The sequence below is a fragment of the Planococcus sp. RAB007_Raresut genome, from assembly GCF_057369535.1.
Map to the genome: position 1 here is coordinate 230,687 of NZ_JBXYIF010000003.1, position 57,671 is coordinate 288,357.

Below are 57,671 nucleotides of genomic sequence, written 5' to 3' on the forward strand. Positions count from 1 at the left end.
GAAGGGTTCTCCAATTCCAATGGCTTTGAAATTGACGACGGTTCACGAAATGTCTGGCTTGCCAATAATTCCAGCACCCGCTGTTTTGGCGGTGTCGAGATTAAAGCGCATGCAACGTCTTCGGCTGCGGCGGCCGTTCATCTTTCAGGCCATCTGTCAGTGAATGACAACAGGGCGTTCAATTTCCGCCATATCGGCCATCACCATGCGGACGACGAAGAATCGAAATCAGCATTTACCATTACGGCGCAGAAACTGGTGGCCATTCACCCTGTTCATACAGAACTCTATAAAAATTCCTCGCCTCGTGCATTGGTGGTGTCGGGCTACCGGAATGTGGCAGTGAACCGCTTTTTATTCGTTGGAGATCCCCAGTATGATTACAGAAACGAAACTGTTGCATCCATCCAATTCCGTGCGGCTAATGTCGCGCTGGCAAATGGCCGCATCCAGGGATTCAGAAGTGCGAAGACGGATTTGACGATTGCATCCGGCGAAAAAAATGTCCGGAATGTGTTGGTGCAAAATGTTCATTCTTATAATTCGGCGTCAGAGTTGTTGGACCTAGGCAAGGACGATTCAACGGTGCAATTAAACAATATTTTGCGGGTGGAAACATAATCTTTTGGAACCGTGTCAAATTAATGTCACCATATCTTCCATTTACTGAGAAAAGTAGGGAGATTATAACTTTCTTGAGTTGACCAAGCTTTACAATTAGCCCTAATGTTTTCTATAATATATAGATATACTTTTCGAAAAAAGAGGAGCAAGGTGGGCAATTATGGCGAAAGACCAAGTAAAGACAGCTGATGATGTATTTGATACTGTTGCTTCGTATATGAATGAAGAAAATGTTGAAATGATCCGAAGAGCATATCAAGTGGCATATGATGCCCATATGGGACAGTTCCGCAAATCCGGTGAACCTTATATTGTTCATCCGGTACAGGTTGCCGGAATTCTCGCAGAATTGGAAATGGACCCCGCTACGGTAGCAGCGGGCTTTTTGCATGACGTCGTGGAAGATACGGAAGTCAGCCGGGAAGACATCGTCCGTGATTTTGATGAAGAAGTCGCTTTGCTGGTGGACGGCGTAACGAAACTGAGCAAGATCAAATATATGTCGAAAGAAGAGCAGCAGGCGGAAAATCACCGTAAGATGTTTGTGGCGATGGCCCAGGATATCCGTGTCATCCTGATCAAACTCGCTGACCGGCTGCATAATCTTCGTACATTGAAGTACCAGACGGTTGAGAAACAGCGTATAAAGGCCAACGAAACTCTTGAGATCTTCGCGCCGATTGCACATCGTTTGGGTATCAATACCATCAAATGGGAACTCGAAGACACGGCTCTCCGTTATCTTAACCCACAGCAATATTACCGAATCGTCAATCTGATGAAGAAAAAACGTACGGAGCGGGAAGAGTATCTGAACAATGTCATGAATGAAATCCGCGTCCAGCTTGATGAAGTGGATATAAAAGCGGATCTTTTCGGCCGCCCGAAACACATTTACAGCATCTATAAAAAAATGGCCATTCAGAATAAGCAATTCAACGAAATCTATGATTTATTGGCAGTGCGCATTACGGTTGAAAGCATCAAAGACTGTTACGCGGTGCTTGGGATCATCCATTCCACATGGAAGCCGATGCCGGGCCGCTTCAAAGATTATATCGCCATGCCGAAACAGAATCTTTACCAATCGCTTCATACGACAGTGATCGGACCGCAAGGCGATCCGCTTGAAGTGCAGATCCGTACGGAAGAAATGCACCGCATCGCTGAATACGGGGTGGCGGCTCACTGGGCTTATAAAGAAGGCAAAACTTCAGATAAGCCATTGAGTTCCGTCGACTCGCGTCTGTCATGGTTCCGAGAAATCCTTGATTTCCAGAACGAATCCGACAATGCCGAAGAATTTATGGAGTCGCTTAAATTCGACCTGTTTTCCGATATGGTCTATGTATTCTCGCCAAAAGGCGATGTTATTGAAATGCCTGCCGGTTCCTGTCCGATTGATTTTGCCTACCGCGTGCATTCCGAAATTGGCAATAAAACCATCGGCGCTAAAGTGAACGGCAAAATGGTGCCGCTGGATACCCAATTAAATACTGGGGACATCGTTGAGATCCTGACGTCCAAGCAATCCTTCGGTCCAAGCCGCGACTGGCTGAAAATCGCCAAGTCAACGCAAACAAAAAATAAAATCAAGCAATTCTTCAAAAAGCAATTGCGTGAAGACAATGTCCAAAAAGGCAAGGAAATGATCGAGCGCGAAATCAAAGCGCAGGAATTCGTGCCGAAAGACATTCTTACTAATGAAAACATCAAACGTGTCTGTGAGAAATTCAATTTCGCTGGTGAAGATGATATGTATGCAGCTGTCGGTTTCACTGGCATCACCGCTCAACAAGTCGTCAACCGCCTTGCAGAAAAAGAACGCAAGAAACGCGAGCAGGAAGAAGCACTCGAGAAAATCACGGTCGAGATGAAATCGAACACACCGCGGAAACAGACAGAATCCGGTGTAATCGTCCGCGGCATCGACAACATGATGATCCGTCTGTCGAAATGCTGCAACCCGGTGCCGGGTGACGCCATCATCGGTTTTATTACCAAAGGCCGCGGCGTTTCAGTCCACCGTGCCGACTGCCCGAATGTCCAGGCCAATGAAACCGACCGTCTCATTCCAGTGGAATGGGAAAACGGCGAGACGCCTGAAAACAAATCCTATCAAATCGACATCGAAGTGCAGGCCTATGACCGCACGGGGTTGATCAACGAAGTGATGCACATGGTCAGCGAAACGAAAACGACAATCGTTGCCGTCAGCGGCCGTGCCGATAATAACAAAATCGCGACCATCAACCTGTCAATCATGATTCCGCATATTTCACACCTGAACAGGGTAGTGGAGCGGATCAAGCAATTGCCGGATGTTTATTCGGTAACACGTGTCACGAATTAAGGAGGAATTATGCGAGTTATTCTTCAACGAAGCAAAAGAGCATCTGTGACCGTCGAGGGCAGCATCACTGGAGCGATCGAATCCGGTTATGTGCTGCTCGTCGGCATCACGCATGAAGATACAGAAAAAGACGCTGATTACTGTGCACGTAAGATTGCACAAATGCGTCTCTTCGAAGACGAAGATGGCAAGATGAACCGTTCGATTTTCGAAAACGGCGGAGATATCCTGTCCATCTCGCAATTCACGCTTTACGGTGATATCCGGAAAGGACGCCGTCCGAGCTTTGTAGAAGCCGCGCGGCCGGAAAAAGCGGAGCCTTTATGGAATTATTTCAATGAAGTGCTGCGAAATGAAGGCCTGCGCGTCGAGGAAGGCGTATTCGGCGCCATGATGGATGTCGAACTGGTGAACGATGGACCGGTGACGATGATTGTGGAATCAAAATAGAAGTTAGAACGGCGACGCTGAATGTTCAGCGTCGCTGTTTTTTTATGCAATAGAATATAGATTCAGCTTAAGAGATGGGCTGCAGCTTTTTTGGCATTGGGTAAATTTTATTTTTCTAAAAGAGAAACCAAGGCGGAGTTTTTTCGTAAAAGATAAAAAGGATTGAAGGAAAGTGGGGATTGCGGTGATCGAGTATTATATTGACGGCTCAGCAAAAGACAATACCATAGGGGCAGGAATCGTTTGGATAAATGAATTTGGTTTTATTGAAAAGCGGCATTTCACTGCTGAACATACCAATCCATCTCCACAAATTGCTGAAGGTTTTGCTTTTGAAAAGGCTCTGGAAATGATCAATGAAAACGATATACATAAAAATGAAGTGATTAATATTTATTCGGATTGCAGATATCTTATCAGCAGCTTGCAATTTAATCGACATGTCGAATTTCATCGAAGTGAATTCTTCATTAAACAAGAGGCGAATAGCTATTTTCTGTATTTGCGGGACCTTTACAAAGATTTGATCGCCAGAAAATCGAAATCCTCCATCTACCACTGTTCAAAAAGCAATGAAGCAAGGCCGTTGATCAAAGTATTTTACAAAGAGGATGCTGAAAACAAGAACTACTTGCAGGATGCTCATTCCATGAGCAGAAAATACATCAAGAAAGAAGAAACGAGAATTAAAAAAGTTGATTTAAAAGTAATTCATAAAGTGGAACCGAAAATTAAAAAGATCAATTTAAAAGCTGTCAAAAAAGCGAACTCTTGGCATATCGTGAAAAATAACGGTAAAACGATTGCTGTAAACAAAAGACCTTTAATCGCATTATCAGAAGCTCTAGTGCAGACGAAGGCTCAAAATCAACAGATTAAACTGTGTACCTATTTGGAAAACCTGTTAAAATCCACGAATAAAAACCAATTGAGTAATGAATCGATGATTTCGGCGATAAAGATTATAGACGAACATAAAAATATGTTTGTGTCTTAAGTTGGATAGAAATTTATTGGCGTGTCATTTTGAGAGAATTTATTCACTACCGCAACTAATTTTGAGATTTCCGCAACTAAATGGGGAATAACCGCAACAAACTTCACCATAACCGCAACAAAAAGTTCAAATTGCGCAACTAAAAAATAAAAATAGCATAATATTTCCATTATCAACTCACCGATTTTATCTCTTCCACAACAAACAAGAAAAAGCTGCCCGCAATGGACAGCTTTTTTCTATTTCTCCAATTGTGCATCGAAATAATTGATGGTCCCCTGATACAAGCCAAGTGCTGCCTGCTCGCGGAACTGATCGGATGAAATGATGCGTTCTTCATTGTAATTGCTCAGGAAGCCAAGTTCGACAAGAACGGCTGCTTGACGGTTTTCGCGGAGCACCAGGTAATTGCCCGGCTGCACTCCGCGGTCGCGGATGGTCAGCTTTTTGCCGAGGCCGGCATTCAGATAACTGGCGAGTTCTTTTTGGTAATCGTGCATATAGTAGGATGTGAAACCAGAGACAGTGCTGTCTTCGGTAGCATCATAATGGATGCTGATGAAAGCGTCTGCCGCAGAGTTATGGCCTTCAGCAACGCGTTTGCGAAGATCGACATAGACGTCCGACTGGCGGGTCATATGCACTTCCGCGCCAGCAGCTTGAAGGTGCTGGGCTAGCAATTCCGCCGTTTTCAGGGTCAACCCTTTTTCTTCGGTTTTGCGGGCGCCGACTGTGCCGCCGTCATTGCCGCCATGTCCCGGATCAAGAACTATCGTAAGGCCGTTCAAGGTTCCTTTTTTGTGTTCGACTTTTTCTTTTTCGGCTTTGACTTCCTGCGCGCCTGCTGCAACTACCCAGGAGGCAATAAAACCAGTTGCGCCGCCGTCCAGTTGAACTTGATACCAATCTCCTTGCTTGGCGAGGACGGCTAATTGTTCGCCGGCGTTTGCACGGGCGACAACATCAGATGATGTGGAAGCCTGTGACCGGATATTGGTGCCGTTAGTTTGTACAGTTACGGTTTCAACGCTGCTGTCGGTTTTTTTCTCGACAGTCTCATTGGAAAGGTGACCATAGAATGAATAGACCCACCCGGTTTTATCGCCGTTCAGTTGAATCTTTACCCAATTGCCTGCAAGTTCGATAACGGGATAAATTTCACCTTTTTTAACAGTTCCTTGTTTTGAAGAACTGAGATCCGCTTTCTTGCGCACGTTCAGCACATCAACCGCAATTTCGATGGAGGAAACGTCGCTAGCGGCTGGTGCGGGATTCGCTTGCGTATTGTCGTTGATGCTTATGTATTCTTTCGAAACAAATCCGCGGCTTCCACGGAATTCGACTTCAACCCAGCCATCGGAATCGTTGATGATATTCGCTTGTTCTCCAGCGTTCATCTGCGCCAGGACTGAGGCGGAAAGATTTGGCTGTGCCCGGACATTCAAGCGGTTTACGGAAGATACAGCCGTTTTGCTGGCTTGGGCAGCTGCCGCCTGCTCAGAGCTTTTCGTGAGCCATGAAGCGATCCAGCCCGTTTCACCGGAAATGGAGACTTCGATCCAATCGCCGCTTCTTGAAATCTCATCTACGGCATCTCCCTTTTTCATCGAAGCGATGACAGGATAACTTAAGCCAGGGCCGCTTCGTACATTTATGGATGATTCCGTTACTTCAATTCCTGTAGTATTGGCGAGCGCGGGGGAATTATCAGCGAAAGGCAATGCCTGGGAAATCAATAAAATCAGGATTATGTATGCAATTGTGGTTTTACGGTTCATATAGTACCTCCCCTTAAGACGGTATATTTATTCTAGCAAATAAATCATACGAAATGTGAAAAAGGTTGACAAGGGGGATAGGAAAATTTAAGATTAAGCTTATTATATGAATTAGAACGCCGATGACGAAGAAAGTAACCGCATGATTAGCTGATAAGAGAGGGGAAGTCCCAGGCTGCAAACTTCCCTGCAGAGATGTGTGGTGAACAACACTTAAGAGGCTTTCCTTCGAAAGATGCAGGTTATGCATTTACCGCATTTATTAGGGGGAAACGGAACCGGCCGTTATCCGGGAATGAGAGGGTGCGAGATTTTCGCATCAACTAGGGTGGAACCGCGGAAGCTTGAATACAGGCTCTCGTCCCTTGCGCAAGCAAGGGGCGGGAGCTTTTTTGTATGGAAAAAAAGAGGAGTGAAAGACATGGGCAAGAATATTCAATTGCCGCGCGGCACTTATGATGTGCTGCCGGAACAATCTGCCAAATGGCAGGAAGTGGAACAAAAAATCAATGAGCTTTGCAGACTTTACCAATACAAAGAAATCCGTACTCCGGTTTTTGAACATACTGAATTGTTCCAGCGCGGCGTCGGTGATACGACGGATATCGTCCAAAAGGAAATGTATACATTCCAGGACCGCGGGGATCGTTCATTGACATTGCGTCCGGAAGGAACTGCATCAGTCGTGCGTTCATATGTTGAAAATAAACTTTTCGGTTTGCCGGATCAGCCGGTCAAACTTTCCTATATGGGTCCGATGTTCCGCTATGAACGTCCGCAGGCAGGACGCACACGCCAGTTCGTTCAATTCGGTGTGGAAGCGATCGGCTCGAAAGACCCTGCAATAGACGCAGAAGTCATTTCGCTGGCCATGGAAGTTTATCGTTCCGTCGGTTTGAAACAGCTGCGCCTAGTCATCAATTCGCTGGGGGATACGGAAAGCCGCATCGCTCACAAAGAAGCGCTGATCAAGCACTTCGAACCGAGAATCGATGAATTCTGCGGGGATTGCCAGTCGCGTTTGACAAAGAATCCGCTGCGCATCCTTGATTGCAAAGTGGACCGCAACCATGAATTGATGGCAACTGCACCGTCTTTAGCCGATTACTTGAATGAAGAATCCCAAGCTTATTTTGACGGCGTCAAATCTTATTTGGAAGCACTTGGCATCGAGTATGTCGTTGATCCGAACTTGGTTCGCGGATTGGATTATTACAACCACACGGCATTCGAAATCATGAGTGATGCTGAAGGATTCGGTGCAATCACAACGCTTTGCGGCGGCGGCCGCTATAATGGGCTTGTCGAAGATTTAGGCGGACCGGAATCACCGGGAATCGGTTTTGCGATGAGTATCGAACGTCTCCTATTGGCGTTGGAAATGGAGAAAGTCGAAATCGGCCAGTCTGCGGACCTTGAAGTCTACGTCGTGGCGATGGATGAGTCGACAAAGAAAAAAGCGTTCACCGTAGTGCGTGACCTCCGTGAAAACGGCATTTCAGCCGATATGGATTTCAACGTACGGAAAGTCAAAGCACAGATGAAATCGGCAGATCGTAAAGGAGCGGCCTACGTCATTGTCATCGGTGAAACAGAACTCGAGAGCGGCAAAGTGGCTTTGAAAGCCATGGCAACCGGTGAACAGCAGGAATTGGAATTTGAAGCGATTGCGGGAGTAATTTTGAAGAATAGGTAAGCTTAATAAGACTTATTTATTTAGTTATTAAACTTAATGAGGTATGTCAAGATATGAAGTAAAACAGCGAAGACTCCCAAGGGAACAGAAACGCAGTTGGCTTTCCAACTGGGTTTCGAGCGAAGTGCTGAGATCCACTCGGACGAAGGGTGCCGAGTCCGAGTTAGCTCAGCGCGAGCCCCAAGGAAAGCGAGCTGTTTTGCGGAATATCGATTTTATAAGCTTATCAGTTTTATATAGAAGAAAAATGTGAAGAAACAATTGGAGGAATAGTTATGACTAGAACGCATTATTGTGGTGAAGTGAACGAAACGGCTGTCGGGCAGCGCGTTTCCATTAAAGGCTGGGTGCAGAAACGGAGAGACCTTGGCGGCTTGATATTTGTTGATATCCGTGACCGTTCAGGGATTGTTCAAGCAGTTTTTAATCCTGAAATTTCTATGGAAACCGTTGAAGTCGGTGAAAAATTGCGCAATGAGTTCGTTGTCCACATCGAAGGATTGGTAGTTGAACGTGCAGACGGCCAGATCAATACAGCATTGAAGACGGGCAAAATCGAGATTCAAGTGGATTCAGCCAGCATCATTAATGCAGCGAAAAACCCGCCTTTCGCAATTGAAAACAACACCGATGTCAGTGAAGATTTAAGACTTAAATACCGTTATTTGGATCTCCGCCGTCCGGAAATGTTTGAGACTTTCAAAATGCGTTCAGAAGTGACAAAATCGATCCGCCGTTTCCTTGATGAGGAAGGGTTCCTGGAAGTCGAAACGCCGATTTTGACGAAATCGACTCCGGAAGGCGCGCGTGATTATCTTGTGCCAAGCCGTGTTCATGATGGTGAATTCTATGCTTTGCCGCAGTCACCGCAATTGTTCAAGCAGATGCTGATGGTTTCTGGCTTCGATAAATATTACCAGATTGCCCGTTGTTTCCGCGATGAAGATTTGCGTGCTGACCGCCAGCCGGAATTCACTCAAATTGATATGGAAATGAGTTTCCAGACGATGGAAGAAATCCTGGAAATGAACGAGCGCTTGATGGTGCAGATGATGAAAGAAGTCAAAGGCATCGATATCGAACCGAAATTCGAACGTATGGAATATACTGAAGCGATGGAGCGTTTTGGTTCTGATAAACCCGATGTACGCTTTGGCATGGAGCTTATAAATGTATCCGAATTGGTGAAGGATTCTTCATTCAAAGTTTTTGCCGGAGCAGTTGAGAACGGCGGCCAAGTGAAATTGATCAACGTAAAAGGCCAGGCAGCCAACTATTCACGTAAAGATATCGATGCACTCGGTGAATTTGCAGGGCGTTACGGAGCAAAAGGCCTTGCCTGGATGAAAGTTGAAGATGACGGCGTTAAAGGGCCAATTGCAAAATTCTTTGAAGGTGAAGCAGCTGAAGGGCTGATTGAAGCTGCCGGAGCTGAAGCTGGAGATCTTCTTTTATTCGTAGCTGATAAAAAAGCGGTTGTAGCTGACGCACTTGGCGCTTTGCGGATGAAATTCGGCAAAGAACTCGGGCTTATCGACGAGTCAGTTTATAAATTCCTATGGATTACTGACTGGCCGCTATTCGAATATGATGAAAAAGACGGACGCTATTACGCGGCACACCATCCGTTCACAATGCCGTATGAAGAAGATATCGATAAATTGTCCACTGAACCGCAGAACGTCCGTGCCCAGGCATATGACCTTGTATTGAACGGTTTTGAGCTGGGCGGAGGATCAGCACGTATCTACCGCCGTGATATCCAGGAAAAAATGTTCGAAGTACTTGGTTTCTCAGAAGAAGAAGCACGCGCTCAATTCGGTTTCCTGATGGAAGCATTCGAGTACGGAACGCCTCCACATGGCGGAATTGCCTTTGGCTTGGACCGTTTGGTCATGCTGCTTGCAGGTCGTACTAACCTTCGTGACACGATTGCATTTCCGAAGACAGCAAGTGCAAGTGATCTCTTAACGAACGCGCCAAGCCCGGTTGCAAAAGATCAACTTGATGAATTAAGCCTATTACTGAATGTTCAGAATAATTCAAAAGGGCTAGAGTAAAACGGTTGTAGAATTTTGTAGCGTGTGCTAATATAACCTTAGTAGAGAATCCTGATGTGTACGTTACAGGCAATTCAGTTTTGACCCAACATTTTGTCGTCGGGAGACCGAATTTCAACGTGGCTAACATGCCTTAACCGGAAGTTATAAGCGCTGAAGAGGTCACCCACCTGCTAGAAGCGGGTTCAAAAACGATATGCAAGTCAAGGACGGCACGATCGGGATTCTCACTTAAAAATGTTATTCATCCCTTCAGCAATTTGCTGGAGGGTTTTTATTTGTGTATAATTCCTACTAGGTTAATCAACATTAGAGAGGCAGGAAAACTATGTTACATCAATTTTCACGAAACGAATTGGCAGTCGGCAAAGAAGGAATCGAAATGTTGAGAAACTCCACAGTAGCAATCCTTGGAGTCGGCGGAGTCGGTTCATTCGCAGCTGAAGCCTGTGCAAGAAGCGGCGTTGGCCGCATCATCCTGGTCGACAAGGATAATGTCGACATCACCAACGTAAACCGGCAATTGGTTGCCAATTTATCTACAGTCGGCCAATCAAAAAGTACCGTCATGAAAAATCGCATCGCTGATATCAACGAAGACTGCGAAGTCATCGATCTGCATATGTTCTATACGGAAGATACATATGAAGAATTTTTCAGTTACAACCCGGATTATGTCATCGATGCTTCGGATACGATGATTTATAAAGTACATCTGATGGAGGAATGCTATAAACGAGGCGTTAAAATCATTTCCAGTATGGGTGCTGCCAATAAAACCGATCCAACGCGCTTCAAGATTGCGGATATCTCGAAAACACACACCGATCCATTGGCAAAAATCATCCGCAAGAAATTGCGTGAAGCTGGTATCCGTAAAGGGATTCCCGTAGTGTTTTCGGATGAGAGCCCGATAATTGTCCGGGAAGACGTAGTCGGAAATGTAGGGAAACCGGATGCAGCAATTCGCAAAGCGAAAATGCCGCCATCATCCAACGCATTCACCCCATCAACGGTTGGCTTGATTTGTGCCAGCTGGGTAGTGAACGACATTACTTCATCGATCCCAATCAACCGTGTAAGAAATAATTAAGATGGACCGGCTCATTTCGGATGAGCCGGTTTCTTTTGTGGATTTTTAAAGGGGCTGGACATTTTAGAAACGCTTAACGCGCATATAATTTTTTAATCGCGCATGAAGATTTTTAATCGCGCGAAAAAAATTCTAACCGCGCATATCCATTTGAACATAGCCCTCGAAAAGCTTTTCGGGAACAAAAACCCCCTTCTAAAATGATGAATACATCAAAAAGGTGGACAATCCTCCGGAAAACCCAGAATCCCACAATCAAAAAAAGCCACTCCCGAAGGAATGGCCAGCCATAACCATATTATTTTTTATTCTTCCGGAACGATTTCAATTTCTCATAGATGCCGGCAAACTTTTTCTCTTCGCCGGCGATGACCGGTTTATAGAATTCCGTTTTCTGCACTTCTTTCGGCAAGTAATCCTGATCAGCCCAGCCGCCGAACGATCCGATCGGCGTATCATGCGGATAAATATAGCCGCCGTGGCCAAGTTCGGCACTGCCCGCATAATGTGTATCACGGAGGTGCATCGGGATATCACCGGTCAATCCTTTATTGATGGCCGCTGTGGCCGCGTCGATTGCTTTATAAGCGGAATTGGATTTCTCTGACAGACACATTTCCGCAACAGCCTGTGCCAGCGGAATGCGCGCTTCAGGCAATCCTAACCTGTCAGCTGCCTGGCAAGCCGCAAGAACATGCGGTCCGACAGAAGGGTTCGCAAGACCGATATCTTCATAAGCCATGACCAGAAGGCGGCGGGTGACTGCGGTCAAATCGCCGTTTTCCAAAAGATGCGCCAGATAATACATGGCTGCGTTGATATCACTGCCCCGCACGGATTTTTGAAGAGCCGACAGGAGATTGAAGAAATGCGAACCTTTCTTGTCGCCGAACACACCGACGCGCTTGATCATCTGCTCGATCATCTGGTCTTCAATCATGTATTTGCCTTCATTTTCATCGGACGCGATGACAATCGACTCGAGCATCGTCAACGCTTTGCGGGCATCGCCGTTGGTTCCTTCAGCAATGCGTTCGACCTGTGCAGAAGAAATTTCGATTTCTTCCCGTCCGAGTCCGCGCTTCGGATCTTTCAAAGCCGATTCGAGCAAATGGACGATGTCTTCATGGGTCAGCCGTTTCAATTGTTTTATTTCTCCGCAGCGTGAACGGATTGCCGGATTGACGTCGTGGAACGGATTTTCCGTGGTGGCGCCGATCAAGACGATCGAGCCGCTTTCAACATGCGGCAATAATGCGTCCTGCTGGAGTTTATTGAATCGATGGATTTCATCAAGGAATAGGAGAACTTTTCCCGTGACACGTGCTTCACGGACAACGTCTTCAACATCTTTCTTGCCTGAGGTTGTCGCATTCAATGCGATGAACGGCAGGTTCGAAGTGCCTGCGATGGCGTGGGCGATCGAGGTTTTGCCAATTCCCGGCTCGCCGTACAGCAGCATGGACGGCACGTGGCCGTTTTGGATCATTTTGTATAAAGCCGTATGCGGTCCGATGACATCCTGCTGTCCCACCACTTCATCGATGGTGCGCGGCCGCATGCGGAAAGCCAATGGTTCGTTCTGCAATGAAAAAACTCCTTCCGTACATCTGTTCCATTAGTATATCGCGACAGCTTTCAAAAGTCATTGCAAGTCCATAGGCGTGATTTATGCTATACTATTTTGAAGAATAATGGAATCTGACTCAGAGGTGTATTTATGAAAATTTCAACAAAAGGCCGCTACGGCTTGACGATAATCATCGCACTTGGCAAAGAATATGGCGAAGGGCCGCTGCCGCTGCGTAAAATTGCGGCTGAGCACGATTTGTCCGAAGCCTATTTGGAGCAATTGGTTGCGCCGCTCCGCAATGCCGGGTTGGTGAAAAGTGTGAGAGGGGCTTACGGCGGCTACATGCTGTCGCGCCATCCGAAAGAAATATCAGCGGGAGACGTCATCCGTGTTCTGGAAGGGCCGATCCAGCCGGTCGAAGGAATCGAAGACGAGGCGCAGCCACAGCGTGAACTATGGATCCGCATCCGGGATGCCGTCAAAAATGTCCTGGATACAACAACAATCGAAGACCTGGCAAACCAGCAGGAATCAACAACAGAAAATTATATGTTTTATATATAGAGGAGTTTAGATGATGAATCGAATTTATCTTGACCATGCGGCCACTTCTCCGATGCATCCGGAAGTGGTCGAATTATTTTCCAACAGACTGTCGGAAGTTTACGGCAACCCTTCAAGCATTCACGGCACTGGACGTGAAGCAAGAAAAATACTGGACGAAGCCCGCAGCATCCTGGCGAAAAGCATAGGTGCGGACGATCCCGAAATCATTTTTACCAGCGGTGGAACAGAAGCGGATAATTTAGCGATCTTTGGAACCGCGCTGAAAAAAGAAGGCAAGCATATCATCACTTCGCAGATTGAGCACCATGCGGTACTCCATGCCTGCCAGAAACTTGAGCGGGATGGTTATGATGTGACGTATCTGCCGGTGGACAGCAACGGGCTTGTGAAAGCAGATGACGTGAAAAAAGCGCTCCGGGACGATACAATTCTTGTGACGGTGATGCTTGGCAACAACGAAGTCGGAAGCGTGCAGCCGGTTGCGGAAATCGGTGCATTGCTGGAAGGCACAGAAACAGTGTTCCATACGGACGCTGTCCAGGCATATGGCGTTCTGCCGATTGATGTCGACGAACTGAAGGTGGACTTATTGTCCGTTTCGGCCCATAAGCTGAACGGCCCAAAAGGCGTTGGCTTTCTGTATCAGCGTAAAGGCACAAGCTTGGCTCAGCTAAGTTACGGCGGGGAACAGGAACGCAAACGCCGCGCCGGAACGGAAAATGTTCCGGCAATCAGTGCTTTTGCGAAAGCTGTTTCGATTTCCATGGAGTCGAGAGAACAGAAAGCAGCTGAATATGAGCAATACAAAGAAGTTTTCAAAAAGACACTCGATGATGCGGGTGTTGCATATAAAGAGAACGGCAGTCAGCAAATGCCGCATATCCTGAATTTGAGCATCGAAGGAATCGAAATCGAATCCTTCCTTGTAAACTTGGATCTGTCCGGCATTTCGGCTTCGAGCGGTTCTGCCTGCACGGCTGGCTCGATCGATCCGTCGCACGTTCTTGTAGCGATGTATGGTGAACAGGCGGACGAGATCCGCAATTCCATCCGTTTCAGTTTCGGCATGGGGCTGACATTGGAACAGGTACTCAAAGCGGCTGAAAAAACAGCCCAAATCAGCAAGCGCCTGGCGCTAAAGTGAAAAGGTGATTAATATGACAGAAAAAACACCGCAGGATACGCGGGTTGTTGTCGGCATGTCCGGAGGGGTGGACTCTTCGGTTGCCGCTTATTTATTGAAGGAACAAGGTTACGATGTGATCGGCATCTTCATGAAAAACTGGGATGACACGGATGAGAACGGCGTCTGCACAGCGACGGAAGATTACGAAGACGTTATTCGTGTCTGCAACCAGATCGGCATTCCGTATTATGCCGTCAACTTTGAAAAACAATACTGGGATAAGGTTTTCACGTACTTCCTGGATGAATACAAAGCCGGCAGAACACCGAATCCGGATGTCATGTGCAATAAAGAAATTAAATTCAAGGCGTTTTTAGAGCACGCCCTCAGCCTTGGAGCCGATTATTTGGCGACTGGCCATTACGCGCAGGTGGAACACGCTGCAAATGGCGAAACGAAAATGCTGCGCGGCAAAGATAACAATAAAGACCAGACTTATTTCCTTAACCAATTGGATCAGGAGCAATTATCAAAAGTGATGTTCCCGATCGGCCATATGGAAAAGAAAAAAGTGCGTGAAATTGCATTGGAAGCTGGCCTTGCAACTGCCACCAAAAAAGATTCAACGGGCATCTGCTTTATCGGGGAACGTAATTTCAAAGAGTTCCTGGGCCAATATCTTCCGGCGCAGCCAGGTTCAATGGAAACCCTCGACGGTGTTAAAATGGGCAGCCATGACGGTTTGATGTATTACACAATCGGACAGCGCCAGGGACTTGGCATCGGCGGAGCGGGCGACCCTTGGTTCGTTATCGGGAAAGATCTTGAGCGCAACATCTTATACGTTGGCCAAAATTTCCATCACGATGCTTTGTATTCCGACAGCTTAAGTGCTGTAAATTTAAGCTTCACGTCTGACGCTATGCCTGCTGAGAATTTCCAATGCACGGCTAAATTCCGCTACCGCCAGGAAGATACTGGCGTAACAGTCCAACTGAAAGACGGCGAAGCGATCGTGACTTTCGATGAGCCGGTCCGCGCAATCACGCCTGGTCAGGCAGTGGTCTTCTATGACGGCGATGTGTGCCTGGGCGGCGGAACGATTGATAAAGTATTTAAAAAAGGCGCACGCCTTGAATATGTAGGCTAATGGGAGAGAGACATATGAATTACAATGAAATCGGCATAGAGGCCATCCAGAATGGCAAAACCGAAGAAGCGGTGCAGGCATTTACAAAAGCCATTGAAGAAGAACCGGAAAATCCGCTTGGTTATATCAATTTCGGGCATGTATTGACTTCAATGGAAGAAACGGAGCGTGCTGAACGCTTTTTCCAGAAAGCGATCACGCTGGATGAAACATCAGCAACCGCGTATTACGGGTTGGCTAATCTGTATTTCAATGCTGAACGCTATGATGAAGCATTAAAGCTTTATGAAAAAGCGGTGCAGTATAAATTGGAAGGGGCAGATGCCCATTTCATGATCGGCAAGTGCTTAGAGCGGCTGGGCCAGACAAAATTGGCGCTGCCGTACCTGCAGCGCGCTGTTGAACTTGATGAGACGGATGTGGCTGCGCGGATGAGCTACGGCGTGACGCTGGCATCGATGGAATTGTTCGAGCTGGCGGAACCGCAATTCATAAAAGTTCTGGAATTGCAGCCGGACCACTCGGATGCCCATTATAATCTGGGTGTTCTTTATGCCGTTTCAACCAACCGTACGGAAGATGCCATGCATCATCTCGAGCAGGCATTTACACTCGACGAAGAAAATGAAATGGCGCGCTACGCATATGATATGATTAAAACAAATCTTCAATAGGAATTTGAAAGGGGAACGATCGGCATGACAGGACAAATTGATTTATTTCAGGAAGAAACGCAATTTGTGCTTGGTCGGCCGGTCGTTTCAATTTTTCATAACCCCCAAAATCTTTTCACCATCGCAAAAGTGAAAATCCATCAGACCAACACCTCTTATGCAGATAAAGAAATCATCGTGTCAGGATATTTTCCCGAACTTTCCATGGAAGAAGAATACCGTTTTACTGGAGCAGTGAAAAATCATCCACGATACGGCATCCAGTTCCAAGTGGAAACATTTACAAAAGAAGTGCCGGAAACCGAGCAGGGCATCGTCCATTATCTGTCGAGCGATATGTTCAACGGCATCGGGCGGAAGACGGCGGAAACGATCGTCAAAAAACTAGGCAAAGACGCTATCAAAAAAATTCTGGAAGACCCGGAAGCACTCGATGTTGTTCCGCGTTTGTCAGATGAGAAAAAAGATACCATCCGCTCGACGCTGCAGATGAACCTGGGGCTGGAACGGGTGATGATCCAGCTGAATGACTGGGGATTCGGTCCACAGGTAGGAATGCGCATTTTTCAGGCTTACCGGGAAGAAACGATCGACATCCTGACGAAAAATCCTTTTCGCCTTATCGAAGAGATTGAAGGGATCGGTTTTCAGCGGGCGGACGAACTCGGTGCGAAGCTGGGTTTGACCGGCAGCCATCCGGACCGCATCAAAGCCTCGATCCTGCATTTATTGAATCAGGCGTCCCTGTCTGAAGGGCACGTCTATATCGATGCCAAAACCCTTATCCCGCAGGTTAAGGAAATGCTTGAAGCCAGACAGCGTGAAGAAATTTCGATTGAAGCCATTTCTCAAGCGGCCATCGAGTTAAATGAAGAAAGCAAAGTCGCGGGGGAAGAAACGCGTCTTTATTTGCCGTCGCTTTATTATTCGGAAGTGGGCATTGCAACAAAACTTGAAACCTTGCTTGCTTCACAGGAAAACCGCGATGGCTTTCCGTCTTCTGAAGTGCGGAAAGCGCTCGGTGAAGCGGAAGAACGTCTTGGCGTCAGTTACGCGGAAACACAAGTGCAGGCGATTGAATCAAGCCTTAATTCCTCTGTCATGATTTTGACAGGTGGGCCTGGAACAGGGAAGACGACAGTGGTTCGGGGGCTTGTTGAAGTGTATGCGGAACTTCACGGCTTGTCGCTGGATCCAAAAGATTACGCCAAGAAGAAAGAACCGTTTCCAATTATCCTTGCAGCCCCAACCGGCCGCGCAGCAAAGCGCTTGAGCGAGTCGACAGAACTCCCCGCAATGACGATTCACCGCCTGCTCGGTTTCAACGGACAGGAAAGGGAAGAAGAGACAGAGAAAGAAATCGAAGGAAAATTGATCATCATCGATGAGATGTCGATGGTCGATACGTGGCTCGCGCATCAATTGCTGAAGGCTGTGCCGGATGATGCGCAGATTATATTCGTCGGCGACCAGGATCAGCTGCCGCCGGTGGGACCCGGCCAGGTGCTGCGTGATCTTCTCGACTCGAAACGGATTCCGACAGTTGAGCTGACGCATATTTACCGTCAGACGTCGGGTTCTTCCATTATAGAACTGGCGCATCAGATGAAAAACGGCCAGCTGCCGGCGGATATCACCGCCAAAACGGCTGACCGTTCGTTCATCAAAGCCGGTGCCGAACAAATACCGGAAGTGGTCGAAAAAGTGGTCAAAAGCGCGCTTGCAAAAGGGCATCACATCAAAGACATCCAGGTTCTCGCGCCGATGTACAAGGGGCCTGCAGGTATAGACGCGTTGAACAAAATGATCCAGCAGATGGTCAATCCGAATACGGACGGCAAACGGAAAGAACTGGTCTTTGGTGATATCACCTACCGTGTTAAAGATAAAGTGCTGCAGCTTGTCAACCAGCCGGAGAGCAACGTCTTCAACGGTGACATGGGCGAAGTGGTGGCCATCATGAAAGCGAGTGAAACGGTCGAGAAGCAGGACGTTCTCGTCGTGTCATTCGACGGCATCGAAGTGACGTATCAGCGCAGCGATCTCAATCAGCTGACATTGGCTTATTGCTGTTCCATCCATAAATCGCAGGGCTCTGAATTTCCGACTGTCATCATGCCGGTTGTCCGCGGTTATATGAAAATGCTGCGCCGCAATCTGCTTTACACCGGGATCACCCGCAGCAAGGATTTCCTAATTCTTTGCGGCGATCCCGGCGTATTCCGCTACGGCGTCGAACGCACGGACGATACGAAGCGAATGACCACATTAAAAGATCGGCTGTCGCTGTCAGACCCTGAAGCGGATGGCAATAAAACCAAAAATGAATCTGTGCAGCAGAAGGAAGTTTCTTCTAATTCTGCTGTGTCTTCGAAAAAGGCTGAACAACCAAAACCAGTGGAAGAGCCTGTTGCCGCAGAAGCGAATGGACCAGTATCCCTGACAAATGACAATGTGCACGCTATCCATCCACTGATTGGGATGAAAGGCATCACACCGCGTGATTTTATCGAATCCTGACGGCTGTTGTTGACAGGACCAAATAACTTTTCTATAATTCAACCTATAGAATATTCAAAACGTTGATGGAGAAAGTATAAAATAGCATGCGTCCAGAAATAGATCCCCCGGCTGAAAGGGTCTTCGCGATGATATTTTAGAAAGCTACTCCTGAGTGCAGCTAATCCCTGCCGTAAAGCCGCGTTAAGGCGCCAATGAGAGACACGGAAGAATAGTTCCGTGTAATTAGGGTGGTACCGCGAATCAATAGCCTTCGTCCCTTGCGTTTACGCAAGGGATGGAGGCTATTTTTATATCCATCTGAAATTTTTAGTCTTTTGCTATATCAGATGATGTCACTCCGGGTGGACGCTTTCCGCGGGGAGCAGCCTGAGCCTCCTCGATCGCTTCGAAAACCGATGCTCCTGCAGCGTTACACGCTTCGTCGCAAAGGTTAGACCGAATGCAGTTCGGTCTAACCTTCTCTGCGGGGTCTCAGGACACGCTCTTTTGCCCGCAGGAAGCGATTGGCGCTTGTGTGAATCGTTTGCGACGAAGCAAGCGGAGCGATGAAGGAGCACATCTTTGCCCTTCGCCACCCTCCGCTCATTCATCTTAAGAGTTTCACCCAGATATGGAGCAAAACAGCGAAGACTCCCAGGGGAGTAGAAACAGAGTTGGCTTTCCAACTCTGTTTCGAGCGAAGTGCTGAGATCCACTCGGGCGAAGGGGACCGAGACCGAGTTAGCTCAGTGCAAGCCCCCAGGAAAGCGAAGTTGTTTTGCGCAATATCGATTTTTAAAATTATCTAAGTAATAAGGAGGAAAACAAATGAAGAATTTAAAAGCAGAAGAAATCAGACAGCTGTATTTGGACTTTTTCAAAGAAAAAGGACATGATCAGGAGCCGAGTGCTCCTTTGGTGCCATTCGAAGATCCGTCATTGCTTTGGATCAACAGTGGCGTTGCGACGCTCAAAAAATATTTCGACGGCCGCGTCATCCCGAAAAACCCGCGGATCGTCAATGCGCAAAAATCCATCCGCACAAACGATATCGAAAACGTGGGTGTGACAGCCCGCCACCATACATTCTTTGAAATGCTCGGCAACTTTTCAATCGGTGAATACTTCAAAAAAGAAGCGATTCACTGGGCTTGGGATTTCCTGACGGATCCGAAATGGATCGGCTTCGATCCGGAATTGCTGTCGGTGACAGTGCATCCTGAAGACGAAGAAGCTTACGGCATCTGGCTCAATGAAGTCGGAATTCCAGCTGAACGCATCATCCGGTTGGAAGGGAATTTCTGGGATATCGGAGAAGGCCCAAGTGGACCGAACTCTGAAATTTTCTATGACCGCGGCGAAAGCTACGGCAGCGACCTAAACGATCCAGAATTATATCCTGGCGGCGAAAATGACCGTTATCTTGAGATCTGGAACCTGGTATTCTCCCAGTTCAACCATAACGCGGACCACACCTATACACCGCTGCCAAAACAGAATATTGATACAGGAATGGGCCTTGAACGCATGGCTTGTGTCGTGCAGGATGTGCCGACGAATTTCGATACGGATCTGTTCATGCCGATCATCAGAAAAACGGAAGAGATTTCCGGCAAGACATATGGCGAAGACAAAGACAGCGATTTGGCATTTAAAGTGATCGCCGACCATGTCCGCACTGTTGCCTTTGCAATCGGTGATGGCGCATTGCCATCCAATGAAGGCCGTGGTTATGTACTTCGCAGACTTTTGCGCCGCGCAGTCCGTTACGCGAAAAAACTGGGCATCGAAAAACCATTCATGTTCCAATTGGTGCCGATTGTCGGAGATATCATGAAAGCTTTCTATCCGGAAGTGAACGAAAAAGAAGATTTTATTGTACGCGTTATGAAACTCGAAGAAGAACGCTTCCATGAAACATTGAATGAAGGACTGGCTATCTTATCCAATGTTACGGATAAGCAAAAAGCTGCAGGAAGCAATGAAATTCCTGGTGAAGATGCATTCCGTCTTTATGATACGTACGGTTTCCCGATTGAACTGACAGAAGAATACGCGGAAGAAGCTGGCATGACCATCGACCATCCCGGCTTTGAACAAGCTATGATGGCTCAGCGTGAACGCGCACGGAGCGCTCGCCAGAACGTCAATTCTATGCAGACGCAATCGGAGGTTCTCGGCAACATCAAAGAACCGAGTGAATTTATCGGTTACACAGATACCGTCGCAGAAGCGAATGTACTGTTCATCATTAAAGACGGCGAACTTGTCGATCATGCACAGGAAGGTGAAGAAGTGCAGGTAATTCTTGACCGCACGCCTTTCTATGCGGAAAGCGGCGGACAGATTGCGGATCACGGCATTTTGCGCAATGACCTTGTGCAGGCATTTGTGCTCGATGTTAAAAAAGCGCCGAACGGCCAGAATATCCATTCAATCCGAATCGATTCCGGTGAATTGACGAAATCGGCAGTTGAAGCAAAAGTGGATGTCGAAGAACGCAGCCACACGGTGAAGAACCATACAGCTACACACCTATTGCACCAGGCATTAAAAGATGTTCTTGGCAGCCATGTCAATCAGGCGGGTTCTTACGTCGGACCGGACCGTCTGCGTTTCGACTTCTCGCATTTCGGCCAGGTGACAGCGGAAGAACTTGAAGAGATCGAGAAGATTGTAAACAATAAAATCTGGGACAGCATTGCAGTCGCGACCGGCTACCATAATTTACAGGAAGCGAAAGAAATGGGAGCAATGGCATTGTTCGGCGAAAAATACGGGGATGTCGTGCGCGTTGTTGAAATCGGCGGCTATTCATTAGAGCTTTGCGGTGGCGTCCATGTAGGCAACACAGCTGAAATCGGCTTGTTCAAAATTGTGTCGGAAAGCGGAATCGGCGCAGGTATCCGCCGCATCGAAGCTTTGACAGGAAAAGGCGCATATGAAAATCTCAAAAACACTGAGCGTACGCTGGAAGAAGCGGCTTCCTTATTGAAATCCAATCCGAAAGATCTGATCCAGAAGGTGCAGACTTTCCTTGCGGACCAAAAAGCGCTGCAGCGTGAAAATGAATCACTGATGGCGAAAGTTTCAAATGCGCAATCCGCAGGCATCCTGGATTCTGTGAAGACAGTGGGAGATATTCAAGTGCTGTCAGCTCGTGTTGAAGCAAAAGACAATAACCAGCTGCGCCAGATGATGGATGACCTGAAGCAGAAGCTTGAAAATGCAGTGATTGTTTTGGGTGCTGTAGACGGCGACAAAGTCATGCTTGCTGCTGGTGTAACAAAAGAATTGGCTGGCGGGAACTATCATGCGGGCCAAATCGTCAAACATGTGGCAGAGCAATGCGGAGGAAAAGGCGGCGGCCGTCCGGACATGGCGATGGCAGGAGCAAAAGAACCTGGAAAACTGGATTCAGCATTGGAGTCTGTATACGACTTAGTCAAATAGGTTTAATAAATGCCTTTTATCGTATATAATGGAAATCAGGCAGCGGAAAAGGTTTTTCCTATCTAAATCCGAAAGCGAGGTGCTTGTCGTGAGTTCATTCGATCGCACTATGAAGTTTGATTCGTCTGATGAATCGATGGAGCAAGATGTAAAACGAGTGATGCTGGAAGTACATGCATCATTAGAAGAAAAAGGCTATAACCCGATTAATCAGATTGTCGGCTATCTATTATCCGGGGACCCGGCTTATATTCCTCGCCATCAGGATGCAAGGAACAAAATTCGTAAACTCGAACGGGATGAAATCCTTGAAGAACTTGTAAAGTTCTATATTAAAAAGAATAATGAGGAATAAATTATGAGGATAATGGGGCTGGATGTAGGTTCGAAAACAGTCGGCGTCGCAATCAGCGACGCATTCGGCTGGACGGCACAGGGAATAGAGACCGTAAAAATCAATGAAGCAATTGAAGAATATGGACTTGAACGCCTGGGTGAACTGATCAGCCAATATGAAGTTTCTGAAATTGTAGTGGGATACCCGAAAAACATGAACAATTCTATCGGCCCTCGAGCAGAGGCATCAGAAAAGTTTGCAGCATTGCTGAAAGAAGCGTATGCTATACCAGTGGTTTTATGGGATGAACGTCTCACAACAGCGGCAGCAGAGAAAATGCTGATCTCTGCCGATGTCAGCCGAAAGAACCGTAAGAAAGTGATCGACAAGATGGCTGCTATACTGATTTTGCAAGGCTATCTTGATTTTAAAAAATAATGAGGTGACGACAATGGAACACGGACAAGAACATATCACAGTCGTTGATGAAAACGGCAACGAGCAGTTATTCGAAATTTTGTTTACATTTGACTCAGAAGAATTCGGAAAATCGTACGTTTTGTATTTCCCGGTTGGCGCTGAAGAAGATGAAGAAGGCGAAATCGAAATCCAGGCATCATCTTTCACTGAAAACACAGATGTTGATGGAAAAGTAGCAGGCGGCGATCTTTTGCCGGTTGAGACTGATGAAGAATGGGACATGATCGAAGAAATGCTAAATACTTTCCTTGCTGAAGAAGAGGAAAACGAAGAGCTTTAAAAAGTAAGGCGGAATTGAGTTTCAATTCCGCCTTTTTCTTTTTGTCTGCTTTCTTGTATAATAGTAAAGAATAGTTAAGGGGGGGAACCCGTGGAAAAGAAATCGAAGATTGATATCATGTTTGACCGCATGAAAGAGAAGAAAAAAGAAGTGAGAATTGTGCGGCGCATCGTTTTTATCATCACGCTTGTTCTATTGATTGTGGTGGCAGTTGCAGGCTACCGGGGTTACACTTACGTGACTTCCGCATTGGAGCCGGTGGATCCGGATTCCGAGGAAGTTATCGAAGTTGAAGTTCCGATTGGTTCTAATTTGGACAGCATCTCGGAATTGCTGGAAGAAAACGGAATCATCGAGGATGCCCGGATTTATAAATATTACGTGAAATTCAACAATGAATCCGAATTCCAGGCTGGAACCTATGGTTTATTGCCTTCTATGACACTAGATGAGATAACGCAAAGTCTAAAAACGGGTAAAGTCTACCGTGAACCTTTGTTTACGATCAATTTCCCTGAAGGCTTGACACTCGAGCAAATTGCCGAGAACGTCATAGCTGAAAAAACCGATCACTCGGCTGAGGATTTTATGGCCAAAGTAACCGATGAAGCTTACATCGATGAATTGATGGCGAGCTATCCGGATCTTTTATCGGAAGAAATCAAAGGCGAAGATGTCAGATACGCGCTTGAAGGTTATTTATTCCCGGCAACTTATCCATTCTATGAAGAAGATCCTTCACTTGAATTGATAATTGAACAGATGCTGAACGCCACACAGGCGAATATTGCTCCTTATACGGCTATTTTGGAAGAACGGGAAGAGTCGCCGCATTGGCTGCTGACATTCGCTTCACTGCTTGAAGAAGAAGCGACAGCGAAAGCTGACCGCGCGACTATCGCATCCGTCTTCTATAACCGGATGGATGAGGATATGCCGCTGCAGACTGACCCGACCGTCATCTATGCAATGGGTGAACACCGTGACCGTTTGTTCAATGAGGATTACCAGTTTGAGCATCCTTACAGCACATATATTCACAAAGGCTTGCCGCCTGGCCCTATTGCCAGCTCCGGAGCTTCATCCATTGAAGCGGTGCTTGACCCAGCGGATACGGATTACATGTATTTCCTTGCCGACTCTGAAGGCACCAACCATTTCTCGGTCACTTACGAAGAACATCTTCAAAAGCGTGATGAATATATAGGCAATTAAACAAACAAGAAGGAAGCGACCTCGCATTCCTTCTTGTTTTATGTTATCATTTGAAAGAATTTTTGCGATGGCGAAAAGGGGCTCCAGAAAATGGACAATTCACGCTTTGAGAACACAATTGCGGATATGAAAAAATATGCCCGGGAAAATCATGTTCCGATCATGGAAGATGAAGGCATCAGTCAATTAACAGCTTTATTGATCGAACAGCAACCAGGTGCAATACTGGAAATCGGCTCAGCAATCGGTTTTTCCGCATTGAAAATGGCTGAAGCTTTGCCGTCTGTTTATATTGATACAATCGAGCGGGACGAAGAGCGTTATTCAAAAGCCAGGGATTATATACAAGAAGCGGGTGGTGAGGAACAAATCCGCGTCTTCCAGGCAGATGCGCTTGAAATGGATTTGAGTCTTCTAAATAATTCATATGATGCGATTTTTATTGATGCGGCAAAAGGGCAATATGAGCGTTTTTTTGAAAAGTATGAAGTTTTATTAAACAGCGGTGGAATAGTATATTGTGATAATATGCATATGCATGGTATGTCATCAGTTCCTTTAACAGAGATTCCGCGAAGAAAACGGACGATGATACGGAATCTCAATAAATTTAAGGAATCCATGATGGGACATGCCCAATATGATACGAAGCTGCTCGATATAGGAGACGGCATCATGATTTGCAGAAAGCGGTAAAAAATAACGATTAGACGCAAGGAGCAGTTTGCTATGTCAAAAAACAGACCGGTAGTAATCGGCATCGCCGGAGGATCGGGTTCCGGCAAAACAAGTGTTACGAATTCCATCTATGAAGTGTTCAAGGAACATTCCGTTGTAGTTATTGAACAGGATTACTATTACAAAGATCAAAGCCACCTGGAGTTCGAGGAAAGGCTGTCGACAAACTATGACCATCCTCTGGCATTCGACACTGACCTTTTGATCCAGCATATAAATGAGCTATTAGAACGCAGACCGATTGAAAAACCGGTCTATAATTATGCCATTCATACCCGTGCAGAAGAAACGATACTCATCGAGCCAAAAGATGTTATTATCCTTGAAGGGATATTAGTGCTTGAAGATAAAAGGCTGCGGGATCTGATGGACATTAAATTATTCGTAGATACGGACGGCGACCTGCGGATCATTCGGAGGCTGCTGCGCGATATCAATGAACGGGGACGGACAATCGATTCGGTGATCGAGCAATACCTTAATGTCGTGAGACCGATGCACAATCAATTTATCGAACCGACTAAGCGCTACGCCGACGTCATCATACCTGAAGGCGGCCAAAACGAAGTCGCAATTGATCTGATGGTTACAAAAATTAAAACAATTCTTGAATAGAATGGTAAATTATACTATGATGAGACAAGACTGACGGATTTTTCAAAAATCTCAAGTCAGCAGTTGAAGGAGTGGGGAACAATGGCTAACGAAAAACAATTTCCGATGACAGCTGCAGGAAAGCAGAAGTTGGAGGACGAACTGGATTTCCTGAAAACGATTAAACGCAAAGAAGTGGTTGAACGGATTAAAATCGCACGTGATTTCGGTGATTTGTCTGAGAACGCTGAATATGATTCAGCTAAAGAAGACCAGGCGTTTGTAGAAGGACGCATTTCAACATTGGAATCAATGATCCGCAATGCGGTCATCATAGATGAAAACGATATGAGCAACGACATTGTCCGTTTAGGAACTACAGTAACATTTGTTGAAGTTCCGGATGGTGACAAAGAATCATACACAATCGTGGGTTCAGCAGAGGCAGATCCTCTTGAAGGACGCATCTCGAACGATTCACCAATTGCGAAAAGCATGATTGGCCGTACAATCGGCGACCGTGTGAAAGTGTTGACACCAGGCGGGGAAATGGAAATTGAAATCGTTTCCATCTCGTAATCATTGCAGCCATTCTTTTGAGGATGGCTGTTTTTTTTATTCAAGGGGAATGATAAAAGAATCTTGTTAGAAATTTTTATTTTATATTTCAGTTGCAGTTGTTAAATTAAAGTTTATAATTCATAATGAAACATAAATTTATCATGGAAGTTAAATTTGTCATATTAAATTATGATAGAATATCAAGGAAGGGGAGGCTATAACTATGGCAGAAGACAAAAAACCTTATCCCTCTCGTGTAAATAAGAAGAAAAGCAGTTCCACAACTAATAAAATGTTGAACGTAATGATTGGACTGGTATTTGCATTAATTCTTATCGTGGGGGCATTTATATTCCTGGGACAAAATGATGGCTCAGAGAACGCCCAGGAACCTGAATCCGTACAGATTTCCACAGATACAGATAATGAGGCGAGTGAAGAGGATAAAGGCGAAGAACAAGCAGAAAACGCTGAAGAAGCAACGGAAGATGAGCAGGCTGCGGACGAAGATCAAAAAGATGAAGAATCCGGAGAGTCAGCTGACGCCAAAGAAGAAAAAGAAGACAAAGATAAAGAAGCAGAAAAAGAGAAAGATAAAGAAAAAGCTGAAGAAGAAGGCACTGTGACCGGCGGAACCATCACACGCCAGGAATCGAATGATCCGATTGTCAAAGAGACGATCATCAACACCAGCTGGGAACCGGTAGGAACTAAACAGAGCGGTGAACATGTTTCTGTTTATGACACGAACTCAGTGGATTGGCAGGAAAAGGTTGACGCAATCACTTACGCTACTGGACTAGCTGAAAAAGATATGTACATCATGCATATCGGGAACGGCGGCAGTCCTCAAAAATCAATCGGTACCGTACAATCCAAAGATATGTCGAAAAAATATCGAGTACATTTGGAATGGGTTGAAAAAGATGGTTGGAAACCTGTTAAAATGGATATACTGAATACTGTGGAAGGCGCTTATTAATATAGCGTCTTTTTTCTATTAAAGTTGATATAATAAATCATGGCAGTCGATATTCCGCAAAACAGCTCCGCTTTCCTGGCGGCTCGCGCTAAGCTAACTCGGGCTAAACGCCCGAGTGGATCTCAGCACTTCGTCGAAACAGAGTTGGAAAGCCAACTCCGTTTCTGCTTCGCCTGGGAGTCTTCGCTATTTTGCTCCATATCTAGAAGTGTACCTCAGCGAAGGAGCGCGGCCGGACGGAGCGGAGCAATAAGACGAGTGCTCTTCTCGGCTTATTGTGTGAGCTAAGGTGCGCCATGAATTTTGGGCGCCTCCTTTGCGACGAGCAGCGCGCAGGAGCATAATCTTTGCACTGTCCAAAGCGACGAAGCGGCAAATTTCGCTGATTGTTTAATTCAACTTACTAAAAAGTAATTTCAAAGTCTGAAGACATAAAGGAGAAATGACAGATGAAAATTGGAATAATTGGTGCAATGGAAGAAGAAGTGGAATTGCTTCGGAGCAGTTTGGAGAACCCGGAGGCCGAAACAATCGCGAATTGTGAATTCACGACAGGTACATATCAAGGACAGGAAATTGTATTACTGAAAAGCGGCATTGGTAAAGTAAATGCAGCTATGTCGACAACCATCCTGCTTCAGCACTTCAAACCTGAATTGGTGATCAACACGGGATCCGCGGGTGGCTTTGATAAAGATCTTGAGGTGGGCTCCATCGTCATTTCTGATGAAGTACGCCATCATGATGTGGATGTTACGGCTTTTGGCTATGAAATGGGCCAAGTGCCGCAGATGCCCGCGGCCTTCCAGTCCAACCCTGAATTAATCGAACTAGCGGAAAAAGCGGTAAGTGAATTGGAAGATCTTCCTTATGCAGTCGGGTTGATTGCTACTGGAGATTCCTTCATGAGTGATCCGGAACGCGTTGAATCAGTGCGCGGCCATTTCCCTGAAATGAAAGCTGCCGAAATGGAAGCAGCTGCAGTGGCGCAGGTGTGCTACCAATTCGACACTGCTTTTGTCGTGATTCGTGCATTATCAGATATAGCCGGCAAAGAATCTTCTGTGTCATTCGATGAATTCTTGCCAAAGGCTGCAGAACATTCAACGAAGATCGTTCTTCGTGTAGTGGAACGATTAACATCCAGGCTTGAGCGTTAATATGAAAACAGAAAAAGCTGCCGGAAATTTTATCCGGCAGCTTTTGTTTATACTTTTTTCAGGGTGAAGGTGCTTATCATAAGAAGAGAGCAGATCAGCATCAGGAACATATAAAAGACAGAAGGGAATAAAGAAAGTCCGAAATAAGATAGAGTCAATACAGTTCCCGCTGCAGTAATCGGCAGACCTGTGAAATAGCCATTTGATTCGCTGATATTAAAACGTGCCAAGCGGAACGCGCCGCTGGAAATATAGATTACGGTAAACACCATGCCGGCAATTCCGAAATCGCTCAAGGCCAATTCGTATATGAGAATGGCAGGGGCGACCCCGAATGATATGATATCGCTCATGGAGTCCAATTGTTTTCCGAGGGCGGATTCCTGGTTAAGCTTTCTGGCGACAATACCGTCAAAACGATCCAGAAATGCGGCGATGAAAATGAATAGTACACTAAAGCTGTATGCCCCGTTCATAGCGGCCATGAGGGCGGCACCGCCAAACGCCATGTTTCCGATTGTCAGCATATTTGCTGTCTGGGATTTTAGCTTTTTTAAGTTATGGTCCATCCGTTCTATAAAAATCAATGGAGAATCCTCCTTACGCACATTATGATGTTCCTTTCATTATACTGTCCCTTTGGAAATAATGGTAGACTTTTATCATGACGGAGGTATCGAAATGAAGAAAAAATTATATCAGTATACAATAGAATTGACGAACGGCCCGCTGACATCCAATCTGCTGCAGCGTTTTGCGCGTTCAGCCGGTAGTCGCTCTATAATCCCAAATTATGTTAGAACTTATAAAATTACTCTGGATGATATTGAAGAGGAAATCGGTTCGTTTCCGACTTTGCATGATTTTTTTATCCGGAAATTGCGTGCGGGCAGCCGGCCGCAAGCAAACAGCGATCTAGTTTCTCCTGTAGACGGCAAAGTGGAGATTGCCGGCAAAATACATGAAGACAGTTGTTTTATAGTAAAAGGACAGAAATATTCTCTCGCAGAGCTATTGGGAAGCGAGGAGTTGGCTAAACGATATGCGCACGGGGATTATGCAGTGCTGTATCTTTCTCCGGCCAATTACCACAGAATTCACAGCCCGGTGGACGGAAGCGTAAGCAAACAGTTTATACTTGGCAAAAAATCATATCCAGTCAATCAGTCGGGTTTGCTTTACGGCAAGTCGCCGATCAGCGGAAATTACCGTCTGATTACAGAACTCGAAACCGCTGGCAGAAAGTTTTTGATGGTCAAAGTAGGGGCTATGTTCGTGAACTCGATTGAGCTGACCAATACAAGCGACAGCTGGAATAAAGGCGAGGAAGTCGGGTATTTCAGTTTCGGATCTACTGTGGTTTTATTTTTTGAACCGAATTGTTTCCGTTTTACAGATAATATTATGGCTGGCGAACCGATCAAAGTGGGAGAAGCCTTGGCAAATATGCTATAATCATTAACATTAAGTTCGAAGATACGGGAGTTGTTGAAAGTGTACCAGAAATTTATACCGAGCCAATACGTCAGAACGGTGTTCGATATCACCCCTGAGAGTTTGCTTGAAAACGGCATCCGCGGGATTATCACGGACCTTGATAATACGCTTGTAGAATGGGATCGTCCTGAAGCTACGCCGATGCTTATCGATTGGTTAAAAACAATGAAGGATGCAGGCATCCAAGTAGTCATTGTTTCCAATAACAATGAACTGCGTGTCAAATCGTTTGCCGATCCTCTAGGCATTCCATTCATTTTCCAGGCGCGCAAGCCGATGGGAAAGGCTTTCCGAAAAGCTTTGCAGATCATGAGTGTCAAACGTGAAAATGTGGTGGTCATCGGTGACCAGATGCTGACTGATATATTTGGCGGCAACCGCAATAAATTGCATACTATCCTCGTATTGCCGGTCGCTCAGTCTGACGGGTTCTTTACCCGTTTCAACCGTATGGTCGAGCGCCGTATCATGAAGAGGCTTAAAGACAAAGGATATATGACTTGGGAGGAAGAAAATTGAACGAAATGCCAAATTGCATCGGATGCGGTGCACAGATACAAACAGAACATCCTGGAGAGCTGGGCTACGCGCCTGCATCGTCGCTGGATAAAGAAGAAATCATTTGCCAAAGATGTTTCAGATTAAAAAATTATAATGAATTGCAGCCGGTCTCATTGACTGATGACGATTTTCTGCGCATTCTGAACGGTCTTGGCGAACGCAAAGGCCTTATCGTAAAAATCGTTGATATTTTCGATTTTAATGGCAGCTGGCTGCCGGGACTCCACCGCTTCGTTGGGAACAACGATATTTTATTGATTGCCAATAAAGCGGATTTACTGCCGAAGTCTGTGAAAGAACAGAAACTTTTGCAATGGATGAAACGGGAAGCCAATAAGCTCGGGTTGAAACCGGTTGATATTTTGACCGTTTCCGCGCAAAAAGGCAAAGGCGTCGTTGAAGCGATGGAAGCGATCGACCATTACCGGAAAGGTGAGGATGTGTTTGTTGTAGGATCGACGAATGTCGGCAAATCCACATTCATCAACCGCATCATCAAACAGGCGACTGGACAGGATAATATCATCACGACATCCCATTTCCCGGGAACGACGCTTGATATGATTGAAATTCCGCTTGATGATGAAAAATCGATGTACGATACACCGGGAATCATCAACCATCATCAATTGGCCCATTATCTGCATACATCTGATTTGAAAATGATCATGCCAAAGAAAGAAATCAAACCGCGTGTCTTCCAGCTGAACCCGGAACAGACACTGTTTATCGGAGGGCTTGCAAGATTCGACTATATAAAAGGTGATCGCTCTTCGTTCACATTCCATATTGCCAATGACCTGCCGCTCCATCGGACGAAATTGGAAAATGCGGATGAACTCTACAGTCAGCATTTCGGTGGAATGCTCGCTCCGCCTTCAGAGGAATATAAAGCGGATTACCCGGAATTGGTGCGACACGAATTCCGCATTAAAGAAGGAAAAACGGATATTGTCTTTTCCGGTTTAGGCTGGGTTACGGTTCAGCATCCGGATGTAATTGTCGCGGCGCATGCCCCTAAAGGCGTCGAAGTGATGCTGCGGCCATCTCTTATTTAGGAGGAATTGGATGAAGAAATGGTATGCGGTGATCGGCGACCCGATCGCACACTCATTATCACCATTCATGCATGACATGTGGTTTAAGGAAAATGACATTGACGCATCTTTTTTACCGATTCATGTAGAACCTTCCGAATTGAAACAAGCTTATGAGTCGCTGCAATTGCTTGGAGCCAGCGGTTTTAATGTGACGCTGCCGCACAAACAGGCAATCATCCCTTTGCTGGATGGAATTGACGATGCGGCTTCCGAGATGAGCGCTGTCAATACAGTGGTTCGAAACGGTAAAAGTTTTAAGGGCAGCAATACGGACGGCGATGGCTTTGTACAATCTTTATTGACTGCCGATCCAAAAACAGATGATAAAATTCTTCTGATTGGTGCGGGCGGTGCTGCCAGAGGTATTGCGTTTGCGCTGAAACGTGCAGGTTTTGGAGATGTCACTATTACTAACAGGACTTATCGCCGTGCAGAAGAGCTTGCAGAAGAAACTGCCAGCAAAACGCTGAAGAAATCGGAAGCCGAGCATAAACTCGATGGCTTTGATATCATCATCCAAACGACTTCTGTCGGATTGGCGGAAGACGAAGCATTGCCGATTTCTTTGGAAAATGTGAGAAATGGTGCTTTGGCTGCCGACATTGTATATAACCCGATTGACACGCCATTTCTGAAGAAAGCCGAAGAAAAAGGCTGCCGAACGCTGAACGGGGTAGGCATGTTTGTCTATCAGGGAGCAATCGGCTTTGAGAAATGGACGGGCATCAAACCGGATACAGAAAAAATGATTCAAGTGATAACGGAAAAACTAGGAGGAAATTATGTTAACAGGTAAACAAAAGCGTTTTTTAAGAAGTGAAGCACATCACGTCGACCCGATTTTTCAGGTGGGCAAAGGCGGAGTCAACGAAGCGATGATCGTTCAAATTTCAGAAGCACTGGAAAAGCGCGAGTTGGTAAAGATCAGCATCCTTCAAAACAATGAAGATGATAAAAATGAAGTGGCTGAAAAATTGGCAAAAGGCACAAAAGCTGAATTGGTGCAATTAATCGGCCATACTGTTGTCTTATATAAACAATCAGTGAACAATAAGCGGATCGAGCTCCCGGTGAAGCGATGAAAAAAGTCGGAATTCTGGGAGGCACCTTCAATCCGCCGCATTTCGGCCATCTGATTATGGCCAACGAAGCGTATCACAGCCTGGGTCTTGAGGAAGTCAGATTCATGCCCAATGCGACTGCTCCGCATAAAGATGTGCTGGGAGTGGACACTTCTCAGCGGCTGAAGATGACCGAACTGACAATCGAAGATTTCCCTCAATTCCGCATCGAAGATTTTGAAATCAAAACCGGCGGAGTATCGTATACCTTTAATACGATCAGCCAGCTGGTGGAGCGGGAGCCGGATAAGGAATTCTACTTCATCATAGGCGGAGATTCGATACAGGAATTGAATTCCTGGCATCGCATCCATGAACTGGCGGAACTGGTCCAGTTTGTTGGTATAGGGCGTCCAGGTTATGATGCTGCTACCGATTTTCCGGTAATGATGATCGATTCACCTGAAATGCATCTCTCTTCTACGATGCTGCGCGAAAGGGTTGCGGCAAATCGGCCTTTAACATTTTTCGTGCCGGAGAAAGTCGAAGCCTATATCCGGAAGGAGGGTTTATATGAACCAGAGCAAGATGCTCCAACTCGTTAAAAAACGCCTGCCAGACAACCGGTACGCCCATGTTGTCGGAGTTTTGAACACCGCGACTGAACTTGCTATCCGTTTCGGCGTTCCTCAGGAAAAGGCGCAGGTGGCAGCCATTCTCCACGATGTTGCCAAATTTTCCGACCGGGAATGGATGAAATCGATTATTGAAAAAGAAAAAATGGATCCGCTTCTCTTGGAATATCATTCGGAATTATGGCATGCTCCTGTTGGCGCTTATGTCGCCTGGTATGAATTCGGTGTGAAAGATGAGGATATTCTTAATGCCATCCGCTATCACACCACTGGCCGCGCCGGGATGTCCGATCTTGAAAAAGTGATTTATATCGCAGACCTTGTTGAAATGGGCAGGAAATTCAAAGGCGTCGAAGAATTGCGTCAATTAAAAGAACAGGGATTGGATGTTATGATGGAAGCCTGCGTCAAACACAGCATCGATTTTCTAGTATCAAAAAATCAGCCGGTCTATCCGGATTCACTGAAGTGTTATGAATACTTCGTGCAACAGAAAGGGAAAGTGAAAGAATGACTGAACATACATTATTGCAAATGGCTTATCAAGCTGCCGAGGATAAGAAAGCGGAGGACATCGTTGTCCTTAATATGGAAGGAATTTCTTTGCTTGCGGATTATTTTGTCATCTGCAGCGGTAACTCCGATCGTCAGGTGCAAGCGATTGCGCGTGAATTGATCGAGAAATCGAACGAAGCTGGAAATGAAGTCAAGAGTGTCGAAGGATTTGATTCGGCGCGCTGGATCCTTGTAGACCTTGGAGATGTGGTAGCCCACGTATTCCATAAAGATGAACGTTCTTACTACAATTTGGAGCGCCTCTGGAGAGAAGCGCCTGAAATGGAAATATGAGTTACGGCAAGTTCGCTTCAATTTATGACAGTTTAATGCAGGATATCCCGTATGAACAATACGTGGAATGGGTAGCTTCCCGGAAAACATCCGGAAAGCTCCTGGATCTCGCATGTGGCACAGGGACGCTAGCCCAGCTTTTTGCAGAACTTGGTTATGAAGTGACGGCCAGTGATTTATCGGAACAAATGCTGACAATGGCTAATCAGCGTTTTCATGAAGCGAATCTTCGGATTCCAACTTATCAGTTATCCATGGATAATCTTGAAGGACTCCAAGGTTATGATGCGGTGACTATCGCAATCGATTCGCTGAATTATTTGAAGAACGGTGAACAGGTACAGAAAACCTTCAACGAAGTGCATAAAGCTTTAAACGATGGTGGCATGTTCTTTTTCGACGTTCACTCAATCTATAAAGTTGATGAAGTCTATATGAACAGTCCATTCATACTTGATGATGAAGAAGTTTCTTTTATCTGGCACACAGAACCAGGCAAAACGAAACACAGTGTCGTCCATGACATCACTTTTTTTGTGCAGCAGCAGGAAGAACTTTATCAGCGTTTTGAAGAAACACATGAACAGCGTACTTTTCCGGTTTCAATCTATACGACATGGTTGAAGGCTGCCGGTTTTGTCATTGAATCCATCACAGCGGATTTCACAGAAGCTGAACCATCCAGAGAAAGTGAACGTATTTTTTTCTGTGCCAGAAAAGTATGATGTAAATTTCTTAACCGCCTCAATGGCGGTTTTTTCTATAGCTAAATTTAAATCTCCATGAGCTGGACAATCAATTTCAATAATTGTATAATTCAGACAGCTTCCATTTAATTGCTCCCGCTGGAAAGAGGGATGCGTGCTGAATATCCAGCAGATTTTCAGTAAATACAGCAGACTGCTGATCCCCGCTGCAGTCGTTCTCATGCTGGCGCTTTATTTTTTATTTCCCCATGGCGAAACCGAAGAAATTACAGCGGCGCCATCTGATCTGATCACAGCTGAATCCCCTCAGCCGAATGAAACCCCAAGCTTTAACAATGAAACCCAACCCATCCAAGAGGCAGAATCCGAAAAAATACTTATCGAAATAAAAGGCCATGTTGAGAAACCTGGTGTATTTGAGCTGCCTGCAGAATCACGTCTGCATATGGCAGTCGAACTAGCGGGAGGCTTTCTTCCTGACGCAGACACATTATCTCTTAATATGGCGATGAAACTGACAGATGAAATGAGTATCTATGTTCCGAAAATCGGTGAGGCTGCCATTGCTCTTCCGCCAGTAGTTGCATCTCCTTCAACACCGGCTGGTTCTGGAGCGGATGGAGATGGCCCAGTCAATATCAATACAGCGGATGACACAGCTCTGATGACGCTGCCGGGTATCGGTCCGTCAAAAGCGGCAGCTATTATCGCTTACCGTGAGGAAAATGGACCATTTACTACTGTCGATGCTTTAAAAGATGTCAGCGGGATAGGCGATAAAACGTTTGAACAATTGAAAGACTCAATTTCAGCCAACTGATTGTTGACGTAATTAACACCTCTGCTAAACTTAAACTATAGTAAAAAGCAGGGGGCAATTAAAATGAAGCGAATAACTTGGGATCAATTTTTCATGGCGCAAAGCCATTTGCTTGCGTTACGGAGCACATGCACCCGGCTGGCTGTAGGAGCCACTATTGTCCGCGACCGCCGGATTATTGCAGGAGGCTACAACGGTTCAATTTCCGGTGGCGATCATTGCATCGATAAAGGCTGTTATGTTGTTGACGGCCACTGTGTCAGAACAATACATGCAGAGATGAACGCTTTGCTGCAATGCTCAAAATATGGAGTCAGTGTCAGCGGTGCAGACATCTATGTCAGCCATTTTCCATGTCTGCAATGCACGAAGTCGATTATACAGGCAGGGATCGCCCGCTTGTATTATGCAACGGATTACCGAAATCATGAATACGCCATCGAATTATTGGAGCAGGCAGGGGTGGAAGTGGTCCAGGTCATTTTTGACGAACGGCAAATCGATTTTTTAAGCGTTGAAAAAGCATCGTTATACATGGAATTAATCGGGAAATTGAAAGAAAAAGGCGGAAGCGATGAAGAATTGGCCCATTATAATGAACGGGTGAAGCAATTATTCGGAGAAGAAATCGAAATCTGAGCCGCAACATCATTATCTATTTTGCCGCAGCAACGGCAATTACAACTATAGCAGCGCATGATACACCAGGAGTTCTCGTGTTCATGCCGCTGCTTTTTTTATGGTTGCTTTGGAAGAAGGAAAACCTTTCACTAATCATCGCTTTATTGATTTTTTCTGTTTTAACTTATGCCATTCAAGATCTGCGCCATGCTACACTGCCGCTTTACTCAGGAGAATATACAGGAACAGCTTCTTTCAAAGAAGGATTTAAAGTGGATGGTGATGCAGTCAGAGGATTTATGGTTCTTGATGACGGAGGGATTGTCTATGCCAATTACCGTTTCAGCACTCCTGAAGAGATGCAGCTAAAATCCGCTTCCATCCATAATTCCGTGTTCGCCGTTTCAGGTGATTTCGAAGAAATTGACTCGCCTTCGCATGCATATGCCTTCGATATGGATGATTATTTGAAAAGCAATGGTGCGTCGGCTGTTTTCGCTATCAATAAATTCGAATACCAAGAGGCATCCGCAGGTTTTTTGGCAGCGATGGCAGAACGGCGGGAAAAGCTGAAGAATCATATTCGGCAGAGCTTTCCTGCAAGTTTGTCGACAGAAGCGGAAGCGCTGCTGATAGGTGAAAAGGAGATGCTCAGCACTGAACAGCAAAGAATCCAGCAGACGCTTGGCATCTCCCATCTGTTTGCGATTTCAGGGCTTCATGTCGGCATCATCAGCGGCCTGCTTTATTTTCTGATGCTGCGTCTGGGTTTGCGGAAAGAAGACGCCATGTTGCTGCTGCTCATCGTTTTGCCTTTATATGCATTATTGGCGGGAGGTGCGCCTTCTGTCTGGCGTGCCGTCAGCATGACTGTGGCAGTTCTAGTGTTCCGGCTCTTTAGGATCCGGCTGCCCATTGCCTATATTCTGCTATTGAGCTTTATCTTTTTTATCATGATAAATCCTTATGTCATATACCAAATCGGATTCCAGCTTTCTTACGGCGCCAGCTTCGGCATCATTTATTCCATGAAAATGCTGGGGAAGATACAGTCACCGATTAAAATAGGTTTAATGATTACGTTTCTGTCGCAATTCACTCTCTATCCGATATTGCTCAATTATTTTTATGCATTATCGCTGTCGTCTTTTTTAGTGAACAGTATATTTGTTCCGCTATACACAATTGTCATTTTGCCCATTAATATCATTTTGCTTGGGCTGACATTGGTTTATCTGCCATCTGCTGACTTTTTGTTTTATTTTTACGAACCATTCAGGAGCATCCTGACGCATTGGACCGCGTGGCTGGCGGAATTGCCGGGACAGATGTGGGTGCCGGGAAAACCATCCGGCATAATTTTAATGGCTATGATGGCGGGGATCATTCTTTTTTACAGTCATGCGGAAAAGGGTTTTCGCTGGTGGCAAATTGGAATCGGAGTGCTGCCGGCGATCGTTTTCACGGCCATGCCGTATTTTGACGGGGACTTGCGTGTAACTTTTATCGATGTTGGACAGGGAGACAGCGCATTGATCGAACTGCCATACAGGCGAGGGGTTTATCTGATTGATACGGGAGGTCTGCTCAGATTCGGAAGGGAAGGGTTCAGTGACAGGGACCGGCCGTTCGAAATCGGGCGGCAGGTGGTGGCGCCTTATCTGCACGGAAACGGCATTTCGAGGCTGGATGCTTTAATTATTTCCCATCCGGATGCTGATCATGCGGAAGGGGCGGATGAAATTCTTCAGCTGTTTGCAGTGGAAGAAGTCCATATGTCGCCAGGTTCCCAAAAGTCGGAGCTCGCAGCAGCGCTTGAAACGGATTTGGTCGATGTGGAAGTCCGATTGCCGGGACTGGGGAGTCAGTGGAGAAATGCAAATACGACATTCACTTATTTAAGTCCGTCCGATGAGGAATACACAGGCAATAATGATTCGCTGGTTTTGCTGATGGAACACGAAGACTATAAAGTGCTGTTCACCGGCGACCTTGAAATTGATGGAGAAAATGAAATACTCAAGAACTACGGCGATTTGCTGGAAGACACGACAATTTTGAAAGTTGGCCATCATGGCAGCAAGACTTCAAGCGGAGAAGATTTTCTGGAGAGGCTGAGGCCTGATCTTTCCGTATTCTCAACGGGAGAAGGCAATCGATACGGCCATCCGGCGGAAGAAGTTAAGGGAAGGTTTGAATCTCTGTCTCTGCCGACGCTCAATACGGCAGAAACAGGTACTATAGAAATTGTCTTTCAAAAAGATGGTTACACTGTTTCGACAATGAGGTAACGAAAAAAGGCTCCGGCTGGATAGCCGGAACCTTTTGAATGGATAAGAAAAGTATATCTTTTTTTAGTCTAAAGGATTTTATAAAAGAAAATTTCCCTGTCCAGACTCCAGCACCCAGATTCTCGGATCATAAGCCCATCTGGCTGTGCGGCTGAAACCATGCCGCTTCGCCAGATTGTCTTATGCCTTTCGAATCTAAACGGGCGCTTACGCTTTTCTTGATTACAATGCTACGTATTGTACGACTGCAGCGATGATAAAGATAGCTGCGAAGAACACGAATGATACCACAAATCCCATACCGGCATCGATTGCGTCGTTACGCTTCGATTGTACATTATTTTCAAATTCATTCATGGCTATCCCTCCTAATTCCCTCTAATTATAAGCTACTGCATCTGAAAAATCCACATCGAACTTTATTTAACCGCCCGAAATTCTCAGCCGTCACAGAAAAGACAAATCCCACAAATCACTCCAAATCCGATATAGTATAATAAGGAGGCGGAATAATGATCACTTCAATTTGGAAATCGATACGCAGCGGGCAGATTGATCCCGTCTATCTTATTATAGGCAATGAAAGTTATTTTATAGAAAAAACCCTGGATTTATTGAAGGCCAGCCTGACGCAGGCAGGTGAACTTGAACTGTCATTTTTTGATATGGATGAAGTGCCGGTCGACCACGCCATCGACGAAGCGGACACCATCCCGTTTTTCAGTGACCGCAAACTGATCATCGCAAAGAACGCTTCTTTCTTGAAAGCGGCTGAGCGCGGCAAGGAAAAAATAAATCATGATATGAAAGTTCTGGAGGCGTGGCTTGAAAATCCGCCCTCCAGTTCCGTAACCGTTTTTGTGGCGCCATACGAAAAACTGGATGAGCGCAAAAAAGTCGTCAAATTGATGAAGCAGCATGCCGTTGTCGTCGAAGCAAAACCGCTTCAGGCAAATGACCTGGAGTCGTGGCTGTCGCATGAAGCAAAATCGTTCGGCAAGGATATCAGCCGTAATGCCGTTCGCAAACTGGTTGAAATGGCCGGTACCAATCTCACATTGCTGTCATCAGAACTGGAAAAGATGTCGCTTTATCTCGGTGCGGAAGGTGAGATTACGGAAGAATTGGTCGAAGGGATGACGGCCCGTACACTGGAACAGGATGCTTTCAAAATGCTGCAGGCCTATCTGGATGGCAATATCAGTGCAGCCCTCAGCGTCTACTACGATCTGCTCAGGCAGAAAGAGGAGCCTGTCGCACTTGCTGCTTTGTTGGCGTCGCAGATCCGCTTCATGGTCCATGTCTATTATCTTCAGAAGAAGGGCTATCATGCGCAGCAAATCTCCAAACAATTAAAAGCGCATCCGTACAGAGTGAAACTGCTCGTCGAGAAACGGCAGCAAATTTCCGAACAGCGGCTGCTTGAAGTATTAGGCGACCTGGCCGATATCGATCTGCAGTTGAAAACCGTAAGCGGCAACCGTGAACGCGTCCTGGAGTTCTTTTTGATGAAACGCGGAGCGAAGAACAGCTGAAGCGATTCTAAAAATTTTTTTTAAGTTGAACTTAATAAATAATATAAATGCAGCTTCGCTGCTGTGGACAGTACAAAGATTATGCTCCTGCGCACTGCTCGTCGCAAAGGTTGCACCATCTTCGTATGTCGAACCTTTGCTAAGAGAAATCTCTAAAGATATGGAGCAAAACAGCGAAGACTCCCAGGTGAGCAAGCGAAGTGCTGAGATCCACTCGGGCGACGTGGAACGAGCACGAGTTAGCTCAGCGCGAGCCACCAGGAAAGCGAAGCTGTTTTGCGGAATATCGATTATTAATAATTATTAATACAACATAATAAAAAAAAGCCGGCTCCTTTAAAAGGAACCGGCTTTTTACATTTTTACGCTTGTTTCATCAAGCGAGATTTTTGGCGGGCTGCAGTATTTTTATGGATTAAGCCTTTTGAAGCCGCTTTTTCCACTTGTTTAATCGCAGCTTTAACCGTTGCGTTTGCGTTTTCGTCTTTGTTTGTCAAAGCTTGCTCAGCTTTTTTCAAAGATGAACGCATAGCTGATTTAGCTTGCGTGTTTTGAGCGTTTTTAGACTCGTTCGTTCTCACACGTTTGATCGCAGATTTAATGTTTGGCATATCTTTCACCTCCTAGACAAATAGGGAAAGAGGTGGAAACACCTCAACTCTTTTATGTCTCTATACAACATGAGTTATTTTATCAAACCAGGGAAAGGAATGCAATAGATACGTGCAAAGAAGTTTTCCTTGACACAGAAATCATTTCCGGTGCTTTCATTGCCCAATAGCCATGGTACTGCTATAATTCATAGTAGTTTGTATAGGAGTGTGGACCATGAACCAAGAACAGAGATTAGCGCGTCAAAGCAAAATACGTAATTTTTCGATCATCGCCCATATCGATCACGGGAAATCTACGCTTGCCGACCGCATATTAGAGAGAACAAATGCCCTTACATCTAGGGAAATGAAAGAGCAGCTGCTTGATTCCATGGATTTGGAACGTGAACGCGGCATTACGATCAAACTAAACGCCGTCCAATTGAATTACACAGCTAAAGACGGCGAAACTTATATCATGCACTTAATCGATACACCGGGACACGTCGACTTCACATATGAAGTTTCCCGAAGCCTGGCTGCCTGCGAAGGCGCTGTTCTTGTGGTTGACGCAGCGCAGGGTATCGAAGCCCAGACATTGGCGAATGTCTATTTAGCGTTGGATAATGACTTGGAAATATTGCCGGTCATCAATAAAATCGATTTGCCTGCAGCTGATCCTGAGCGCGTGCGCCAGGAAGTGGAGGATGTTATCGGCCTGGACGCTTCAGAAGCGGTTCTTGCTTCGGCGAAAGCGGGTATCGGAATCGAAGAGATTCTTGAACAGATCGTTGAAAAAGTACCGGCTCCAACTGGCGACCCGAGTGCGCCATTGAAAGCGATGATTTTCGATTCTCTGTATGATCCTTATCGTGGAATCGTTTCCTATGTAAGGATTGTCGAAGGAACAGTTAAGCCTGGTGACAAGATCAAAATGATGTCAAGCGACAAAGAGTTTGAAGTAATCGAAGCTGGTGTATTCACACCAAGAGCAACGCTCCGGGAAGAATTGACAGTCGGGGATGTTGGCTTCCTTACTGCTGCCATCAAAAATGTAGGCGACGCACCGGTGGGTGATACAATCACCCATGCAAGAAAACCGGCAGCGGAAGCATTGCCAGGATACCGCCGTTTGAACCCGATGGTTTATTGCGGACTATATCCGATTGATACATCTAAATACAATGATTTACGTGATGCACTTGAAAAACTGGAATTGAATGACGCGGCACTTCAGTTTGAACCGGAATCTTCACAGGCGCTGGGCTTCGGCTATCGCTGTGGTTTCCTTGGTTTATTGCATATGGAAATCATCCAGGAACGGATTGAACGCGAGTTTAATATCGACCTGATTACCACTGCACCAAGTGTTATCTATAATGTCCATATGACAGATGAAGAAGTTCTTAGAATCGATAATCCGGCTATGATGCCTGATGCACAAAAAATCAATTATGTTGAAGAACCTTATGTGAAAGCAACAATCATGGTGCCGAATGATTATGTCGGTGCTGTAATGGAAATATGCCAGAAAAAACGCGGGAATTTCCTGACGATGGATTACCTGGATAATTCACGTGTCAGCATCATCTATGAACTGCCGCTTGCGGAAATCGTCTATGATTTCTTCGATCAATTGAAATCCGGCACAAAAGGCTATGCCTCTTTCGATTACGAATTGATCGGCTATAAAGAATCAAAACTCGTGAAAATGGATATCCTGTTGAATTCCGAGCAGGTGGATGCATTGAGTTTCATCGTTCACCGTGATTTTGCCTACGAACGCGGCAAGGTTATCGTTGACAAGCTGAAAAATCTGATTCCTAGACAGCAGTTTGAAGTTCCGATCCAGGCTGCAATCGGCCAGAAGATCGTTGCCCGCCAAACAATCAGTGCGATGCGCAAAAACGTTCTGGCAAAATGTTACGGCGGAGATATTTCGCGTAAACGAAAACTTCTTGATAAGCAAAAAGAAGGTAAGAAGCGCATGAAGCAAGTCGGTTCAGTTGAAGTGCCGCAGGAAGCCTTCATGGCGATTTTAAAAATGGACGACCAATCAAAATAAACGAAAAAAAGGAGGCGGTGTTTTCAGCCTCCTTTTCCTATTAGAAAAGAGGAATAACATGGTAAAGGGATTGTATATCCATATTCCATTCTGCCACCAAATCTGTTTTTACTGTGATTTCAATAAGGTCTTTTTCAAAGATCAGCCGGTGGATGCCTATATCGATTCACTCGGAAAAGAACTGTCTCTCTGGAAGCAGCAGGGAGCACTTGATCAGCCGCTGGAAACAGTTTTCCTCGGCGGCGGCACACCGACTTCATTGGAGCCGCGCCAATTGGAAAAACTACTGGGCTATATTCATGAATATGTACCGATGACGAGTGATGTCGAATGGACTTCGGAAGCAAATCCGGATGAATTGACATATGAAAAAATGCAGGTGCTTTTTAAAGGCGGCGTCAACCGTTTGAGCATGGGTGTTCAGTCATTTGATGAGGATCTATTGAAGCGGCTGGGCCGCACCCATAGCAATAACGACGTTGCAAGAGCTGTCGAAGATGCCCGGAAAGTAGGCTTCACGAATATCAGCTTTGATCTGATGTACGGGTTGCCTGGGCAGACGATGAAGCAATGGGAAGATACGCTTGAACAGGCATTTGCATTTGATCTTCCGCATTTTTCGGCTTACTCGCTCATTATTGAACCGAAAACCGTTTTCTATAATCTCATGACAAAAGGAAAACTGAATACGGTGACGGAAGATCTTGAAGCTGATATGTATGAAAAGCTGATGACCGAAATGGATCAGCGCGGTTTATTGCAATATGAAATTTCGAATTTTGCACGTGAAGGAATGGAATCACGCCATAACCTGCTTTACTGGGACAATGAGGAATATATCGGAGCTGGAGCCGGCGCGCATGGATATGTGCAGGGCATCCGCTATTCGAATCACGGTCCGCTGAAAAAATACATGGAGCCATTGGAATCGGATGAACGACCGATTTTGAATTCGCATGAAGTTCCGAAGAAAGAGCAAATGGAAGAAGAGATGTTTCTCGGCCTGCGCAAAACTGCCGGCGTTTCTCTTAATCATTTCGAAACAAAATTCGGAATCGGAATGGAATCTGTATATGGCGATATCCTGAAGAAGGAAATCGACAGTGGAAATTTGGCCATTGAAAACGGCAGAGTCAAATTGACGAAGAAAGGCCGTTTTATCGGAAACAACGTATTTGAACAATTTTTGCTGGCATAGAAATTTGTTGAATGCGCAATCGTTGACAAGGGAAAAGGAATTTGGTAATTTTAGTGTAGTCTTAGCACTCACTCTATAAGAGTGCTAACAGAGGTGATGATCATGTTAACAGAACGGCAACTGCTCATTTTAAAAGTGACGGTAGATGATTATATTCAATCAGCGCAGCCGGTAGGATCAAACCAATTAGCCAAAAAATCCGGAATTTCTTTCAGTTCGGCTACAATCCGGAATGAAATGGCCGATTTGGAAGGAATGGGTTTTCTTGAGAAGACCCATACTTCTTCCGGCCGGATTCCATCGGAAAGAGGCTATCGCTATTACGTGGACCATTTACTGACTCCGCGTCCGCTTCCAAAAGAAGATATCATCCAATTGCGTTCCATCTTTGAAGATAGAATCAGTGAAACCGAAGAAGTGATTAAACGGTCTGCAATGATTTTATCGGAACTGACGAATTACACATCGATTCTGCTGGGACCGGACGTTCGGCGGCATATCGTCAAGAAATTGTCGATTGTGCCCCTGACAACCAATTCCGCAGTCGCTATCATTGTCACGGATTCAGGCCATGTAGAAAATCGGGTCTTCCCGATACCTGAAGGCTTGAATCCTTCTGAAATTGAGAAAATGGTCAATATATTGAATGAACGCCTGGTTGGTGTTTCGCTCAATGACCTGCACACGCGGCTTGAGCAGGAAACGATGATGGTCATGAAACAGCATATGGAACGCTACGGTGAATTATTTTCGACTTTCCGGCAGGCGGTCATTCTTCCGCGGGAAAAAAATGTCTATTATGGCGGTAAGCTGAATATCCTGAATCAACCGGACTTCCACGATCTTCATAAGATCAGGAGTTTGATGGATGTTATGGAGGAGTCGGAGCATATTCCGATGATCATTCCAGTAGGAAATCAGGGTCTCCACATCCGGATCGGTTCTGAAAATGCGCTGACAGCAATGGAAGACTGTTCCGTTATTACTGTGTCCTATGACATCGGTGAAGAACAGACCGGCTCGATTGCCATCGTCGGCCCGAAAAGGATGGACTACAAGAGAATCGTGTCATTGCTTGATACATTGAGCGGTGATCTCTCAAAAGAGCTAACTCGAATATTCCGGAATTAAAGGAGGAACATCATTTTGTCTAATGAAAAAAAACCTCTAGCAAATGAGGAAGAAACTGCAGCGGACATCAAAGAAGCAACAACTGGCAAGCAGTCGGATGAAAATGCCGAAAAGACAACCGTTTCATTGAAGGAAGAGTCTGAAGGGGCTGAAAACAGCCTTGAAGATGAAGTCAATGACGAAGGCGAAGATGAAGTTTCGGCTCTTAAAGATGAGCTGGAAGCTGAACAAAACAAATACCTGCGTCTATTGGCGGATTACGACAATTTCAAACGCCGTACACAAAAAGACCGGGAGATTTCAGCGAAATTCCGCTCACAGTCTCTTTTAACAGATCTTCTTCCGGTATTGGATAATTTTGAACGCGCCTTGGCTGTTGAAGCCAAAAGCGATGACGCCATTTCCATTATGAAAGGTGTCGAAATGGTTCAGAAATCCTTGCTTGAAGCTGTGAAGCGTGAAGGTCTGGAAGAAGTTGAAGCTGTCGGAGAACCATTCGATCCGAATTTCCATCAGGCAGTAATGCAGGAAAAAGATGAAAATGCAGAACCGGGCACAGTGTTGCAGGAATTGCAGAAGGGGTATACCCTTAAAGGCAGAGTTCTACGTCCGGCAATGGTTAAAGTAAACGAATAATAGTTAAATGGAGGAATTCAAATGAGTAAAATTATTGGTATTGACTTAGGAACAACAAATTCAGCAGTCGCAGTTCTTGAAGGCGGCGAACCGAAGATTATTCCAAATCCGGAAGGCAACCGTACGACACCATCTGTAGTAGCTTTCAAAAACGGTGAGCGCCAGGTCGGTGAAGTAGCAAAACGCCAATCAATCACGAACCCGAATACAATCCAGTCTGTTAAACGTTTAATGGGTACACAGGAAAAAGTATCGGCTGAAGGCAAAGACTATACACCACAGGAAGTTTCAGCAATGATCCTTCAATACATCAAAGGCTATGCTGAAGAATACCTTGGCGAGAAAGTATCAAGAGCGGTAATTACTGTGCCGGCTTATTTCAATGATGCTGAGCGTCAGGCTACTAAAGACGCTGGCCGTATTGCCGGTCTTGAAGTGGAGCGCATCATCAACGAACCGACTGCAGCAGCACTTGCATACGGTTTGGATAAAATGGAAACTGATGAAACGATCCTTGTTTATGACCTTGGGGGCGGTACGTTTGACGTATCTATCCTTGAGCTTGGCGATGGCGTATTCGAAGTGAAATCGACTGCCGGCGATAACCGTCTTGGCGGAGATGATTTTGATAAAGTGATCATCGATTATCTTGTGCAGGAATTCAAAAAAGAGAACGGCATCGATCTTTCTAAAGACAAAATGGCAACTCAGCGTTTGAAAGATGCAGCTGAAAAAGCGAAAAAGGATCTTTCCGGCGTATCTTCAACACAAATTTCATTGCCATTCATCACTGCCGGCGAATCTGGCCCGCTTCACCTTGAAGTCACAATGAGCCGCGCGAAATTCGACGAGCTTACTTCTTCATTGGTTGAACGCACAATGGGACCAACTCGCCAGGCTCTGAAAGATGCAGGAATCGCTGCTTCTGAACTTGACCGCGTAATCCTTGTAGGTGGATCAACTCGTATCCCGGCTGTACAGGAAGCTGTTAAGAAAGAAACAGGCAAAGATCCGCATAAAGGCGTAAACCCGGATGAAGTTGTAGCAATGGGCGCTGCTGTACAAGGCGGCGTATTGACTGGTGACGTTAAAGACGTTGTTCTTCTTGACGTAACTCCATTATCACTTGGTATTGAAACAATGGGCGGGGTATTCACGAAATTGATCGAACGCAATACAACAATACCGACATCAAAATCACAAACATTCTCAACTGCTGCTGACAACCAGCCAGCTGTAGATATCCATGTTTTACAAGGTGAACGCCCGATGGCTGCAGCCAACAAAACGCTTGGCCGCTTCCAATTGGCTGATATTCCACCAGCACCACGCGGCGTACCGCAAATCGAAGTTACATTCGACATCGATAAAAACGGTATTGTAAGCGTTAAAGCGAAAGATCTTGGAACTCAAAAAGAACAAACAATCACAATTCAGTCCAATACTTCATTGTCGGATGATGAAATCGAACGCATGATCAAAGAAGCTGAAGAAAACGCTGAAGCGGACGCTAAAGTGAAAGAAGAAGTGGAACTTCGCAACGAAGCTGATCAGGCTGTATTCCAAACAGATAAAACAATCGCCGACCTTGGTGAAGTAGTAACTGAAGAAGAGAAGAAACAAGCAGAAGAAGCGCGTGATGAGCTGAAAGCTGCTCTAGAGAGCGACAGCACTGATGACATCCGTGAGAAAAAAGATAAATTAAATGAAATTCTGCAAGGCTTGTCGATGAAAGCTTACGAGCAGGCAGCTGCGGCACAACAAGCAGCAGGCGGCGAAGAAGGCGCAGCAGGCGGAAACGATGACATCGTGGATGCAGAATTTGAAGAAGTTAACGACGATAAAGACAAGCAATAAGGAAGACCCGAAAAAGTCAAAGCAAAGCAACATGCTTTGGCTTTTTCAATGTCTTTGCAACACCAAACCTAACCGTGTACAATTACAGTTGATTGTTAGAGGGAGAGTGACATATGAATAAGCGAGATTATTATGAGGTGCTTGGTGTTTCCAAAACAGCATCCAAGGAAGAAATCAAAAAAGCATACCGGAAATTGTCAAAGCAATTCCATCCGGATATTAATAAGGAAGCAAATGCTTCTGAGAAGTTCCAGGAAGTAAAAGAAGCCTATGAAGTATTGAGCGATGAGCAGAAACGAGCGCAATACGATCAATTCGGTCATCAGGATCCGAACCAAGGCTTTGGCGGCGGTGGATTCGGAGGAGCGGAAGGTTTCGGTTTCGACGATATCTTCAGCACATTCTTTGGAGGCGGAACAAGACGCCGCGACCCGAACGCGCCGCGTAAAGGGGACGATCTGCAATATTCCATGACGATTGATTTCATGGACGCTGTATTCGGCAAAGAGACAGAAGTTGAAATTCCTAAAGAAGAAAATTGTGATACATGTGACGGCTCCGGAGCAAAACCTGGCACGAAGAAGAAAACGTGTCCTTATTGTGAAGGAACCGGCCAGTTGAATGTAACCCAGGATACACCTTTCGGCCGTATGGTAAACCGCAGAGCCTGCCAGCACTGTGAAGGAACCGGGCAGATTATCGAAGAGAAATGCCAAACTTGTAAAGGTGCAGGCAAAGTGCGCAAAGTTAAAAAGATCAAAGTCAGCATTCCTGCAGGTGTCGATGACGGGCAGCAATTGCGTGTCAGCGGACAAGGCGGCCCTGGCCACAATGGTGGACCATCCGGAGATCTTTATGTCGTATTCCGCGTGAAACCGCATAAAGAATTTGAACGTGAAGGCGACGATATCTATTTGGAATTGGGTCTCACATACCCACAGGCCGCACTTGGCGATGAAATCGAAGTGCCGACGGTTCATGGCAAAGTGAAATTGAAAATTCCAGCCGGTACGCAAAGCGGCGCGAGATTCCGTCTGAAAGGCAAAGGCGTGAAAAATGTCCACGGTTATGGCATCGGTGATCAGCACGTCATTATCCGAGTGAAAACACCGACGAAACTCAGCGAAAAACAGCGCCAATTATTGAGAGAATTCGCTGAAATTAGCGGAGACATCCCGGAAGAACAGGAAAGTTCTTTATTCGATAAAATCAAACGAACAATCAAAGGCGATTAAAGGAGCTGTTTGCACGTGAAATGGTCAGAACTATCCATCCATACGACGAACGAAGCGATTGAATCCGTTTCGAATATTCTGCACGAAGCCGGTGCAAGTGGAGTCGTCATTGAAGATTCGGATGATTTTTCCAAAGAAAGAGAAGATCAATTTGGAGAGATCTGGTCACTTAACGCCGATGATTTCCCGAAAGACGGCGTTATCCTGAAAGCTTATTTGCCGGTTAACAGCTTTTTGGGCGAAACCGTAGAAGCGATCAAGCTGGCAGTCAATAATCTTGTCACATTCGATATTAATATCGGAGCCAACGTGGTGACGATCAGCGAAGTGAATGAAGAAGAATGGGCAACCGCCTGGAAAAAATATTACCACCCAGTCAAAATATCCCAGCGGTTTACGATTGTGCCGACTTGGGAAACTTACAATCCTGTTTCCAGCGATGAATTGATCATTGAATTGGATCCAGGAATGGCATTTGGCACGGGGACCCATCCCACAACAGTCATGAGCCTGCAGGCACTTGAGAAGACAGTGAAAGCCGGCGAACGTGTCATCGACATCGGAACTGGTTCAGGCGTCCTGGCTATTGGTGCAGCCTTGTTGGGTGCTAAAGAAGTTCATGCACTTGATCTTGACGATATTGCAGTCAAGGCTGCAGGCATTAATGTCAAACTCAATAAAGTACAGGACAGAGTAACTGTAGCGGGCGGCAACCTTGTTGATACCATCAACGAACCGGGTGATGTAGTGGTTGCGAACATCCTGGCGGAAATCATCATGTCATTCACCGATGATGCCTTTAAAGTGGTGAAGCCGGGTGGATATTACATTACGTCCGGCATTATTTCCGCTAAGAAGAATGATGTAAAAGAAGCTTTGGAAGGATCCGGCTTTGTAATTGAGGATATTATGATGATGGAAGATTGGGTTACGATCATTTCAAAAAAACCTGAATGAACGGGGTGCAACGATGCAGCGATATTTTATTGATGGCAAAGTTCCCGACAACCGCATAACTGAAATAACTGGCGATGATGCAAAGCACATCGCCAAAGTTATGCGCCAAACTGCCGGTGATGGGCTGATAGTGGTAATGGAAGGCAAAGCCTACTCAGCGACAATCCTTACGGCTGAACGGGATATAGAAGTGCGTCTGGACGGTGAAATTGAAGCGGCTGCAGAGATGCCCAAGCAGGTGACCATTGCCTGCGGGCTGCCAAAAGGCGATAAATTGGATCTGATTGCGCAGAAAAGCACTGAACTCGGTATGCACGCGATGATTCCTTTTGCGGCTGAAAGATCAATCGTCAAATGGGATGCGGGTAAAAGCGATAAAAAAATTTCCAGGCTCCAGAAAATTGCGAAAGAGGCTGCTGAACAGTCACATCGGACGCATCTCCCCGTTATACATAACGTCCATAGCTTTAAGCAATTGCTGGAAGCTGCCGACTCTTATGACGCGGTGATCGTCGCATATGAAGAGGAAGCCCGGGCATCAGCACCGGCGCGGTTTGCCGATATTTTAAAAACAATGTATGATAAAACTACGGTATTGATTGTTTTTGGACCTGAAGGCGGTATTTCTGAAAATGAAGTTTCCAGCCTGAAAAAAGCTGGTGCGCAGTTCACTTCATTGGGACCGCGGATCCTTCGCGCGGAAACCGCTCCTTTATATGCATTGTCCGCAATGTCATATGAATTCGAATAATAAGGCGGTTTACCAAAATCCATTCAATAAAGTCACACTTGTCCGTTAGTGTTTCATTGACGGAAATCAGTAACTAATCTATTTAAGAACGGAGCATTTCAATGTCAAACATCGCATCTTATATCGACCATACTTTATTAAAACCAGAATCTACAAAAGAACAGGTGATTCAACTTTGCAAGGAAGCTGCAGAATATGAATTTGCTTCTGTATGCGTTAACCCTTCATATGTAGAAACAGCTGCTGCTGAACTGAAAGACAGCAAAGTGAAAGTCTGCACAGTAATCGGGTTCCCGCTTGGAGCTTCAACTTCTGAAACAAAAGCGTTTGAAACTAAAGACGCGATTGCAAAAGGAGCGGAAGAAATCGATATGGTGGTTAATATCGGCGCGATCAAATCCGGTGATTCTGAACTGGTGAAAAATGATATCCAGGCTGTTGTGGAAGCTGCCAAAGGCAAAGCAATCGTCAAAGTGATTATCGAAGCAAGCCTGTTGACTGACGAAGAAAAAGTTTTGGCTTCACGCCTTTCAAAAGAAGCTGGCGCGGATTTCGTTAAGACTTCAACAGGATTTTCCACTGGCGGCGCTACTGTAGCTGACGTGAAGCTGATGCGTGAAACTGTAGGGGCAGACTTAGGAGTCAAAGCTTCCGGCGGAGTCAGAAGCCTTGAGGATGTCCAAGGTATGATCGATGCTGGGGCAAGCCGCATCGGTGCAAGCTCAGGCGTGCAGATTATGCAGGGATTGAAATCGGATTCTGATTATTAACTGTTGACTCAGGTTTGAACATACGATATAATTTTTGGTATATAACACTTGTTGTTATTTGCTTCAACGTGTGTTCGGAGGGAGGGAAAAAGAGATGACAAAAACTACCGTTCGTAAAAACGAATCGATTGAAGATGCTCTTCGCCGCTTCAAACGCACTGTTTCTAAATCCGGAACAATGCAAGAGGTTAGAAAGCGCGAGTATTATGATAAGCCGAGCGTGAAACGCAAACTAAAATCAGAAGCTGCGCGTAAACGTAAATTTTAATTGACCCTTACTTTTAAAATGAGACTTTTAAAAATATGAACGATCAGCTGAAACCGGCTGCACATCCAATGTGCAGCCGGTTTTATATTTTGTCCAAACTTTTTTGGTCCGGCCATTTTCTTCGCAGTCTCTAAGCGCAATCTTCGCTATTCCAGAATTTTAAATTTATAATTAAATCAACAGGAAATTTGAAACCGATTTCAAACTCATTCGTATATAGATAAGCGGAGAAATAAAGGGGTGAGCTCTTTGAGGAAGATGAAAATCTTTACTGCTTTATTGTTGTTTGTTTTGGCATTGCTGCTGTTGATACCGGTATTCCATGCAGACAGCCATTCCGTTTACATAATTCCGGTGGAAGCGGAAGTTGAAAGAGGTCTGCAGGCATTCATCGACCGTGGTATTGAAGAAGCGGAAGAGGCGAATGCTGGCGCCATCATTTTTGAAATAGACACACCAGGCGGATTCGTCGATGCGGCGGACGGCATTGCCCGGCTTCTGCAGGATACCGACATTCAGACGATTGCCTATATCAACCAGGATGCACTGTCTGCCGGCGCATTTCTTGCGCTCAACGCTGATGAAATTTACATGCATCCCTCAGCTCGTATGGGTGCAGCGCAAGTCATTGACCAAGCGGGCAATGCCGCAGGTGACAAAGCAGATAGTGCTTGGCGGTCATCTATGGCAAATGCCGCTGAAAGTTCAGACAGAAATCCCGTGTATGCACTGGCTATGGCGGATGCTTCGATTGATGTGCCTGAATACAGAGCAGGTGAAGGCGAATTGCTGACGCTGCGTGCGGGCGAAGCTGAAGAAGTCGACTATTCCGAAGGAACCGCATCCTCTTTGGAGGAGTTACTGGAACTGAAAGGAATGGAAGACAGTGAGCTGGTTTATATCAATGAAACCTTCTCTGAAAGTCTTGCCCGCTTTCTGACAAACCCGGTAGTGGTCCCGATTCTTTTATCTGTCGCGATGCTTGGCTTGCTGCTGGAATTATTCACGCCAGGAATTGGCTTTCCGGCATTTATCGGTTTAACATCATTGATGCTGTTCTTCTATGGTCACCTTGTAGCCGGTCTGGCGGGATATGAATCGATTATCCTGTTGATTATCGGGCTCGGTTTGATGATCCTGGAATTTTTTGTGCCAGGCGGTGTAGCGGGGATTTTAGGGATTGCAGCGGTCCTCGGCAGCATCCTGCTTGCAGGCGGAGATCTTCAGACCACAGCTATCGCAATATTAATCGCAATGATTGCAGCAACTTCAGGGATGGTGATATTAGTGAAATTCTTTGGTAAAAGACTTCAGTTGTTCAACCGCATCATTCTGTCGGATTCCACTGATACCAAGAGCGGTTATGTATCAACCGCCAACCGGCCGGAACTGATCGGCCAAATGGCAGTAACCGCTACAGAATTGCGGCCATCAGGCACCATCGTTTTCGGGGACGAACGAATTGATGCCGTTTCCGAAGGCCGCTACATCGGACGCGGTAAAAATGTTAAGATTATTAAGGTAGAAGGGTCACGGATTGTAGTTCGTGAGCTGGAGAAAAAAGAGGAGGAAGAATAAATGGGAATTGATGCAATAATACTTGGAGCCAGCATAATCGGTATAATCGTAGTACTGGCAATATTCTTCACATTTGTACCGGTGACGCTATGGATTTCTGCACTTGCTGCAGGCGTCAAAATCAGCATCTTCACTTTAATCGGGATGAGATTGCGAAGAGTTATTCCTTCACGTATCGTTAACCCGCTGATCAAGGCGTCAAAAGCGGGTTTGACAGTGCAGATCAACCAATTGGAAAGTCACTATCTTGCGGGTGGTAACGTAGACCGCGTGGTAAATGCATTGATCGCTGCACACCGTGCCAATATCGAACTGCCTTTTGAACGCGCCGCTGCGATTGACCTTGCAGGACGTGACGTTTTGGAAGCCGTGCAGATGTCGGTCAACCCGAAAGTCATCGAAACTCCATTTATCGCCGGTGTTGCGATGGACGGAATCGAAGTGAAAGCGAAAGCGCGTATCACAGTGCGCGCCAATATTGACCGCCTAGTCGGTGGTGCGGGCGAAGAAACAATCGTTGCCCGTGTTGGTGAAGGTATCGTTTCCACACTCGGTTCAAGCACAAGCCACAAAAAAGTTCTTGAAAATCCTGATTTGATTTCCCAGACAGTTTTGGGCAAAGGCCTTGACTCGGGTACGGCATTCGAAATTCTATCCATTGATATTGCGGACGTTGACATCGGTAAGAATATCGGTGCAGAATTGCAGACGGAGCAAGCTGAAGCCGATAAGAAAATCGCACAGGCGAAAGCAGAAGAACGCCGTGCAATGGCTGTTGCAAGCGAGCAGGAAATGAAAGCGAAAGTCGTGGAAATGAGAGCGAAAGTTGTCGAAGCAGAAGCAGAAGTTCCGCTCGCAATGTCTGAAGCGCTCCGTACAGGCAATATCGGTGTTATGGATTATGTGAATTATAAAAATGTACAGGCTGATACGGGCATGCGCGACTCGATTGCGAAAACAAGCACACCTCAGTCGAATGACGAACAATAGTAAAGATCCACAGAGGAGGTTTGTCACGTGGAACCACTCATAGTCGCATTGATACTAATGGCGGTAAGCGCGTTTTTCGGCGGTAAAAAGAAAGAAGAAGGCGGCTCTTCGCCGAAACGTTCATCTGATAGTCAGCCGAATACCAGGGGCCGTGCCCAGGGCGGCTTTAAACGGATGGAAGATTACGCTAAAGAGGTTTATGGTGAATTCCAGGCGCAAATGAATCCTGAAGCCGATAAAAAGGAACAGGTTAAAGAAGTTGCCCGGGAAGTTGTCGAACGGCACACTAGCCGCAGACCGGACCGGCAGGCCACTCCGGTAGCCGCTAAAGAGATCGGCGGCAGATTATCGGCTCATCAGAAGCCGGTTCAGCCGGTGCGTACACAACCTGCTGCAGAAAATCGCAGTCCTTTTCCGTTAACACAAAGCGAAGCACAAAAAGCCATTATTCTGGCAGAAGTGTTTATGCCGCCAAAAGCGAAACGCAAATAATAGAAAAATATATCAGCGAAAAAGCCGGTCAAGGAATTTAAATCCTTGAGCGGTTTTTTTGATTTTATTTTATTCATATTATTATTATGTAAACTTAATAACTGGGATAATATTTTACAGTTATTCCTGTTTAATGATAGAGTTAAATCAGAATAAATAACTCAACCAAGGAGTGTCCGAATGACAGAGAATGAATTATTAGAACTTCATGTGAAAGACCCGAATGAAGCGGTGCTTCTGCTTGGTATATCCGATAACCACATGACATTAATCGAAGAAGCTTTAGATATACAAATCATTACCCGTGGTGAAGTCATTAAGCTTTCTGGTTCAGAAGAGGGCAAAGCTACCGGGAAGTTATTAATAGAACAATTACTGAAAGTGATCCGTAAAGGGATCAATATCGACCAGCGTGATATCGTATCCGCTATCGAAATGGCCAAGTCTGGAACTATAGAGTATTTTGCCGAATTGTATGATGAAGAAATTGCCAGAAACGCTGCCGGTAAGATAATCCGTGCAAAAACAATTGGACAGCGTCATTATATTCGCGCCATCCGCAGTAAAGACCTGACATTTGCCGTCGGACCTGCAGGAACGGGTAAAACCTATCTGGCAGTAGTCATGGCAGTCCAGGCACTGAAAAACGGTCATGTGAAACGGATAATATTAACCCGTCCCGCCGTTGAAGCAGGTGAAAGCTTAGGTTTCCTTCCAGGGGACTTAAAGGAAAAAGTCGATCCGTATTTGCGCCCGCTTTATGATTCAATGCACGATGTTCTGGGTGTTGAGCAAACGAACCGGTTTATCGAACGCGGAACAATCGAAGTAGCGCCTCTAGCTTATATGCGCGGAAGAACACTGGATGAAGCTTTCGTCATCCTGGATGAAGCACAGAACACTACAAAAGCTCAGATGAAGATGTTCCTGACCAGGCTTGGTTTCGGTTCAAAAATGATTATCACCGGAGACAAAACGCAAATTGACTTGCCGCGGGGAGCGGAATCAGGTTTGATTGCGTCGGAAAAAATCCTTCAGGGAGTCAGCGGGATCCAATTTATGTATCTCGAAAGCGGAGATGTCGTCCGTCACCCGTTAGTTTCCAAAATTATAGACGCCTACGAAAACCAGCCGATTTAAGGCTGGTTTTTCTTATTCTCAAGTTCTATTTAGCAAACTTTGGAAATAATTCGGAAATATCGTGAAATCAAGGACTGATATTGATATGATGGAAGTACTAAGAGTGAGGTGGTTGGATGGTCACAAGGATACGGGCGATTTATGAAAAAGCTGGTTTTAGAGTCTTCTCATTTTCGATGATTTTTTTGATAGGAATCATTCTTTTCAGTTTTCTGTACAGCACTATTAAAGGTGATACATATAATATTGAACTCTTTCAATTATCGGATGAAACAATCCGGTCATCCAAAACGGTCGAAGATCCCGTTAAAACCGAACTGGAAAGGCAACGGGCTGCCGCAGAGCTGACACCAAGTTACAAATTCAATGATGAACTCGCAACCAATCAAGCCGCTGTAATTTCTTCATTATTTGCCTATGTACAAGATGCGAAAAGCATGGAAGCCGAGGGTGAAGATGGCAAAGAACCGGCTGAACTGCAGGACATGGTAACTGAACTGCGGGAAACGACCCGTTTGATGGAGATGAGCGAAAATGGCTTGCGGCTTACAGATGATATGCTTCGTTCATTGTTGACCTTATCAGATGCGCGCCTCATAGAAATACAGCAAGAAATCGAAAGTCTCATTGAGAATGTTTTAGCGTCTCCAGTCAGGGAAGATGATCTTACCGCAAAGCGAAATGAAGTTGAACAGATGCTCCGGAATAATGAGGAAATTCCGGCATCCGTCCTTCAGGCAGCGGTAAATATCGGCAGATTCGGCGTCATGGCCAATGAAACCGTTGATGAGAGTCTGACAGAAGCACAGCTCAAGCAGGCGCGTGAAAGTGTGGAGCCCACTAAGATCCTGCAGGGGCAGGTTCTTGTACAGGAAGGGCAAGTAATCGACAGGGAAGTCTACCGTCAATTGGAACTTGCCGGTATGACCGACAACCAGACTGATTTAAAACCGGCATTAGGTCTCCTGCTGTTTGTGTTGATTGTAATGGGGCTATTATTAATAGTAGTGCTGCGCTCTAAAGAATCCGAACAAAAGAAAATGACGGCTTTATTGGTATTGGCAGCGACAGTGACAATAAGTTTGACGCTGATGAAATTGCTTAATGCGGTCAGCAGTAATTTTGATGTGGAAATATCGTTTCTTTTCCCGACCGCTTTAGCGGGCATGATCGTCCGTATGCTGATTAATGAAAGAACCGCTATTTTAGTGACTTTCATCACCGCTGCGAGTGCGGGGCTCATCCTGCAAAATTCATATTCACCGATCCTGCAGATGGAAGTTGTGTTGTACATTATTTTTGGCGGACTAGCTGGCATCTATTTGATCGAACGCGACGATCGTCGGGCAAGACTTTTGCAGACGAGCCTGTTTGTCGCTGTAGTCAATGCCCTTTTCATCGGTTTTTATCTGCTGATTTCGCAAAGCCAGTATGATATGGCTGAAGTCGGGTTTTACTTTACAGCGGCAATTATTTCGGGATTATTATCGGGTGCTTTAACCATCGGATTGCTGCCGTTTTTCGAATGGGCATTCGGATTGATTTCGCCGATGCGGTTAATCGAGTTATCCAATCCGAACCATCCGCTTCTCAAAAAAATACTGACAGAAACTCCGGGAACTTACCACCACAGTGTCATGGTGGCTAACTTGGCGGACGCTTCCTGTGAAGCGATTGGTGCAAACGGCCTTTTGGCGAGAGTTGGCTGTTATTACCATGATATCGGCAAAACAAAGCGGCCGCAGTATTTCATTGAGAATCAGGTGAATATAGCAAATCCTCACGATTCACTCCCACCTCAGACAAGCCGGGACATTATTCTAGCGCACGGTGCTCAAGGAGCGGAAATGCTGAGAAAATACAAGATGCCGAAAGAGATTATTGATATCG

Annotated in this window: 56 protein-coding genes, 1 other RNA gene and 2 other annotated features (2 of these 59 running past the window's edge); of the genes, 51 read left to right on the forward strand and 6 right to left on the reverse strand. The window is 45.8% G+C overall.

What is annotated here, in order from left to right; all coding sequences use genetic code 11:
• The 4 genes from AC2Q9J_RS07730 to AC2Q9J_RS07745 all read left to right on the forward strand — a co-directional run.
• Positions 1–621, forward strand: the final stretch of a protein-coding gene (locus tag AC2Q9J_RS07730; RefSeq protein WP_499038686.1) for a glycosyl hydrolase family 28-related protein. Its footprint begins 927 nt before the window's first position; the window shows 621 of its 1,548 coding nt (coding positions 928–1,548); the start codon falls outside the window, past its left edge; the stop codon is at positions 619–621.
• 163 nt (positions 622–784) lie between these two features.
• The gene (locus tag AC2Q9J_RS07735; RefSeq protein ID WP_499038688.1) at positions 785–2,977 is read left to right on the forward strand and encodes a RelA/SpoT family protein; all 2,193 of its coding nucleotides are present in this window, start codon (positions 785–787) and stop codon (positions 2,975–2,977) included.
• Positions 2,978–2,986: 9 nt separating this feature from the next.
• Positions 2,987–3,427, forward strand: a complete 441-nt coding sequence (gene dtd, locus AC2Q9J_RS07740; protein WP_499038691.1) for a D-aminoacyl-tRNA deacylase — start codon at positions 2,987–2,989, stop codon at positions 3,425–3,427.
• A 184-nt stretch (positions 3,428–3,611) separates the two neighbouring features.
• The gene (locus AC2Q9J_RS07745; RefSeq protein ID WP_499038693.1) at positions 3,612–4,424 is read left to right on the forward strand and encodes a hypothetical protein; all 813 of its coding nucleotides are present in this window, start codon (positions 3,612–3,614) and stop codon (positions 4,422–4,424) included.
• Here the strand turns inward: AC2Q9J_RS07745 and AC2Q9J_RS07750 are convergent.
• Together AC2Q9J_RS07750 and AC2Q9J_RS07755 are read right to left on the reverse strand one after the other, a co-directional pair.
• A complete protein-coding gene (locus AC2Q9J_RS07750; RefSeq protein WP_499038695.1) occupies positions 4,421–4,594 on the reverse strand; it encodes a hypothetical protein in 174 nt (57 codons plus the stop codon). The two genes, AC2Q9J_RS07745 and AC2Q9J_RS07750, sit on opposite strands and share 4 nt — an antisense overlap.
• A 69-nt stretch (positions 4,595–4,663) precedes the next feature.
• Complete coding sequence (locus AC2Q9J_RS07755; RefSeq protein WP_499038697.1) at positions 4,664–6,202, reverse strand: N-acetylmuramoyl-L-alanine amidase family protein; 1,539 nt, start codon at positions 6,200–6,202, stop codon at positions 4,664–4,666.
• A gap of 113 nt (positions 6,203–6,315) precedes the next feature.
• Positions 6,316–6,571: a binding site (T-box leader), on the forward strand.
• Positions 6,572–6,623: 52 nt separating this feature from the next.
• On the opposite strand from AC2Q9J_RS07755, the gene hisS reads away from it, so the two are divergent.
• The 4 genes from hisS to AC2Q9J_RS07775 all read left to right on the forward strand — a co-directional run bounded on the left by hisS (position 6,624) and on the right by AC2Q9J_RS07775 (position 11,051).
• Entirely contained in the window at positions 6,624–7,898 is a 1,275-nt protein-coding gene (hisS, locus tag AC2Q9J_RS07760) for a histidine--tRNA ligase (RefSeq protein ID WP_499038699.1), read from the forward strand.
• Positions 7,899–8,173: 275 nt separating this feature from the next.
• On the forward strand, positions 8,174–9,958 hold the full coding sequence (gene aspS / locus AC2Q9J_RS07765; protein ID WP_499038701.1) for an aspartate--tRNA ligase: 1,785 nt from the start codon (positions 8,174–8,176) through the stop codon (positions 9,956–9,958).
• A gap of 45 nt (positions 9,959–10,003) precedes the next feature.
• Positions 10,004–10,187, forward strand: a non-coding RNA gene (gene ssrS, locus AC2Q9J_RS07770) — 6S RNA.
• A gap of 99 nt (positions 10,188–10,286) precedes the next feature.
• Positions 10,287–11,051 carry a tRNA threonylcarbamoyladenosine dehydratase gene (locus tag AC2Q9J_RS07775; RefSeq protein WP_499038703.1) on the forward strand — a complete coding sequence of 255 codons (765 nt, stop codon included), beginning with the start codon at positions 10,287–10,289 and terminating at the stop codon, positions 11,049–11,051.
• A 298-nt stretch (positions 11,052–11,349) separates the two neighbouring features.
• On the opposite strand, the gene AC2Q9J_RS07780 is transcribed toward AC2Q9J_RS07775, so the two are convergent.
• On the reverse strand, positions 11,350–12,639 hold the full coding sequence (locus tag AC2Q9J_RS07780) for a replication-associated recombination protein A (RefSeq protein WP_499038705.1): 1,290 nt from the start codon (positions 12,637–12,639) through the stop codon (positions 11,350–11,352).
• A gap of 132 nt (positions 12,640–12,771) precedes the next feature.
• Between AC2Q9J_RS07780 and cymR the strand changes: the two genes are divergently transcribed.
• The 15 genes from cymR (at position 12,772) to mtnN (ending at position 28,443) form a co-directional block, all read left to right on the forward strand.
• Complete coding sequence (gene cymR, locus AC2Q9J_RS07785; protein ID WP_101803745.1) at positions 12,772–13,188, forward strand: cysteine metabolism transcriptional regulator CymR; 417 nt, start codon at positions 12,772–12,774, stop codon at positions 13,186–13,188.
• Between the two features lie 13 nt (positions 13,189–13,201).
• Positions 13,202–14,335, forward strand: coding sequence for a cysteine desulfurase family protein (locus AC2Q9J_RS07790; protein WP_499038707.1), 1,134 nt, complete (start codon positions 13,202–13,204; stop codon positions 14,333–14,335).
• Positions 14,336–14,348: 13 nt separating this feature from the next.
• Positions 14,349–15,467 carry a tRNA 2-thiouridine(34) synthase MnmA gene (mnmA, locus tag AC2Q9J_RS07795; RefSeq protein WP_499038709.1) on the forward strand — a complete coding sequence of 373 codons (1,119 nt, stop codon included), beginning with the start codon at positions 14,349–14,351 and terminating at the stop codon, positions 15,465–15,467.
• 14 nt (positions 15,468–15,481) lie between these two features.
• Positions 15,482–16,141 carry a tetratricopeptide repeat protein gene (locus tag AC2Q9J_RS07800; protein WP_499038711.1) on the forward strand — a complete coding sequence of 220 codons (660 nt, stop codon included), beginning with the start codon at positions 15,482–15,484 and terminating at the stop codon, positions 16,139–16,141.
• Positions 16,142–16,165: 24 nt separating this feature from the next.
• Positions 16,166–18,661, forward strand: a complete 2,496-nt coding sequence (gene recD2 / locus AC2Q9J_RS07805) for an SF1B family DNA helicase RecD2 (RefSeq protein WP_499038713.1) — start codon at positions 16,166–16,168, stop codon at positions 18,659–18,661.
• Between the two features lie 53 nt (positions 18,662–18,714).
• Positions 18,715–18,925, forward strand: a binding site (T-box leader).
• Between the two features lie 546 nt (positions 18,926–19,471).
• Entirely contained in the window at positions 19,472–22,096 is a 2,625-nt protein-coding gene (gene alaS, locus AC2Q9J_RS07810; RefSeq protein WP_499038716.1) for an alanine--tRNA ligase, read from the forward strand.
• An 88-nt stretch (positions 22,097–22,184) separates the two neighbouring features.
• Positions 22,185–22,451: an IreB family regulatory phosphoprotein gene (locus AC2Q9J_RS07815; RefSeq protein WP_071151980.1), complete on the forward strand. Its 267-nt coding sequence runs from the start codon at positions 22,185–22,187 to the stop codon at positions 22,449–22,451.
• 3 nt (positions 22,452–22,454) lie between these two features.
• Positions 22,455–22,871, forward strand: coding sequence for a Holliday junction resolvase RuvX (gene ruvX / locus AC2Q9J_RS07820; protein ID WP_499038719.1), 417 nt, complete (start codon positions 22,455–22,457; stop codon positions 22,869–22,871).
• A gap of 13 nt (positions 22,872–22,884) precedes the next feature.
• Positions 22,885–23,193, forward strand: a complete 309-nt coding sequence (locus tag AC2Q9J_RS07825) for a DUF1292 domain-containing protein (RefSeq protein WP_084246213.1) — start codon at positions 22,885–22,887, stop codon at positions 23,191–23,193.
• 90 nt (positions 23,194–23,283) lie between these two features.
• A complete protein-coding gene (mltG, locus tag AC2Q9J_RS07830; RefSeq protein WP_499038722.1) occupies positions 23,284–24,408 on the forward strand; it encodes an endolytic transglycosylase MltG in 1,125 nt (374 codons plus the stop codon).
• Positions 24,409–24,498: 90 nt separating this feature from the next.
• Entirely contained in the window at positions 24,499–25,104 is a 606-nt protein-coding gene (locus AC2Q9J_RS07835; RefSeq protein WP_499038724.1) for an O-methyltransferase, read from the forward strand.
• A 9-nt stretch (positions 25,105–25,113) separates the two neighbouring features.
• The gene (gene udk, locus AC2Q9J_RS07840) at positions 25,114–25,761 is read left to right on the forward strand and encodes a uridine kinase (protein ID WP_499039121.1); all 648 of its coding nucleotides are present in this window, start codon (positions 25,114–25,116) and stop codon (positions 25,759–25,761) included.
• 81 nt (positions 25,762–25,842) lie between these two features.
• The gene (gene greA / locus AC2Q9J_RS07845) at positions 25,843–26,319 is read left to right on the forward strand and encodes a transcription elongation factor GreA (RefSeq protein ID WP_499038726.1); all 477 of its coding nucleotides are present in this window, start codon (positions 25,843–25,845) and stop codon (positions 26,317–26,319) included.
• Between the two features lie 205 nt (positions 26,320–26,524).
• Entirely contained in the window at positions 26,525–27,283 is a 759-nt protein-coding gene (locus AC2Q9J_RS07850; protein WP_499038728.1) for a YrrS family protein, read from the forward strand.
• Positions 27,284–27,732: 449 nt separating this feature from the next.
• The gene (mtnN, locus tag AC2Q9J_RS07855; RefSeq protein ID WP_499038730.1) at positions 27,733–28,443 is read left to right on the forward strand and encodes a 5'-methylthioadenosine/S-adenosylhomocysteine nucleosidase; all 711 of its coding nucleotides are present in this window, start codon (positions 27,733–27,735) and stop codon (positions 28,441–28,443) included.
• 47 nt (positions 28,444–28,490) lie between these two features.
• Here the strand turns inward: mtnN and pssA are convergent, their stop codons facing one another.
• Positions 28,491–29,030 (reverse strand): CDP-diacylglycerol--serine O-phosphatidyltransferase, encoded by a 540-nt coding sequence (gene pssA, locus AC2Q9J_RS07860; protein WP_499038733.1) that lies wholly within the window; start codon positions 29,028–29,030, stop codon positions 28,491–28,493.
• Between the two features lie 94 nt (positions 29,031–29,124).
• Between pssA and AC2Q9J_RS07865 the strand changes: the two genes are divergently transcribed.
• The 12 genes from AC2Q9J_RS07865 (at position 29,125) to AC2Q9J_RS07920 (ending at position 38,585) form a co-directional block, all read left to right on the forward strand.
• Complete coding sequence (locus AC2Q9J_RS07865; RefSeq protein ID WP_499038735.1) at positions 29,125–29,898, forward strand: phosphatidylserine decarboxylase; 774 nt, start codon at positions 29,125–29,127, stop codon at positions 29,896–29,898.
• A 30-nt stretch (positions 29,899–29,928) separates the two neighbouring features.
• Positions 29,929–30,459 carry a YqeG family HAD IIIA-type phosphatase gene (locus AC2Q9J_RS07870; RefSeq protein WP_499038737.1) on the forward strand — a complete coding sequence of 177 codons (531 nt, stop codon included), beginning with the start codon at positions 29,929–29,931 and terminating at the stop codon, positions 30,457–30,459.
• Positions 30,456–31,559, forward strand: coding sequence for a ribosome biogenesis GTPase YqeH (gene yqeH, locus AC2Q9J_RS07875; protein WP_499038739.1), 1,104 nt, complete (start codon positions 30,456–30,458; stop codon positions 31,557–31,559). Before AC2Q9J_RS07870 ends, yqeH begins: the two co-directional genes overlap by 4 nt.
• A gap of 10 nt (positions 31,560–31,569) precedes the next feature.
• Positions 31,570–32,397 (forward strand): shikimate dehydrogenase, encoded by an 828-nt coding sequence (gene aroE / locus AC2Q9J_RS07880; protein WP_499038742.1) that lies wholly within the window; start codon positions 31,570–31,572, stop codon positions 32,395–32,397.
• Entirely contained in the window at positions 32,384–32,683 is a 300-nt protein-coding gene (yhbY, locus tag AC2Q9J_RS07885; RefSeq protein WP_084246193.1) for a ribosome assembly RNA-binding protein YhbY, read from the forward strand. Before aroE ends, yhbY begins: the two co-directional genes overlap by 14 nt.
• Positions 32,680–33,267 (forward strand): nicotinate-nucleotide adenylyltransferase, encoded by a 588-nt coding sequence (locus AC2Q9J_RS07890; RefSeq protein WP_499038745.1) that lies wholly within the window; start codon positions 32,680–32,682, stop codon positions 33,265–33,267. Before yhbY ends, AC2Q9J_RS07890 begins: the two co-directional genes overlap by 4 nt.
• Positions 33,236–33,811, forward strand: coding sequence for a bis(5'-nucleosyl)-tetraphosphatase (symmetrical) YqeK (yqeK, locus tag AC2Q9J_RS07895; protein ID WP_499038748.1), 576 nt, complete (start codon positions 33,236–33,238; stop codon positions 33,809–33,811). Before AC2Q9J_RS07890 ends, yqeK begins: the two co-directional genes overlap by 32 nt.
• Entirely contained in the window at positions 33,808–34,146 is a 339-nt protein-coding gene (rsfS, locus tag AC2Q9J_RS07900) for a ribosome silencing factor (RefSeq protein WP_144839151.1), read from the forward strand. The genes yqeK and rsfS overlap by 4 nt, the downstream gene beginning before the upstream one ends.
• Complete coding sequence (locus tag AC2Q9J_RS07905) at positions 34,143–34,871, forward strand: class I SAM-dependent DNA methyltransferase (RefSeq protein ID WP_499038751.1); 729 nt, start codon at positions 34,143–34,145, stop codon at positions 34,869–34,871. The genes rsfS and AC2Q9J_RS07905 overlap by 4 nt, the downstream gene beginning before the upstream one ends.
• Positions 34,872–35,007: 136 nt before the next feature.
• Positions 35,008–35,673 (forward strand): helix-hairpin-helix domain-containing protein, encoded by a 666-nt coding sequence (locus AC2Q9J_RS07910; RefSeq protein ID WP_499038753.1) that lies wholly within the window; start codon positions 35,008–35,010, stop codon positions 35,671–35,673.
• Between the two features lie 63 nt (positions 35,674–35,736).
• Positions 35,737–36,312, forward strand: coding sequence for a ComE operon protein 2 (locus AC2Q9J_RS07915; RefSeq protein WP_499038755.1), 576 nt, complete (start codon positions 35,737–35,739; stop codon positions 36,310–36,312).
• 83 nt (positions 36,313–36,395) lie between these two features.
• Entirely contained in the window at positions 36,396–38,585 is a 2,190-nt protein-coding gene (locus AC2Q9J_RS07920) for a DNA internalization-related competence protein ComEC/Rec2 (protein ID WP_499038757.1), read from the forward strand.
• A gap of 222 nt (positions 38,586–38,807) precedes the next feature.
• Here AC2Q9J_RS07920 and AC2Q9J_RS07925 read toward each other — a convergent pair whose 3' ends face one another.
• Positions 38,808–38,942: a YqzM family protein gene (locus tag AC2Q9J_RS07925; RefSeq protein WP_084246179.1), complete on the reverse strand. Its 135-nt coding sequence runs from the start codon at positions 38,940–38,942 to the stop codon at positions 38,808–38,810.
• A 155-nt stretch (positions 38,943–39,097) separates the two neighbouring features.
• Between AC2Q9J_RS07925 and holA the strand changes: the two genes are divergently transcribed.
• A complete protein-coding gene (gene holA, locus AC2Q9J_RS07930; protein ID WP_499038759.1) occupies positions 39,098–40,120 on the forward strand; it encodes a DNA polymerase III subunit delta in 1,023 nt (340 codons plus the stop codon).
• Positions 40,121–40,482: 362 nt separating this feature from the next.
• Here holA and rpsT read toward each other — a convergent pair whose 3' ends face one another.
• The gene (gene rpsT / locus AC2Q9J_RS07935; RefSeq protein ID WP_499038761.1) at positions 40,483–40,731 is read right to left on the reverse strand and encodes a 30S ribosomal protein S20; all 249 of its coding nucleotides are present in this window, start codon (positions 40,729–40,731) and stop codon (positions 40,483–40,485) included.
• A gap of 217 nt (positions 40,732–40,948) precedes the next feature.
• On the opposite strand from rpsT, the gene lepA reads away from it, so the two are divergent.
• The 15 genes from lepA to AC2Q9J_RS08010 all read left to right on the forward strand — a co-directional run.
• Positions 40,949–42,778 carry a translation elongation factor 4 gene (lepA, locus tag AC2Q9J_RS07940; RefSeq protein ID WP_499038764.1) on the forward strand — a complete coding sequence of 610 codons (1,830 nt, stop codon included), beginning with the start codon at positions 40,949–40,951 and terminating at the stop codon, positions 42,776–42,778.
• 58 nt (positions 42,779–42,836) lie between these two features.
• On the forward strand, positions 42,837–43,976 hold the full coding sequence (gene hemW, locus AC2Q9J_RS07945) for a radical SAM family heme chaperone HemW (RefSeq protein ID WP_499038766.1): 1,140 nt from the start codon (positions 42,837–42,839) through the stop codon (positions 43,974–43,976).
• 102 nt (positions 43,977–44,078) lie between these two features.
• Positions 44,079–45,107 (forward strand): heat-inducible transcriptional repressor HrcA, encoded by a 1,029-nt coding sequence (gene hrcA, locus AC2Q9J_RS07950; protein WP_499038767.1) that lies wholly within the window; start codon positions 44,079–44,081, stop codon positions 45,105–45,107.
• 15 nt (positions 45,108–45,122) lie between these two features.
• Positions 45,123–45,743 carry a nucleotide exchange factor GrpE gene (grpE, locus tag AC2Q9J_RS07955; RefSeq protein ID WP_499038768.1) on the forward strand — a complete coding sequence of 207 codons (621 nt, stop codon included), beginning with the start codon at positions 45,123–45,125 and terminating at the stop codon, positions 45,741–45,743.
• Between the two features lie 21 nt (positions 45,744–45,764).
• The gene (gene dnaK, locus AC2Q9J_RS07960; protein ID WP_499038770.1) at positions 45,765–47,600 is read left to right on the forward strand and encodes a molecular chaperone DnaK; all 1,836 of its coding nucleotides are present in this window, start codon (positions 45,765–45,767) and stop codon (positions 47,598–47,600) included.
• 113 nt (positions 47,601–47,713) lie between these two features.
• Positions 47,714–48,835 (forward strand): molecular chaperone DnaJ, encoded by a 1,122-nt coding sequence (gene dnaJ, locus AC2Q9J_RS07965; protein ID WP_499038772.1) that lies wholly within the window; start codon positions 47,714–47,716, stop codon positions 48,833–48,835.
• A gap of 15 nt (positions 48,836–48,850) precedes the next feature.
• Positions 48,851–49,792 (forward strand): 50S ribosomal protein L11 methyltransferase, encoded by a 942-nt coding sequence (gene prmA / locus AC2Q9J_RS07970; RefSeq protein ID WP_499038775.1) that lies wholly within the window; start codon positions 48,851–48,853, stop codon positions 49,790–49,792.
• 13 nt (positions 49,793–49,805) lie between these two features.
• On the forward strand, positions 49,806–50,543 hold the full coding sequence (locus AC2Q9J_RS07975; RefSeq protein ID WP_499038777.1) for a 16S rRNA (uracil(1498)-N(3))-methyltransferase: 738 nt from the start codon (positions 49,806–49,808) through the stop codon (positions 50,541–50,543).
• Between the two features lie 101 nt (positions 50,544–50,644).
• On the forward strand, positions 50,645–51,313 hold the full coding sequence (deoC, locus tag AC2Q9J_RS07980; protein WP_499038778.1) for a deoxyribose-phosphate aldolase: 669 nt from the start codon (positions 50,645–50,647) through the stop codon (positions 51,311–51,313).
• A gap of 94 nt (positions 51,314–51,407) precedes the next feature.
• Positions 51,408–51,581 (forward strand): 30S ribosomal protein S21, encoded by a 174-nt coding sequence (gene rpsU / locus AC2Q9J_RS07985; protein WP_008431605.1) that lies wholly within the window; start codon positions 51,408–51,410, stop codon positions 51,579–51,581.
• Between the two features lie 249 nt (positions 51,582–51,830).
• The gene (locus AC2Q9J_RS07990; protein ID WP_499038781.1) at positions 51,831–53,159 is read left to right on the forward strand and encodes an NfeD family protein; all 1,329 of its coding nucleotides are present in this window, start codon (positions 51,831–51,833) and stop codon (positions 53,157–53,159) included.
• Positions 53,160–54,149: a flotillin-like protein FloA gene (gene floA, locus AC2Q9J_RS07995; RefSeq protein ID WP_499038783.1), complete on the forward strand. Its 990-nt coding sequence runs from the start codon at positions 53,160–53,162 to the stop codon at positions 54,147–54,149. It begins immediately after the preceding gene.
• Between the two features lie 27 nt (positions 54,150–54,176).
• Complete coding sequence (locus AC2Q9J_RS08000; RefSeq protein WP_499038785.1) at positions 54,177–54,641, forward strand: YqfB family membrane protein; 465 nt, start codon at positions 54,177–54,179, stop codon at positions 54,639–54,641.
• 180 nt (positions 54,642–54,821) lie between these two features.
• The gene (locus AC2Q9J_RS08005) at positions 54,822–55,781 is read left to right on the forward strand and encodes a PhoH family protein (RefSeq protein ID WP_499038788.1); all 960 of its coding nucleotides are present in this window, start codon (positions 54,822–54,824) and stop codon (positions 55,779–55,781) included.
• A gap of 116 nt (positions 55,782–55,897) precedes the next feature.
• Positions 55,898–57,671: the 5' portion of an HD family phosphohydrolase gene (locus tag AC2Q9J_RS08010; protein ID WP_499038790.1), read on the forward strand. Its footprint extends 356 nt past the window's final position; only the first 1,774 of its 2,130 coding nucleotides appear in the window; it begins with the start codon at positions 55,898–55,900; the stop codon falls past the right edge of the window.

Excerpts from the sequence above, each read along its gene's own strand:
- cymR (WP_101803745.1), top strand. The coding sequence starts at position 12,772 with ATGAAAATTTCAACAAAAGGCCGCTACGGCTTGACGATAATCATCGCA.
- floA (WP_499038783.1), top strand. The coding sequence starts at position 53,160 with ATGGGAATTGATGCAATAATACTTGGAGCCAGCATAATCGGTATAATC.
- AC2Q9J_RS08005 (WP_499038788.1), top strand. The coding sequence starts at position 54,822 with ATGACAGAGAATGAATTATTAGAACTTCATGTGAAAGACCCGAATGAA.
- greA (WP_499038726.1), top strand. The coding sequence starts at position 25,843 with ATGGCTAACGAAAAACAATTTCCGATGACAGCTGCAGGAAAGCAGAAG.
- AC2Q9J_RS07915 (WP_499038755.1), top strand. The coding sequence starts at position 35,737 with ATGAAGCGAATAACTTGGGATCAATTTTTCATGGCGCAAAGCCATTTG.
- AC2Q9J_RS07775 (WP_499038703.1), top strand. The coding sequence starts at position 10,287 with ATGTTACATCAATTTTCACGAAACGAATTGGCAGTCGGCAAAGAAGGA.
- deoC (WP_499038778.1), top strand. The coding sequence starts at position 50,645 with ATGTCAAACATCGCATCTTATATCGACCATACTTTATTAAAACCAGAA.
- aroE (WP_499038742.1), top strand. The coding sequence starts at position 31,570 with ATGAAGAAATGGTATGCGGTGATCGGCGACCCGATCGCACACTCATTA.
- AC2Q9J_RS07925 (WP_084246179.1), bottom strand. The coding sequence starts at position 38,942 with ATGAATGAATTTGAAAATAATGTACAATCGAAGCGTAACGACGCAATC.
- mtnN (WP_499038730.1), top strand. The coding sequence starts at position 27,733 with ATGAAAATTGGAATAATTGGTGCAATGGAAGAAGAAGTGGAATTGCTT.
- dnaK (WP_499038770.1), top strand. The coding sequence starts at position 45,765 with ATGAGTAAAATTATTGGTATTGACTTAGGAACAACAAATTCAGCAGTC.
- rpsU (WP_008431605.1), top strand. The coding sequence starts at position 51,408 with ATGACAAAAACTACCGTTCGTAAAAACGAATCGATTGAAGATGCTCTT.
- AC2Q9J_RS07750 (WP_499038695.1), bottom strand. The coding sequence starts at position 4,594 with ATGGAAATATTATGCTATTTTTATTTTTTAGTTGCGCAATTTGAACTT.
- AC2Q9J_RS07835 (WP_499038724.1), top strand. The coding sequence starts at position 24,499 with ATGGACAATTCACGCTTTGAGAACACAATTGCGGATATGAAAAAATAT.
- AC2Q9J_RS07735 (WP_499038688.1), top strand. The coding sequence starts at position 785 with ATGGCGAAAGACCAAGTAAAGACAGCTGATGATGTATTTGATACTGTT.
- alaS (WP_499038716.1), top strand. The coding sequence starts at position 19,472 with ATGAAGAATTTAAAAGCAGAAGAAATCAGACAGCTGTATTTGGACTTT.
- AC2Q9J_RS07800 (WP_499038711.1), top strand. The coding sequence starts at position 15,482 with ATGAATTACAATGAAATCGGCATAGAGGCCATCCAGAATGGCAAAACC.
- rsfS (WP_144839151.1), top strand. The coding sequence starts at position 33,808 with ATGACTGAACATACATTATTGCAAATGGCTTATCAAGCTGCCGAGGAT.
- AC2Q9J_RS07865 (WP_499038735.1), top strand. The coding sequence starts at position 29,125 with ATGAAGAAAAAATTATATCAGTATACAATAGAATTGACGAACGGCCCG.
- AC2Q9J_RS07850 (WP_499038728.1), top strand. The coding sequence starts at position 26,525 with ATGGCAGAAGACAAAAAACCTTATCCCTCTCGTGTAAATAAGAAGAAA.
- AC2Q9J_RS07755 (WP_499038697.1), bottom strand. The coding sequence starts at position 6,202 with ATGAACCGTAAAACCACAATTGCATACATAATCCTGATTTTATTGATT.
- aspS (WP_499038701.1), top strand. The coding sequence starts at position 8,174 with ATGACTAGAACGCATTATTGTGGTGAAGTGAACGAAACGGCTGTCGGG.
- hemW (WP_499038766.1), top strand. The coding sequence starts at position 42,837 with ATGGTAAAGGGATTGTATATCCATATTCCATTCTGCCACCAAATCTGT.
- yqeK (WP_499038748.1), top strand. The coding sequence starts at position 33,236 with ATGAACCAGAGCAAGATGCTCCAACTCGTTAAAAAACGCCTGCCAGAC.
- AC2Q9J_RS07920 (WP_499038757.1), top strand. The coding sequence starts at position 36,396 with ATGCCGCTGCTTTTTTTATGGTTGCTTTGGAAGAAGGAAAACCTTTCA.
- hrcA (WP_499038767.1), top strand. The coding sequence starts at position 44,079 with ATGTTAACAGAACGGCAACTGCTCATTTTAAAAGTGACGGTAGATGAT.
- holA (WP_499038759.1), top strand. The coding sequence starts at position 39,098 with ATGATCACTTCAATTTGGAAATCGATACGCAGCGGGCAGATTGATCCC.
- mnmA (WP_499038709.1), top strand. The coding sequence starts at position 14,349 with ATGACAGAAAAAACACCGCAGGATACGCGGGTTGTTGTCGGCATGTCC.
- AC2Q9J_RS07790 (WP_499038707.1), top strand. The coding sequence starts at position 13,202 with ATGAATCGAATTTATCTTGACCATGCGGCCACTTCTCCGATGCATCCG.
- AC2Q9J_RS07905 (WP_499038751.1), top strand. The coding sequence starts at position 34,143 with ATGAGTTACGGCAAGTTCGCTTCAATTTATGACAGTTTAATGCAGGAT.
- AC2Q9J_RS07890 (WP_499038745.1), top strand. The coding sequence starts at position 32,680 with ATGAAAAAAGTCGGAATTCTGGGAGGCACCTTCAATCCGCCGCATTTC.
- AC2Q9J_RS07975 (WP_499038777.1), top strand. The coding sequence starts at position 49,806 with ATGCAGCGATATTTTATTGATGGCAAAGTTCCCGACAACCGCATAACT.
- hisS (WP_499038699.1), top strand. The coding sequence starts at position 6,624 with ATGGGCAAGAATATTCAATTGCCGCGCGGCACTTATGATGTGCTGCCG.
- dnaJ (WP_499038772.1), top strand. The coding sequence starts at position 47,714 with ATGAATAAGCGAGATTATTATGAGGTGCTTGGTGTTTCCAAAACAGCA.
- ruvX (WP_499038719.1), top strand. The coding sequence starts at position 22,455 with ATGAGGATAATGGGGCTGGATGTAGGTTCGAAAACAGTCGGCGTCGCA.
- yhbY (WP_084246193.1), top strand. The coding sequence starts at position 32,384 with ATGTTAACAGGTAAACAAAAGCGTTTTTTAAGAAGTGAAGCACATCAC.
- lepA (WP_499038764.1), top strand. The coding sequence starts at position 40,949 with ATGAACCAAGAACAGAGATTAGCGCGTCAAAGCAAAATACGTAATTTT.
- dtd (WP_499038691.1), top strand. The coding sequence starts at position 2,987 with ATGCGAGTTATTCTTCAACGAAGCAAAAGAGCATCTGTGACCGTCGAG.
- AC2Q9J_RS07825 (WP_084246213.1), top strand. The coding sequence starts at position 22,885 with ATGGAACACGGACAAGAACATATCACAGTCGTTGATGAAAACGGCAAC.
- recD2 (WP_499038713.1), top strand. The coding sequence starts at position 16,166 with ATGACAGGACAAATTGATTTATTTCAGGAAGAAACGCAATTTGTGCTT.
- rpsT (WP_499038761.1), bottom strand. The coding sequence starts at position 40,731 with ATGCCAAACATTAAATCTGCGATCAAACGTGTGAGAACGAACGAGTCT.